The sequence below is a fragment of the Streptomyces sp. NPDC111744 genome, assembly GCF_055634995.1.
This window is the reverse complement of the sequence record NZ_JBVKCG010000001.1, coordinates 1-57,671: the sequence shown is the minus strand read 5'-3', so window position 1 is coordinate 57,671 and position 57,671 is coordinate 1. Positions and strand designations below refer to the sequence as shown.

The following is a 57,671-nucleotide window of genomic DNA, read 5'->3' as shown; positions in this document are numbered from 1 at the left end:
AGCCTCGACGGCGGCCGCGCCGAGCACAACGCGCGCCGGGTCGACCACGCCGGCCGCCCGTCCTGGCCCGCCGCGGTACGCGGGGCGCGACTGCTCGCCGACCGCTTCCCGGAGTCGTACGCCGGCCTCCTGACCGTCGTCGACCCCACGCTGGACCCGGTGGAGACCTACGACTCCCTGCTCGAACTCGGCCCGCCGGCACTGGACCTGCTCCTCCCGCACGGCAACTGGTCTTCCCCTCCGCCACACGGGAAGGGCATCCGTTATGGCGACTGGCTCTGCGCTGTCTTCGACCGCTGGTGGTCGGCCGGGCGGCGGGAGACCCGGGTGCGGCTCTTCGAGGAGTGTCTGGCCCTGCTGCTGGGGCTGCCGGCAGCCACCGAATCCCTTGGACTGGCCCCCTTCGACGCGCTCGTCGTGGAGACGGACGGGTCGATCGAGCAGGTCGACTCGCTGAAGTCGGCGTACGAGGGTGCCGCGCGGACGGGTCTTGACGTCTTCCGGCACGCTTTCGACGAGGCGTTACGGCACCCAGGGGTCGCCGCACGGCAGGCGGGCCCCGCGGCCCTCGCCGACGACTGCCGGTCCTGCCCGCTGCTGGCCGTGTGCGGCGGCGGCCACTACGCCCACCGGTACCGGGCCGGGCACGGCTTTCGCAATCCCTCGGTGTACTGCGCCGACCTGGAGCGTTTCATCCGGCATGTGGCCGGCCGGCTCGCCACGGACGCGGCACCGGCGTCGGCCTCTCGTGAAGGGGGCACCCCGTGATATTTCCGGCGGTCCCGGAGGCGGCCCTCGCCGAACTCGGGCGCACGCAGGGCGGCGTGGACACGCTCGGCCTGCTGGTCCGGGACCAGGACACCCGGCGGCTGCTCCTGGTGCGCGCGGTGCTGGACGCGGCGGAGGACGCGGACCCGGCGCTCTGCCCGCCGACGGCGAAAGCGCGGCTGAGGGAGGACTGGGCGTTGCTGGCGGAGGCGGACCGGTCCGCCGGCCCGGACTCCCCGGCTCGGGCGGCTGCCCCCAGCTCCCCGGCGCGGACCAGGCTCGGCCATCCGTTGCTCGGTCCCTGGGCCCGCCGCTGCCTGACCGGCCTCGACCCGCGCACCGGCCCGCCGACCGACGCACAGCACCGCGAAGTCGCCCTCGACCTGGCCTACTTCAGCGCCGTGGCGGCGGTGGCCGCGGCTCGCGCCGGTATTCCGTTCGCCGTAGACCTGACGGCCCGCGATGGCATTCTGGTCCTGCCGTCGCTCGGCGCGCTGCGCATGGCGGAGGGCGGCGACGCAAGGGTTCACGTGACGTACAGTCAGGGCCGGATGACGCTCGATCAGGTGACCGTGTTCCTGGAGAACGACAACGGCGCATGGTCCGGTTCGCTCGCCTGGACGACGTCATACGCGCTCCCGGGCCTGGTCCCCGGTGCCGCGCTCATGCCTCTGGACGACCTCGACCCCTACCGCGTCCCACCACGCGAACCTGACCAGTACGCGCTCAGCGGCCCGGCGGGCCCGGACGACGCCGAACGCAAGCGGTGGCTGCACAGCTGGTCCGGCACGGCCGCCGCACTCCGCACGGGCGGCGAGGGCCGGCTCACGGAGGCGCTCGCGCTGCTGCGCTGTCTGATCCCGCTGGAGATGCCGCCGGGCGCGGACGGCAGGGGCAGTTGCAGCGGAACCCGGCGCGAGGCGTTCGGGGCGTTGCTCAGCAGCGCTCCGGCGACCGCGGTGGCCTTCGCCGCGACCCTCGTCCACGAACTCCAGCACACCAAACTGGCGGCGCTGAGCGAGATGGTGGAGCTGCACCGGGCGGGACCGGCGGCCCGGTACTTCGCCCCCTGGCGCCCGGACCCGAGGCCGTACGACGGACTGTTGCAGGGTGCGTACTCTCATCTCGCGCTCGCGGACTTCTTCCAGCGCCGGGCGCTCACGGTGGAGTCGGCGCGGAGCGAGAGCGCATGGGCGCAATACGCGCGCTACCACGCCCAGGTCGGGGCCGCGCTGCCCGCGCTGGTCGCCTCCTCGGACCTCACGGCGGTGGGCCGGCGGTTCGTGGACGAGATGGCCGCCGCCCATGAACGGCTCGCCGCGCATCCTGCGCCCCGGGGGCACACGGCGCGCGCGCAGGCGTACGTGAAGGCGGTGCGTGCGCTGTGGACACAGCGGCAGCCTCGTAGCGAATCGCGCTGAAATGACGACTTACCAGGCCCCGCTGCGTAAAGATCGACGAGCCGAAGTGTTGGTTTCGAAGTCGCCGGACTCCCTAGAGCCGCACCGAGGTTCTAGGATTTTATGACTACGCGTGGAGGCCGTCGCATGTCTGAAACTGGTACGCCGGACAGGCCGACCGAGAGGGGGGCCGCGAGGCAGACGGTCACGATCAGCTTCGCCGGGTTCAACCGGGCCTGGGCGGCGTGGATCGGGGACAGGCTGGAGCGGCGGGGTATCCGGGTCTCCTACGTACGGTGGGACTCCCCGGCGGAGGAGACCCTGGTCGACCTGCTGCGCGGCCTCGCGCTCGCGGAGGGCCGGATCCTGATCCTGGTCAGTGAGCGGTACTTCCAGCTGGGCCCCCGGAGCTTCGAGGAGTGGAACGCGGCACTGGGCGAGGTGGTCGGGCCGGATCCGTCCAAGTTCGCGGCGGTCTCGGTCACCAACACGCCCGTGCCCTCGGCCATCGCGGTGCTGGGTCCGGTCGACCTGACCAACATGGGCGAGGACGAGGCGGAACGGCGTCTGCTGGACCGGCTGGACCTGCCCACCGCGCCACTGCCCGAGCCGGCCGACGGCAAGCGCCGCGGACCGCGGTTCCCCGCCGCGATGCCCGAGGTGTGGGGTGCTGTGCCGCGGCGCAACACCCGCTTCACGGGCCGCGAGCCGCTGCTGAACGACGCGTACCACCTGCTCCAGGGCAGCGAGCAGGGCGCGGGCGTCCTCACGCTGCACGGCATGCCCGGGGTGGGCAAGACCCAGCTGGCCGCCGAGTACGTCTACCGGTTCGGTTCCGAGTACGACGTGGTGTGGTGGGTCAACGCCGAGAGCCGTGTCACCTATCGCCGCGTCCTGGCCGAACTCGCTCCAAAGCTGAAGCTGTCCACGGGCGACGAGTACGGCGAGCGCCTCCGCGCTGTCCGGGACTCCCTCCGCCGGGGCAACCCCTACTCCCGCTGGCTGCTCATCCTGGACGGTGCCGACGAGCCCGACCAGGTCTGGGACCTGGTACCCACCGGCCCGGGGCATGTGATCATCACCTCCCGCAACCCGGAGTGGGGCGAGCACAACAGCAAGCTGCTGGAAGTGAACGTCTACGACCGTGACGAGTCGGTCGCCTTCATCAGGCGCCGCGCGCCTCGGCTGACCGAGCAGGAGTCCGACCAGCTCGCCGAGGCGCTGGAGGATCTGCCGTTGCTGCTGGACCAGACGGCGGGCTGGCTCAACGACTCCGATCTCTCCGTCGACGACTACATCGCCCTGCTGGAGGACGGAGTCGACCCGGACGTCGTCAAGGTCTCTGCGGACTTCCCGCTGGCCTTCCAGACCGCGTGGGCGATACTGCTGAACAAGCTCCGCGAGACCGTGCCGGCGTCGGTCGACCTGCTGCGCCTGTGCACCTTCTTCGCGCCGGGCTTTATCCCGGTACGCATGCTGAGGGAGATGTCGAACGACGACCTCCCGGAGCAGTTGATCAGCCTGTTCGACGATCCGCTGCTGTGGAACAAGGCGATCAACCAGTTGCGGCAGTACTCCGTGGTCCGGCTGGAGTCCCACGAGGTCGGTTCGGAGGAGACTCCGTCCCCCGGTGAGTCGGTGTACCTGCACCGGATGGTCCACCAGATCGTCGGCAAGGACATGCCTGAGGAGAGCCGGCGGGAGTTCATCGACGTGGTACGGCGGGCACTGGCCGAGGCGGACCCCGGGCGTCCGACCGACACCCGCAACTGGCAGGCGTACGCGGAGCTCGTGCCGCATCTGAAGTACGCCGATGTCCTCAACAGCACGGACCGCAGGGTCCAGCTCCTCGTCCTCAACTGCCTGCGGTACATGTGGTGGGCGGGTGAGTACACCTCGGGCTGGAAACTCGGCAGGAGGACCGTCAACGCGTGGCGCGAACTGCTCGGCGAATCGCATCCGCGGGTCTGGGAGGCCACGCATCACTACGCCAACCTGCTGCGGTCGGCCGGGCGGTTCGCGGAGACCGAGGTGATCGACCGGGCGGCCATGGAGGACTTGCGCCGAGAGCGCGGCGACGCGGACCTGGACCACCTTCGCGCGGCCAACGGCCTCGGGGCCGACCTGCGCGAACTGGGTCGCTACGAAGAGGCGCTTGAGCTGGACAACTGGCTGTACCCGGCCTATCGGAGGCTCGTCGGCGAGCAGGACTCCCGGACCCTCAGCGCCCTGAACAACAAGGGTTACACCCTGCGGCTGCTCGGCCGGTACGAGGAGGCCAGGAAGGCCGACCAGGAGACGCTGGAGGCGCGCCGTTTGGTGCTGACGGGCCGCCACCTCATGACGCTCTTCTCCGAGGTGTCCTACTCCATCGACCTGAGACTGCTGGGCCGCTACGCGGAAGCCGAGTCCATTCAGGCCAAGAACGTACGCGAGTACGGGTACGTCGGGGGCAAGGGAACCCCCGACGTGCTGCGGGCCGAACACAACTTGGCCCTCTGCCAGTTGCGCAGCGGGGACCGCACCTCGGCGGGGGCGCTGCTCACCAAGGTGCTGGAGGGTTACGAACGCATGCTGGGCGAAACCAACCTCCATACTGTGTCAGCTGCCGTCAGCCACAGCTGCTTCAACCGCGAACACGGTGACATCGACCTGGCCCGCGAGACCAGCGAATCCGTGCTGACCCGGTACGAGGAGCTGCTGCCGGGGGGGCACCCGTTCATCATCGGCGCCCGGGCGAACCAGGCGCTCGTCCTGCGCAACGTCGGCGAGCGGGACGCCGCACACGTCCTGATCGAGCAGGCACTGGCGGACATGGCCGAGGCCGTCGGCGAGAGCCACCCCTACACCCTCGGCTGCGCCATCAACGCCTCCGCCCTGCGCAACCTCGTCGGCGAGACGGAGTCCGCCGCCGAGCTGAGCAGGATCACCATCGCACGGGCCACCGAGACCCTCGGCCGCACCCACCCACTCACCCTGTCCGCCCGTGTCGCCTACGCGGCCGACCTGCGTGGACTGCGCTCCCGCCAGCAGGCCGAGAAGGCCGAGCAGGAAGCCCTGGCCGACCTGGAGTCCACCCTGGGCAAGCAGCACGTCCACACCATCTCCGCCCGCGCCCGCAACCGCCCGTACTGGGACTTCGAACCCCAGGCCACCTGACGCCCGCGGCGCTTCCCCGGCGCGCATAAACTCCGCCCGCCGGGGAAGGAGTCGGGTCCAACATGCCTGCGACACACGTGAGTTCATTCAGGGGGACGTGTGGTGATCCTGGTCGGGCCCGAGCCGGACGGCGCGGACGGACCCATACCCATCGAGGTCGAGACTGAGCTGCGGCCGGCCTCCCACGACGATCTCGACCTGGTCTACGGCGACGAGGCCACCCGGGACGGACCCGCCCAGCGTGTTGTCCAGGTCGCCCGTGACGCCTACACCGATGCTCTCGACCTGGCCCGCCGGTGTGCCACCCAGGCGGTCCGGCGGTTCGGGGAACTGGGTGAGGAAGCCCGGCCCGACGAGATCGAGATTCAGCTCGCGATCAAGGTGGACGCCGGAGTAGCCGCCCTGGTCAGGAGCGGGGCGGAGGCCCAGCTCCAGGTCACCTTCCGGTGGCGCACCGGAGCGGGAGCCGCTTCATGAGCCGGGCCGCGAAAGCCGTCCACATCCTGCCGTACGCGCGGGTCGTGGGGCAGGAGGAGCTGAAGCTGGCACTCCAGCTCAACCACATCGTGCCGCGCATCGGCGGGGTGCTGATCGCGGGCCCGCGCGGCACCGCCAAATCCACGCTCGTCCGGGCATTCGCGCTGATGGCGCACGGCGAACTCCCGGTCACGCTGCCCATCAACGCTACTGACGACCGCGTCCTCGGCGGCTGGGACCTCGACGCGCTGATCCGCGGCGAGGCCCGCCCGCAGCCGGGCCTGCTGGAGGAGGCGGACGGCAAGGGGCTGCTGTACGTGGACGAGGTCAACCTCCTCGACGACCACCTGGTCAACATCATCCTCGACGTCGTCTCCACCGGGGTGCTGTCCGTACAGCGCGAGGGCCTCGACACCGCGAAGCACCTCTCGTTCGGTCTGGTCGGCACCATGAACCCGGAGGAGGGCGGGCTACGGCCCCAACTGCTCGACCGCTTCGGTCTGATGGTCATCGCCGGGCAGCTGGACGCGGACGCCCGTAGGCGCATGCTCCGGACCGTGCTCGACTTCGATCAGGAACTGACCAAGGAGAAGTCCGACTGGCTGGCCGTGGCCGAGAAGGCCGACACGGACGTCAAGGAGCGTCTGAGGGCGGCCCGCAGCCGGGCGCCGTACGTCCACGTGCCCGACGAGGTCCTGCGGCTGTGCGCCGCGGCGGCGGAGCGGGTGGACGCCGTCGGGCAGCGTGGCGAGATCGTCGCGATGCTGGCAGCCCGTGCCCTGGCAGCGCTGGAGGGAGCGGACGAGGTCGGGCCCGAACACCTGCGGAGGGTCCTGCCCATGGCGCTGAGGCACCGCAGACCGGAAACGGTGCACGGTGCCGTGTTCGACTGGGGGCCCGACGACGACGCCCAGTTCGGGGACCTCTTCGGGACGGGCTGAGGGCGGACCATGGCCACCGACGGGATCCGCGCGGATCCGGACGACCTCACTGCGAGGCTCACCCTCGCGCTGACCTGCGCTGCCTCCGACCCCGCGCTGTCCGGCGTCCTCCTCTTCGACCTGGAACCCCGGCTGATCGATCCGGTCGCACGCCTCTTCGCCGGCATCCTGGGAGGCACCGGGGCCTCGGTCATGCTGGGCGCGAGCGGTCGCGACGAGGACCTCTGGACCCGCGCCCGGCTCCACCGCGCACGCGACGGCGTCACCTTCCGCATCGAGCCGGGGCCGCTGATAGAGGGCGACGGCCGCTCAGGACCGCCACCCCTGGTCGTGGTGCCCGATCTGGCCCGGCTCAGCGTCGCCGGCATGCGCGCGGCCGTACAACTGCTGGGCGCCGACGTGGCCGTGGTCGAGCACACCGGTCTGAGTCACACGGCCCGCCCCCGGGCCCGCTGGCTGGCGGCCTGTCCGTCCGTCGACGCCGGACGACTCAGCCCCCACCTGTTGGACAGGTTCGCCGTACGGCTGTCCGTGGCCGGTCTCACGCTTCCATTGCCGGACGCAGGCGCAGTCGCCTGCGATGCCGCACCCTCCGTGACGGTGACCGACGATGCTCTCGACCGCGTACGCACACTCCTCGGCCCCGCCTTCAGTGTCCGCAGAGAACTCGCCCTGGCCCGCCTCGCCCGTGCCGTCGCGGCGCTGCACGGCGAGCGCACGGCGGGGCCCGCACACTGCGACGCGGCGGCCCGGCTGATGGGCCTGACGGTGCCGGACACCCCGCGGCTCACCTCCCCGGACCTCGGCCCGAGCGCGCCCCCGCCGCCGACCGGACGGCTCCGCACCTCGCCACCGCGCAGCACCGCCGACGAGGGCGTTCCGGGGCGAGAACCCACCCTGCCGGCGCTGCCGCTCCTCGAAACGGAGCCCGCGGAGCCGATCGGCAGGACTCCCGACGGCACCCCCGTCGTACTCGCCACCCCCTTCCCGGAGGACGTGTCGGAGGAGCTCCGCGACTTCGCGCCGTTGCGCAGCCCCTGGCAGCGGTCTGTGGGCCCCGCCTCGGCGCGCGGCGCGGTCATCGGCACCCGGCGCGCCGGGAACCTGCGCGACCTCGCTCATGTTCGTACGGTCCGCGAAGCCGCCGTGCACCAACGACTGCGCCGCACCGAACGGTTCACCATCTCGCCGGTCGACCTGCACAGCCATGTCCGGGCCGGTGCCCCCGAACGCATGCTGGTGCTGGTCCTGGACCACACCTGCCGGGACGACGACTGGGACTGGCAGGACGCGCTGACCCCGTTCCTGCAATGGGCCTACACCGAACGGGCCGCCGTACAGACGATCGAGGTCGGCGGCGCGTGGGCCGCCGACGAACTGCGAGCTGAGTCCTTCTCGGCCCGCAGCGTCCTGGACCCGCGCGTACTCGCTTCCCTGTACCGGCAGTCGGGCCGGGCCACCCCGCTCGCCCATGGCATCGAGGAGGCCTTTCGGGTGCTGCGGCGGGCCTTCCGCCAGCACGGCAACGGGCTCGCCGAGGCCTGGGTGGTCGTGGTCACCGACGGCCGGGGCAACGTTCCGCTGAGCGTCAGCCACGGCGAGCGGCCCCCGTGCGAGGTGGGCGCGGCCGGCATCACGGACGCTCTGGAGACGGCGAGGCGGATCGCGTCCATGGACCGGACCCGGGTGCACACGGCCGTGGTGGACCCGGCCCCGGCGGCCTACGGGCATCTGCCGGGCCGGCTTGCCGACGCGCTGGGCGGGATGGTGGTCGAGGGGCGCGCCCTCCTGCACGACGAGGGGGACCGGGATGATCGGTGAACAGCCGCGTGCCCCCCGCTGGATGGCGGAGGCCGGCAGCGCCGTACGCCGTGTCGGACTGCCGGGGCTGAAGGCGGCGGTGCGCCGGGAGAACACCTCCGTGCTGCATCTGCGCCGGTCCGAGGAGCCGACGGCCGGACTCGGCAGGACGGACGCCCGGCCGGGCGTCCGGCTGCCGGAGAGCTTCGCACTCCTGCGGGTGCAGCGCAGCCACACCCGTGATGGCCGGGACGGATACCGGCTGCATGGCTGGTGCGGCTCGCTCAAGGTCAGCTGTGCGCCCGGACCGACCCGGCTGACCGCCCCCGGCGTCAGCCTCGGCACCCTCAGGCGCGGCGACGGCGAGTTCCCCTCGGAGGTCCTGCGGGCCGTCCTGCACTGGTCGGACAACCAGCGAGCGCTCGCCCACTGGATCAATCAGGCCCGGGGACGGTACGGGGCGCAGCTGCGCCTCATCATCTGGGACGACACCGGGTACGAACTGCCGTGGGAGCTCTTCCGGCTGCCCGACGAACCGGAACTCGGCCTGACGGGAGGCCTGCTGGGCGCCCTGGTCGCGGTTTCGCGGTGGACCACCGTCTACGACACCGGGTACGACCTGCCGCGCGAGACCGGCGCGTTCCAAGGTGGCGTCCTCGCCTATCTGCACCGGGACATGGAACGCGATCACATCGCCCTCAAGCCCTACGTCCCACGGCCGCACAAGGAGATCACCCCGTTCCTCAGGGCCCTCGACGCCGGCACGGACCGGACCGGCCTCGTCTACATGGGCTGCCACGGCGAGTACGGCCACACCGTCACCCGACTGCAACTGGCGGGACGGACCTGGGCCGAGTTCAACGGCGAGCAGATGTACCTGCTGCGCAGGGACCACTCCCTGGTCTGTCTCAACGCCTGCCACTCCGGCCGCTTCGTCGACAACAGGGCGCAGGGCGAGGAGGCGTTACGGGGGTTCGCCGAACTGTTCCTGCGCAAGGGGGCGGGTGGCTGCATCGTCACGGCGGGAGCGATCGGGGATCCGGAAGCGCGGGCGATGGTGCACCGTCTGGTACGAGAGGTCACCGCCAGCTCGCAGCAGCCGCTCACCGAGAAGCTGAAGGCGTTCCGGGCCGACGCCGTGCAGGAGTTCGGCGGCCTGGCCGCCATCCCGAACGTCCGCAACGACGACGGAGAGGTCGACGCCCTCGGTCAGAAGCGGGTGCTACGCCTCCTCTACGCCTTCATGTTCCACTACTACGGGCACCCGCTCACCACGCTGCGACTCGTCGACCACGACGAAGGACGGAGCATCGGAGGAGGATGAACGGCCGCGCCGCACAGGAGGGTACGGAAGCCCTGGGCGCCGACGAGGCTCCCCTGCTGATCGAGCCTGTCGTCGCGTGGCCGCGCGAGGCCGAGACCGACTGCGACTACCTGGTCACCGTCGACCTGCGCGGTCCGCTCCAGGCCGGGGATGGCACAGAGCCGAACTGGCCTTGGTCGGACGAGGAGTTCACCTTCTCGGTCGCCCTGGAGGGCGCCTCGCTCTTTGTGTGCGCCGCCCTCGACGAACCCGTCGTCGTACTCCACCGGTTCGGTGGCACATACGGCCCGGCACGTTTCGCCGTGTCGACGGGGAGCGAGCCGGGGACGGCGTCGCTCTGGCTGACGATCAGCAACCAGTGGGGCGTGCCAGTGCGCAAGGTGGAACTGCGCTCGGAGATCCAGGGACGTGAGCCCGACCGAGTACCGAAGGCTCGGCCGGTCCGGGAACAGCCGGCGATCCGGTTCGAGGAGGAAGGGCCGAGGACACCGTCAGGTGACCGGGACCGGCGCGGCTTCCGCGGAGTGCTGTCACGCCTGCTCGGAGGGGACGGGGCTAACGAACAGTCCGGCGGTGAGGTTCTGCCAAAAGCGCCCTCGCCGCCCCGACGGGCCGAACGAGACGTACAGGCTGGACGCGACATGGTCACGATCAGCTTCGCCGGGTTCAACCGGGCCTGGGCGGCGTGGATCGGGGACAGGCTGGAGCGGCGGGGTATCCGGGTCTCCTACGTACGGTGGGACTCCAAGGCGGAGGAGACCCTGGTCGACCTGCTGCGCGGCCTCGCGCTCGCGGAGGGCCGGATCCTGATCCTGGTCAGTGAGCGGTACTTCCAGCTCGGCTCCCGAACCTTCGAGGAGTGGAACGCGGCACTGGGCGAGGTCGTCGCGCCGGACCCCGCCAAGTTTGCCGCCGTCTCTGTCACCAACACGGCCGTCCCCGCCGCCGTCGCCGTACTGGCACCGGTCGACCTGACCAACACGGGCGCCGACGAGGCGGAACGGCGCCTGCTGGACCGGCTGGACCTGCCCACCGCACCACTGCCCGAGCCGGCCGACGGCTCCCGCTTCCCCGCCGCGATGCCCGAGGTGTGGGGCGGTGTGCCGCGCCGCAACACCCGCTTCACCGGCCGCGAGTCACTCATCGACGACGCCCACCGCATGTTGCAGGAGAGCGCGCCAGGTGCAGGGGTCCTCACCCTCTTCGGCATGTCAGGGGTGGGTAAAACCCAGCTGGCCGCCGAGTACGTGTACCGGTTCGGCTCCGAGTACGACGTGGTGTGGTGGGTCAACGCGGAGAGCAGGGTGACCTACCGCCGTCTGCTGGCCGAACTCGCACCGAAACTCGGTCTGTCCACGGGTGACGAGTACGGGGAGCGGCTGCGCGCGGTGCGGGAGGCGCTGCGCAGGGGCGAGCCGTTCTCCCGCTGGCTGCTGATCCTGGACGGCGCGAACGAACCGGACCAGATCTCGGACCTGGTCCCGACCGGCCCCGGACATCTGATCATTACCTCTCTCTCTCCCGAGTGGGGCGAGCACAACAGCGGCCTCCTGGACGTGTCCGTCTACACGCGGGACGAGTCGGTCGCCTTCCTCCGCCGCCGCGCGCCCCGATTGACCTGGACGGAGGCCGACCGACTCGCCGAGGCGTTGGAAGACCTGCCCTTGCTCCTGGACCAGACCGCCGGCTGGCTGAATGACTCCGGCCTGTCCGTCGACGAGTACATCGCACTGCTGGAGGACGGCCTTTACGACGACGTCGTCGAGGTGTCCCAGGACTTCCCGGTGGCCTTTCGAACCGCATGGTCGATCCTGTTGAACAAGCTGCACGAGACCGTCCCGGAGTCGGTCGATCTCCTCCGGCTGTGCACGTTCTTCTCGCCGGGCTTCATCCCGGTGGGCATGCTGCGGGCGATGTCGCACGATGACTTGCCTGAGCACCTCGTCGGGCTGTTCGACGACCCCTTGCTCTGGAACAAGGCCATCAACCAACTGCGGCAGTATTCCGTGGTACGTCTGGAGATGCACGAACCGCTGTCCGACGAGTCACTCCGGTCCGGAGATTCGGTGTACATGCACCGGATGGTCCATCTGATCGTCCACCAGGACATGACAGCGGACCAACTGCGTTCGTACGGGGATGTGGTGCGGCGCGCACTGGCCGAGGCCGACCCCGGCCGTCCGACCGACACTCGGAACTGGAGCACGTACGCGGAGATCGTGCCCCATCTGTGGCATGCGGACGGTGTGCGCAGCAAGGAGCCCAGGGTGCAGAACCTGGTGCTCAACTCGCTGCGCTACATGTGGTTCGCCGGCGAGTACGCGGAAGGCGTCGAACTCGGGCGCGAGGCCCTTGAGGTCTGGCGCGAGCTGCTGGGCGAGTCGCATCCGCGGGTCTGGGAAGTGACATACCACTACGCCAACCTGCTGCGTGGGGCGGGGCGGTTCGCGGAGACCGAGAGACTGGACCGGGCGTCCATGGAGCACCTGCGCCGGGAGCGCGGGGAGCCGGGCCTGGACTTGGACTATCTGCGGGCGGCCAACGGGCTGGGGGCCGACTTGTGGGGCCAAGCCCGCTACGGCGAGGCTCTGGAACTGTACGAGTGGCTCTACCCTGCCTACCGGGAGCTCGTGGGCGACCAGGACTCCCGAACTCTCAACGCCCTGAACAACCTGGGCTTCGTACATCGGTTGCTCGGCAGGTACGAAGACGCCCGGAGGGCCGACCAGAAGACCCTGGAACAACGGCGCTCAGTGCTGACGGGCCGGCATCTGTTGACACTGTTCTCCGAGGTCTCCTACTCCATCGACCTGAGGCTGCTGGGCCGCTACACGGAGGCCGAGTCCATTCAGCTGCGGAACGTCCGCGAGTACCAGATGGTCGCCGGCAAGGGCAATCCGGACGCGTTGCGCGCCGAGCACAACCTGGCGCTGTGCCGGCTTCGCAACGGTGACCGTGCCGAGGCGGGGGTACTGCTCACCCGGGTGTTGGAGGGGTACGAGCGCAAACTGGGCGAGAGCAATCTCCGTACACTGTCCGCGGCCGTTAGCCACAGCTGCTTCAACCGCGAGCACGGGGACATCGACCTGGCCCGCGAAACCAGCGAGTTCGCGCTCTCTCAGTACGAGCAACTGCTCCCGGAGGGGCACCCGTTCATCATCGGCGCCCGGGCGAACCAGGCCCTGATCCTGCGCAACGTCGGAGAGCGCGGGCACGCCCGCAGACTGATCGAGCAGGCCCTGGCCGACATGACCGAGGCCGTCGGCGAGAGCCACCCCTACACCCTGGGCTGCGCCATCAACGCCTCAGCGCTGCGCAACCTCGTCGGGGAGACCGAGTCCGCCGCGGAACTGAGCAGGACCACCCTCGCCCGCGCCACCGGGACCCTCGGCCGCACCCACCCGCTGACCCTGTCCGCCCACGTCGCCTACGCGGCTGACCTGCGCGGAGTGCGCCTCCGCCAACAGGCCGAGCAGGTCGAGCAGGAGGCGCTGTCGGGCCTGGCCTTCGCCCTGGGCCCCCAGCACGTCCACACCATCTCCGCCCGGGCCCGCAACCGCCCGTACTGGGACTTCGAACCCCAGGCCAGCTGAAGCCCGTACGCCGAAAGGCCCGGCCCCCCCGCAACGGGGACCGGACCCTCCGGCTTGTGCGTCGCGAGACCTACGCCTCGAACACCTCACGCACCAACTGCTCCTGCTCCGCCTGGTGCCGCTTCGCGGAACCGACGGCCGGGGAGGAGCTGTGCGGGCGGGAGATGCGGCGCAGGCGTTCGCCGGCCGGGATGTCCGCGCCGACCGCCAGGTCCAGGTGGTCGATCAGGTTGAGGGCGATGAACGGCCAGGCGCCCTGGTTCGCCGGCTCCTCCTGGGTCCACAGGTACTTCTCGGCGTTCGGGTACTTGTTGACCTCGGCCTGGAGCTCCGCACCCGGCAGCGGGTACAGGCGCTCGAGGCGGATGATCGCCGTGTCCGTGACACCCCGCTTCTGCCGCTCGGCCTCCAGGTCGTAGTAGACCTTGCCGGTGCAGAAGACGACCTTGCGGACCGCGTTCGGGTCGACCGAGGTGTCGCCGATGACCGGGCGGAACTGCCCGCTCGTGAACTCCTCCGCCTTCGAGGCCGCCGCCTTGAGGCGCAGCATCGACTTCGGGGTGAAGACGACCAGCGGCTTGTGGTGCGGGTTGTGCACCTGCCACCGCAGGAGGTGGAAGTAGTTCGAGGGGAGGGTGGGCATGGCCACCGTCATGTTGTTCTGCGCGCACAGCTGGAGGTAGCGCTCGATGCGGGCCGAGGAGTGGTCCGGGCCCTGGCCCTCGTAGCCGTGGGGGAGGAGGAGGGTGACGCCGGAGGTCTGGCCCCACTTCTGCTCGGCCGCCGAGATGTACTCGTCGAGGACCGACTGGGCGCCGTTGGCGAAGTCGCCGAACTGGGCCTCCCACATCACCAGCGCGTCCGGACGGGCGAGCGAGTAGCCGTACTCGAAGCCCATCACCGCGTACTCGGAGAGCAGCGAGTTGTAGACGTTGTAGCGGGCCTGGTCCTCGGACAGGTACAGGAGGGGGGTGTAGTCGGCGCCCGTCTCCCGGTCGATCAGGACCGCGTGACGCTGGCCGAAGGTGCCGCGCTGGGAGTCCTGGCCGGAGAGCCGGACCGGGGTGCCCTCCATCAGCAGCGAGCCGATGGCCAGGGTCTCGCCCATGCCCCAGTCGATGGTGCCGTCCTCGATCATCGCCGCACGGCGCTGCAACTGCGGCAGCAGACGCGGGTGGACGGTGAAGTAGTCCGGGATGTTGACCTGGGACTCGGCGATCCGCTTGAGGACCTCTGTGGAGATCGCTGTCGGGACGGCGATCGGGAAGCCGTCCTGCGGGGCCTGGGCGTCTGCGACGGCCGGCTGCGAGGTGGCCTCGCGGACCTCCGTGAAGACCTTCTCCAGCTGGCCCTGGTAGTCCTGCAGGGCCTGCTCGGCCTCTTCCAGGGTGATGTCGCCGCGACCGATCAGGGACTCGGTGTAGAGCTTGCGCACCGAGCGCTTCTTGTCGATCAGGTCGTACATCAGCGGCTGGGTGAAGGCCGGGTTGTCCGACTCGTTGTGACCGCGGCGGCGGTAGCAGATGAGGTCGATCACCACGTCCTTGTTGAACGCCTGGCGGAACTCGAAGGCCAGCCGGGCGACGCGGACGACCGCCTCCGGGTCGTCGCCGTTGACGTGGAAGATCGGGGCCTCGATCATCCTCGCCACGTCCGTCGCGTACATCGACGAGCGCGAGGACTCGGGGGCCGCGGTGAAGCCGACCTGGTTGTTGATGACGATGTGGACCGTGCCGCCGGTGCGGTAGCCGCGCAGCTGCGACATGTTCAGGGTCTCGGCCACCACGCCCTGGCCCGCGAAGGCCGCGTCGCCGTGGATCGCCACCGGCAGCACCGTGAAGTCCGTGCCGCCCTTGTTGATGATGTCCTGCTTGGCGCGGGCGATGCCCTCGATGACCGGGTCGACCGTCTCCAGGTGGGACGGGTTGGCGGCCAGCGAGACCTTGATCTGCTCACCGTCCAGGCCGGTGAAGGTGCCCTCGGCGCCCAGGTGGTACTTCACGTCGCCGGAGCCGTGCATCGACTTCGGGTCGAGGTTGCCCTCGAACTCGCGGAAGATCTGGGCGTACGACTTGCCGACGATGTTCGCCAGCACGTTCAGGCGGCCGCGGTGGGCCATGCCGATGATGATCTCGTCGAGGCGGGACTCGGCGGCCGAGTCCAGCACCGCGTCGAGCAGCGGGATGACGGACTCGCCGCCCTCCAGGGAGAAGCGCTTCTGGCCGACGTACTTCGTCTGCAGGAAGGTCTCGAAGGCCTCCGCCGCGTTCAGGCGGCGCAGGATCCGCAGCTGCTCCTCGCGCTCCATCTTGGAGTGCGGGCGCTCCACGCGGTCCTGGATCCACTTGCGCTGCTTGGGGTCCTGGATGTGCATGAACTCGATGCCGGTGGTGCGGCAGTACGAGTCGCGCAGCACGCCGAGGATGTCGCGCAGCTTCATCATCGACTTGCCGGCGAAGCCGCCGACGGCGAACTCGCGCTCCAGGTCCCACAGGGTGAGGCCGTGCTCGACGATGTCCAGGTCGGGGTGCTTGCGCTGCTTGTACTCCAGCGGGTCGGTGTCGGCCATGACGTGGCCGCGGACCCGGTAGGAGTGGATCAGCTCGAAGACCCGGGCGGCCTTGGTGACGTCGTCGTCGTGCGAGGCGTCGATGTCCCGCAGCCAGCGGACCGGCTCGTAGGGGATCCGCAGCGCCTCGAAGATGTCGTCGTAGAAGCCGTTCTCGCCGAGGAGAAGGTTCGCGACCACGCGCAGGAACTCGCCGGAGGCGGCGCCCTGGATCACCCGGTGGTCGTAGGTCGACGTGAGCGTCATGACCTTCGAGATGCCGAGCTTGTTCAGGGTGTCCTGGCTGGTGCCCTGGAACTCCGCCGGGTAGTCCATGGAGCCGACGCCCATGATGACCGACTGGCCGGGCATGAGACGCGGGACCGAGTGGACGGTGCCGAGGCCTCCGGGGTTGGTCAGGGAGACCGTCACACCGGTGAAGTCGTCCATCGTCAGCTTGTTGTCGCGGGCGCGACGGACGATGTCCTCGTAGGCCTGCCAGAACTCGAAGAAGTTCAGCGTCTCGGCCTTCTTGATGGCCGCGACGACCAGCTGGCGGTCGCCGTTCGGCTTCACCAGGTCGATGGCGAGGCCCAGGTTGACGTGCGGCGGCTTGACGAGGGTCGGCTTGCCGTCCTTCTCGCCGAACGACCAGTTCATCGACGGCATGGCCTTGATGGCCTGGACCATCGCGAAGCCGATCAGGTGCGTGAAGGAGATCTTCCCGCCCCGGGCGCGCTTCAGGTGGTTGTTGATGACGATCCGGTTGTCGAACAGCAGCTTCACCGGGACCGCGCGGACCGAGGTGGCCGTCGGCAGCTCCAGCGAGGCGTTCATGTTCTTCGCGACGGCCGCGGCCGGACCACGCAGGGTGACCAGCTCGGGACCCTCGGGCGCAGCGGCGGCGGGCGCGGCCTTCGCGGCGGCAGCGGCCGGCTTGGCGGCGGCCGGAGCCGGAGCCGGAGCGGCAGCGGCGGGCGCCGGAGCGGGCGCTGCGGCCTTGGGAGCGGCCGGGGCGGGCGCCGCGGGCGCCTGAGCGGCGGGAGCGGGCGTGGTGGGCGCCGGCGCGGCCGGAGCCGCGGCCTGCTGCGCCTGCGGTTGCGGTTGCGTGGGCGTCGTGGTGCCCGCGGCCCCCGCGGCCGCGGTACCCGCCGGAGCCGAGGCGGCGGGCGCTCCCGGCTTGTAGTCGGCGAAGAAGTCCCACCAGGCGCGGTCGACCGAATTCGGGTCCTGTAGGTACTGCTGATAGATCTCGTCGACGAGCCACTCGTTCGGTCCGAACGCGGCTGCGGGGTTCTTGCCCGCTTGGTCTGCGTCGGTCGAGATGCTCGAGTTACTGGGGGACTGTGGCGACACGGCGGCAACCGCCCTCTTCCGCTTCACAAGGTGATGGACAGCGGGAATAAAGGCTACGCCTCCAAGACCGTGAAGGTCAGGTCGGGCCGGTTCATCGTCGTGTAAGTCACATCAGAAACTGCGTTTCGGGGCTTGAAATGGCGGGAAACAAGCGTGGTTCCGCTGTGAGAGGACTTCATCGGGCATGGCTCCGCCACGCCGATGATCACCTCACCTCGGCGCCCGTCGCGACGGGCGCCGAGGCCGCACCTGATCACACGTGTCCGGCTGCGCGGACGCCCGTGCGGACCCCAGGTGGATCTTGAGGCTCCGGACCGAACTTTACGTCAACTTGGCACGGATGAAAGTCCCGGGAGGGTGACGATAATCCTGCAACCCCGATCGGATTCGGCCACGCCGATCCGGCCGCCGTGCAGATCCACCGCCCACCGGGCGATCGCCAGGCCAAGACCCGTACCGCCGTCACTGCCGGGCCCGTGCGGGCGTCGTACGGCTCCCCGGTTGAAGCGCTCGAAGACGCGGTGCCACTCCGAGCGCGGAATGCCGGGGCCCTCGTCAAGCACCTCCAGCTCCAGCGACTCCGGCTGCAGGCCGCGCCGCGCCTTCAGGGTCACCCGGCCGTGCGGCGGGCTGTGCTTGACGGCGTTGTCGATGAGGTTCGCCACGACCTGGTGGATGCGCTCCGGGTCGGCGTGCGCGGTCAGCTCCGGCGGGGAGACGTCCAGGTGCAGATGGACGTCCGTACGGGTGTGGCTGCCGGAGTTCGAGGCGACCCCGCGCGCCCCGGCGACCATGTTGGCCTCCTTCAGCACGCCCGAGAGGTACGGCCACACCTCGAAGCGGCGCTGCCGCAGCGGTACGACGCCGTTGTCCAGGCGGGAGAGGTCCAGCAGGGTCTCCACGAGGCGCCCGAGGCGTTCCGTCTGCTTGAGGGCCGTACGCATGGTCTCGGTGTCCGGCTCGGCGATGCCGTCGACGACGTTCTCGAGGACGGCCCGCAGACCCGCGATGGGGGTGCGCAGCTCGTGCGAGACGTTCGCCACCAGCTCCTTGCGCTGGCGGTCCTGGGCCTCCAGCTCGTCGGCCATGACATTGATCGTCTCGGCCAGGTCGCCCAGCTCGTCCCGGCGGTTCTCGCGCACCCGGCGCGTGTAGTCGCCCTGCGAGATGGAGCGGGCCACCGCGTTCATGTCGTCCAGCGGCGCGGTGAGCGAATGTGCCACGAACTGCGTTATCAGCAGTGTGGCGATCATCGAGAAGACCGTGATGAAGCGCAGCTCCGTCTTGGTGTGCACCGCGATCATCGAGAGACCCGTGGTGATCAGGACCGAGACGACGACCAGCGCGCCCAGCTTGGTCTTGATCGAGAACGGGCGTACGGCGCCCCAGGGCTCTTCCCCGGGGCCTCTCGGTCCGGCCGGCCCCCCGCTCATGGCGTCGGTGTCTCCAGCGCGTAGCCCACACCGTGCACGGTGCGGATCCGCTCGGCGCCGATCTTCCGGCGCAGCGCCTTGATGTGGCTGTCGACCGTGCGGGTGCCCGAGGCGTCCGCCCAGTCCCACACCTCGGCGAGCAGCTGCTCACGGGAGAGCACCGCGCGCGGGGTGTTGGCCAGGCACACCAGCAGGTCGAACTCGGTCGGCGTGAGGTGCACGTCCTCGCTGCGCACCCGCACCCGGCGCTGCGCGTGGTCGATCTCCAGCTCGCCGAGGCGCAGGATGCCGGACCGGGGCGTGGAGGCCGCGATGGCCGCCCGCTCCACCCGGCGCAGCAGGACGTGCACCCGGGCCGCCAGCTCCCGCATGGAGAACGGCTTGGTCATGTAGTCGTCGGCGCCGACCCCGAGGCCGACCAGCATGTCGGTCTCGTCGTCGCGCGCGGTGAGCATCAGCACCGGCACCGGCCGCTGGGCCTGCACACGACGGCAGACCTCCAGACCGTCGAAGCCGGGCAGCATGATGTCGAGGATCAGTAGATCGGGCTGCCAGGCCTCGGCGGTTTCGACGGCGGCCGGCCCGTCGCCCGCCGTTTGCACGAGAAATCCCTCGGCGCGCAGGCGGGCCGCGATGGCGTCGACGATCGTGGGGTCGTCCTCGACGACCAGAACCCGGCGCTGCGCGCCCGGAGTAGCCGTCGCCGTGCCGTTGTGGGAGGTGTGTGTCTGCTCCATCGCCCGCCCCTGTGTGCTTTCCGGAACCAGTGGGGTGATCCCATGACTGCGATTGACGCTTGAATGATCCGCGTCAGGGATGCACATTACGGGGACAGGCGGCGCACTCGCTATCCAGGGCGGACGGCAAGGTGAACGACGTCCGGAACGCCCCGGGCAACCGGGATCTCTTCGGTACGCACCTGTTTGAACCCGGCATTCCGCAAGGTTTCTTCGAATTCGGCGGAGGGCTGCGCGGACCACACGGCGAGTACCCCGCCCGGTCTCAACACCCTTGCGCAGCTTGTGAGTCCGGCCGGCGAGTAGAGGCCCTCGTTGCCCTTGTCGACGGTCCAGCCGGGCCCGTTGTCGATGTCCAGGCACAGCGCGTCGAATGTGTCGGAAGTCTCATTGACGTACGCGACGAGATCGTCCTCGACGATCACCGTGCGCGGATCGGCGAACGCGCGCGCGGAGAGCGGGGACAGCGGACCGTCCCGATGCCAGCCGACGACCGCGGGTTCCCGCTCCACGACCGTGATCCGCCCCCAGCGGGGATCCCGCGCGGCGTGCGCGAGCGAGAACCCGACACCGAGCCCGCCGATCAGCACCGCCGGATCCGACCGCCCGTCCAGGGCCTCCCGGGCGGCGTCCACGAGCAGCCGCTCCGAACGGCCGTCGGAGGTGTCCATCAGGAAGCAGCCGTTGGCGATGATCTGCAGCAGTCCGCCGTGTCGGCGCAGGACCACCTCGCCGTACGGCCCTTCGCGCCGGTCCAGGACCACGGGAGGGCAGTCGGCCACGGAAGTCGCGCCAGTCATCTCCGCCATGTCGGCCATCCTGCCTCAACAGGGCTTTGCGGCCATGCGAATTACGGGCGTCGGACGGTCGCACGGGTGTCACTCGTTCGAGGGGCCGCCCGGCGCTTCGCGCCCGCCGGTGGCCTCGGGTGGCTCATATGGTTCCTCCCAACCCCTCATGGTTCTTCAGAAAATCCTGTGAATCGCTCCGCACGTGGCCTCGGTCATAGACAGCGACTCCAGGGACGGCGAAGGGTGGAGCGAAACGGAAGGAGCGCCTCACCGTGGAACGGACCGCGAGGGTCGCATCGACGCCCCCGCCCGAGCCCCTTCCGGCCGCGGAGGTCGGTGCCCTGCTGGACGGTGTGCCCCGCCAGCGCGGCTGGGTCGCGGACGCCGCCCCGAAGACCCCGCGCCCCGCCCTCCGGGTGCGCCCCCTCCGGGTGCGCCCCCGGCGGTTGCTCCCCAGCCCCACCGGCACCCCGGTCACCTTCACCTACACGGTGATCCTCGCGCTGACCTCGCTCTTCGCCGGTTACGCCAGCCCCGGCCTCCTGCACTCCGTCTACCAGGACTCCAGTACCGACGTCGCCCACCTCCTCCGCACCCCGGCCTTCGTCCTGCTGGCCAGCGCGCTGTGGATCGCGGGCGGCCTCCTCTCTCCGTACGCCCTCGCCTTCGTGCTCGTCCTGACCGCACTGGAGCGGCGGATAGGGGGCGCCCGGGCGATCCTCGTCTTCCTGGCGGGCCATGTGCTGGCCACCCTCGCCACCGAGGTCCCGGTCGGCCTCGCGGTCCTGGCCGGCCACCTCCCCGGCACCTCCCTGCACCGCCTCGACTACGGCATCAGCTTCGGCGTGACCGCCAGCATCGGTGCCCTCTCCGGCCTGCTCACCCCCTGGGTGCGCTGGCCCCTGCTCGCCCTGGTCGGCTACAGCCTCCTCGAGGACCTCATCGCCTTCGAGGACCCGATGACCAACTGGGGGCATCTGATCTCGCTGGGCATCGGGACGGCACTCTGGCCGGTGGTACGGCGCTGGTACCGGGAGCGGCACCAGGCTCCGGTCCCGGCCGGTGTCACCGCCGCGTAACCGCGCGGCGTCCAGCGCGTCGAGCGCCCCCGGAGCACCATCCCGCCCCCGGCCTCGCAGGCGCCGCGCACGTCAGCCGGCCGGCGTCCAGACGTACGGCGTGGTCGTCGTCACCGTCGTGAAGCCCAGGCGCCTCAGGATCGGGCAGCTGTCGGCCGACGCGTCCACGTGCAGGTAGGCCCGGCCAGGGCCGCCGCTCGGGTCGCCCGTAGTGCGACCAGCGCGCCGGGTTCGGCTGGACGGCGCGCATCTCGGTGTCGTAAGCGGCGAGCAGGGTCGCCGCGAGGTCTGTGTCGGTCATCGGCCGACCGTACGGGGAATGCACCCGCGCGGCTCAACTGTTTTCCCTCCGCGGTTTCCTGTTTCCGCCAGGTCACTACCCGATCGCTCAAAGCGAACACGCCCCGGGGAACATTCAGAGGCTCATGTGCATTGAGTCGGCATAGCTCAAGTTCAATGCCGAAGGGGAGATCATGGCTTCGACGTCCGCATCACTCACCCTCCCTGTGCTGCCGCTCGACGGCGAGGTCGTGCTGCCCGGGATGGTGGTCCCGCTGGACCTCAAGGACCCCGATGTCCGTGCCGCCGTGGAGGCCGCCCAGGCCGCGGCCCGTACCGAGCCCGGAAAGCCCAGGGTGCTGCTGGTACCGCGTATCGACGGGAGCTACCCGAGCACCGGTGTGCTCGGCACCGTTGAGCAGGTCGGCCGGCTGGCCGACGGTGACCCGGGCGCGCTGATCCGCGGCCGTTACCGGGTGCGCATCGGCGCCGGTACCACCGGCCCGGGTGCCGCCCTGTGGGTGGAGGGCACCCGCATCGAGGAGAACGTCCCGGACCCGGTGCCCGGTCATGTCACCGAACTGGTCAAGGAGTACAAGGCCCTCGCCACCGCCTGGCTGCGCAAGCGAGCCGCCTGGCAGGTCGTCGACCGTGTCCAGGCCATCGACGACGTCTCCGCGCTCGCCGACAACTCCGGTTACTCGCCGTTCCTGACCACCGACCAGAAGGTCGAGCTGCTCGAGACCGCCGACCCGGTCGCCCGACTGAAGCTCGCCACCCAGCAGCTGCGCGACCATCTCGCCGAGCAGGACGTGGCCGAGACCATCGCCAAGGACGTCCAGGAGGGCGTCGACAAGCAGCAGCGCGAGTTCCTGCTGCGCCGCCAGCTCGAAGCCGTCCGTAAGGAGCTGCGCGAGCTGAACGGTGAGAAGGACGGCGAGGAGTCCGACGACTACCGCACCCGGGTGGAGGCCGCCGACCTGCCGGAGAAGGTCCGCGAGGCCGCCCTCAAGGAGGTCGACAAGCTGGAGCGGTCCAGCGACCAGTCGCCCGAGGGCTCCTGGATCCGCACCTGGCTGGACACGGTGCTCGAACTGCCGTGGAACGAGAGGACCGAGGACGCCTACGACATCCAGGGCGCCAAGGCGGTCCTGGACGCCGAGCACGCCGGTCTGGAGGACGTGAAGGAGCGGATCACCGAGTACCTGGCGGTGCGCAAGCGCCGTAGCGACCGGGGGCTCGGGGTCATCGGCGGTCGCCGTGGCGGTGCCGTGCTGGCGCTCGTCGGTCCGCCCGGTGTCGGCAAGACCTCGCTCGGCGAGTCCGTCGCGCACGCGATGGGGCGGAAGTTCGTCCGGGTCGCCCTCGGTGGCGTCCGTGACGAGGCCGAGATCCGTGGTCACCGCCGTACGTACGTGGGTGCGCTGCCCGGCCGGATCGTCCGTGCCATCAAGGAGGCCGGTTCGATGAACCCGGTCGTCCTGCTCGACGAGATCGACAAGGTGGGGTCCGACTTCCGGGGCGACCCGGCGGCCGCCCTGCTCGAAGTCCTCGACCCGGCGCAGAACCACACCTTCCGCGACCACTACCTGGAAGTCGAACTCGACCTGTCCGACGTCGTCTTCCTCGCCACCGCCAACGTCCTGGAGGCCATCCCGGAGGCCCTGCTCGACCGTATGGAGCTGGTCCGCCTGGACGGCTACACCGAGGACGAGAAGATCGTCATCGCCCGTGACCACCTGCTTCCGCGCCAGCTGGAGCGGGCGGGCATCGACAAGGACGAGGTCGTCCTGGACGAGAGCGCGCTGCGCAAGCTCGCCGGCGAGTACACCCGTGAGGCGGGCGTCCGTAACCTGGAACGGTCGATCGCCCGGCTGCTGCGCAAGGTCGCGGCCCAGCACGAACTGGGTCAGCGGGAGCTGCCGTTCACCGTCAGGGACGAGGACCTGCGCGCCCTGATCGGCCGGCCGCACCACGTGCCCGAGTCCGCCCAGGACCCGGCCGAGCGCCGTACGGCGGTCCCGGGTGTGGCGACGGGTCTGGCGGTCACCGGAGCGGGCGGAGACGTCCTCTTCGTGGAGGCGTCCCTGGCCGACCCGGAGACGGGCGCGGCGGGGCTGACCCTCACCGGGCAGCTGGGTGACGTGATGAAGGAGAGCGCGCAGATCGCCCTGTCCTTCCTGCGCTCGCACGGCGCGGAACTGGAGCTCCCGGTCGGCGACCTGAAGGAGCGGGGCGTGCACATCCACTTCCCGGCCGGCGCGGTCCCGAAGGACGGCCCGAGCGCCGGCGTCACCATGACGACGGCTCTCGCGTCCCTCCTGTCCGGCCGGCTGGTGCGCACGGACGTGGCGATGACCGGTGAGGTCTCGCTGACCGGCCGGGTTCTGCCCATCGGAGGCGTGAAGCAGAAGCTGCTCGCCGCCCAGCGCGCCGGGGTGACGACCGTCATCATCCCCAAGCGCAACGAGGCCGACCTGGACGACGTCCCGGCGGAGGTGCTGGACAAGCTCGACGTCCACGCCGTCACCGACGTCCGCCAGGTCCTGGAGCTGGCGCTCGCGCCCGCCACGAACGGCGCGACGCCGGAGGTTCCGGTAGCGGCGTGACGGACGCTGCCGGACGAAGAGGGCCCGGACCCCCGCGAGGAGGCCCGGGCCTTCGCCCTGTCTCAGCCGTTGGCGAGTGCGACGACCCGGTCCAGGGCCCCGTTGCTGTGTCTGTCCGGGGCGCAACCCCCGGTCCCCCGGCCCGGGCCGGTGTGCACTATCCGTTGGCGAGTGCGACGACCCGGTCCAGGGCCCCGTTGCTGTGTCTGTCCGGGGGGCAACCCCCGGTCCCCCGGCCGGGCCGGTGTGCACTATCCGTTGGCGAGTGCGACGACCCGGTCCAGGGCCCCGTTGCTGTGTCTGTCCGGGGGGGCAACCCCCGGTCCCCCGGCCGGGCCGGTGTGCACTATCCGTTGGCGAGTGCGACGACCCGGTCCAGGGCCCCGTTGAACTTGTCGTGGTCGCCGACGGTGGGGCCGGACGAGGTGTACTGCCACATCGTGTAGTACGACCAGCCGGCCGGCAGCGTCCCCACGTCCGAGGCGTACCGGGCGATCCACAGCGGGTTGCTGGCGGCGAATCCGCCGTAGTTGCCGGTGCAGCCGGTCCACCAGCTGGTGGCTGTGTAGATGACGGCGTCCCGGCCCGTGCGCGCCTTGTAGGTGTTGAGGAAGTCGGCGATCCAGCTGACCATCGCGCTCGCGGACTTGCCGTAGCAGGCGGCGCCGTACGGGTTCCACTCGATGTCGAGGGCGCCGGGGAGGGTCTGGCCGTCCTTGGACCAGCCGCCGCCGTGGTCCACGAAGTAGTTGGCCTGGGTGGCACCGCTCGTGGTGTCCGGGGTCGCGAAGTGGTAGGCGCCGCGGATCATGCCGACGCCGTAGGAGCCGGTGTACTGCTGGGAGAAGTAGGGGTTCGTGTAGTACGTGCCTTCCGTCGCCTTGGTGTAGGCCCATTTGACCCCGCTGCTCAGCAGGGTCGACCAGGCGACGTTGCCCTGGTAGCCGGAGACGTCGACGCCCTCGGTCTGGGTGGCGTCGCCGGTCTTCGGGGTACCGCTCTGACCGTCGTGGGCCAGGACGCCGATGCCCATGTACGCCGAACCGCGGGCGGGAGTGCCCGTGTCGGCGTGGGCCGGGGTGAGGGAGACCGTCGCGAGCAGCAGCGCGAGCAGTGCGGTGAGGAGAGTGGGGGAGGGTCTGTGCACGGGCATGACGTGCCTCCGTGGGGTGAGGTGGGGTCCCAGATATGCCAGAGACGGTCGGCGGGACAGGCGCGACACGACGCAGGGTCACACGGCGCGACGCCAACCGCTGGCGTGGGCATGCCATCGATTTGCCTGACAGAGACGCTACGCACGTAGAAGACGCCGGGGAAGGGGGTCCGGAGGCTGCCGTTGGTCTACGCCTGCGAAATACTTGGCGAACTGCGGTGATGACGGGGTTTGACGGAAACTTTCAGGACTGCGAAACCGATCAGGGGTGCTGACGTGCACGAGGACGAAAAGGGCGACGAACAGCGCGCCGCCACGGGGTTGACGCCAAGTGGTGCAGACCAGGAATTCCTGACTCTGGAACGCGAGTTGACGGTGCTGCTGCGGCGCGCCAGGGCCAACCAGGGGGAGATGGCCCGCGAGGTCCACCCCGACCTGGAGTCCGCCGCGTACGGCCTGCTGGTCCGGCTCGACGAGTGCGGCGGCCAGCGCGCCACCGAACTGGCCGCCTACATCGGCGTCGGCAAGGCCACCATGTCCCGCCAGCTGCGGGCCCTGGAGGAACTCGGGCTGGTCGTCCGTGAGCCCGACCCGGCCGACGGACGGGCCTGGCTGGTCGCCCTCACCGACGAGGGCCGGCGCCGGGTCGGCACGGTCCGCGAGGCCCGCCGCGGCCGCTATGTCCGCCAGCTCGCCCACTGGCCCCGCCGCGAGGTCGCCGAACTGGCCCGGCTGCTGCACCAGCTGAACGGCGTGATGGAGAAGTAGCCACCGACAGGGGCTTCAGGGCCCAGGAGCCTGGGGTGGGGCTTCAGAGCTCGACGTACACCACCGTCGCGTCGTCGTGCGTCTTGCTCAGCCGCAGGAACGCCCGCTCCTCCCGGTCGGCCGCCTCCAGCTCCCGCACCCGGTCGACCAGCGCCCGCGCGCCCTCTTTGCGTACGACGTCGAAGAGGGCCGCCCAGTCGCCCTCGCGGAACTTCTCCGTCCAGCGGGTCGCCCCGTCCGTGAGGGCGGCGAGGGCGGCGACCCGGTGCCGGGGCACGCTCCCGGTGACCGCGCGGGCCGCTACCGAGGGGTCGGCGGCGGCCGTGAAGAAGCCGCCCTCCTTGTTGCGGACCGTGACGTCGGCGATCGCGTCCGTGGCCAGGGAGGTACGGGGGACACGGTCGAGCCGGTCGTCCAGGACCGGAGTGACCTTGCCGTCGGGGGAGCGCAGGAGCAGCGCGGAGTCGGACAGGACCAGGTATTCGACGGTGTCCTCGGACCACCGGGTCAGGACGACCGTCGCCTGGGGTGTGCGCGGGTGAGAAAGCTCACAGGTGTCAGCATGTGCGTCGACTGTGCGGCCGATCGCCCGTTCGAGGATCTCCCGCAGTGTCAGATCTCGTGCCGAAACGGTCAGTTCGGTCAGTGCGCCGCCCAGTCGCGCGGTGAACCAGGGGACGGAATGCAGACACCCGGTTTCGTCCTTCGGCGGGGTGACCCCGTCCAGGACGACCACACAACCCCCCTGTCCCGAGGCGGGAAGTCCGACCCCGGCGAAGTCCTCGTTGGGGCGGTCGGGGGCGCCGGGTTCCGAAACGACTTCAGTACGCATCCGGCCAGTCTGCACGACCCCTTCACGATCTTCGCCAAAGGCTGGCAACCGTCCGGGAATTCACGCGGCCTCGCAGGTCAGCCGCCTGCTTTGGGGTGGAATGGCGCACTCCGGGAAGGCGTGGTGGCGAATACTGTCAAAGCCCGTCGTCCGCGTCCAACCGGCCCGCCGGAAAAGGGCCCCGCACAGGCCACCGGAACTTGCCCGCCAACTCCCCTCCGATGTTCACTCCTTCGGGTGGCGGGTCAGGCGAAGCGAGACCACCACCCACCGGCGCTGGGAGGGTCGAGGACCTACATATCGGGTGCATGTCCCGGGTACACGCCCCACTCGGCACCGAAATGCCGGGGATCATGACGGGGTGCCACCCGGCCCCTTGGGTACACGAGTTCAGGAATGCGAGCACCGGTGCAGAAGACGCGGCCTCGGCGCACAGGCAAGAAGACGGCCTCCGAAACGGGTGCCGCCGCTCCCGTCGGCACCGGCCGCCGTAAGCATGTCCGCACGCGGCTGATCGTGGCCGTGACCGTGGTCGCCGCGGCGATCGCGGGGGCCGGCGCGCCCGCCCTGCTGACCGCCTCCGGGCAGCTGAGCGACTCCCAGGACCTGGTGACCCTCGCCGGGCGCACCCAGGACGCGCTGGCGCTGGCCAACTCGCTCGCCGACGAGCGCGACGAGGTCACCTCCTATGTCGCGGCGGGCCGCCCCAAGTCCAAGGCGCCCTCCGAGGACCGCGGCGCCCGGGTCGACCGCCAGGTCGAGGACCTGCGCGCGGACACCGACATCCCGGGCTGGCTGCGCACCGACCTCGACGGCATCGCGGCCGTCCGCCGGTCCGCCCTCACCGGCCAGAGCACGGCCCTCCAGGCGCACGAGGCGTACTCCCGGACCATCACCGAGCTCCACCGCCTCGCCGAGGAACTGGCCGAGCAGACGCCCCCCAGGGCGGGCTCCGGCGCCTACGCGCTCGCCGAGCTGGACTCCGCCGTCCAGCAGTCCGCGGCGGCTCGGGGTCTTCTCCTCGCCGCCCTGAACATCCCCAGCTCCACCCGGACCACGATCGACCCGCTCACCGGTCTGCCCACCACGAGCACGACCACCTCCGACGCCGACAAGAAGCAGCGCGACGCGCTCACGGCGGCGGCCCAGCAGGCCAGGCTGCGCGCCGACGCGGCTCTCGCCGACTTCCGCGACACCGCACCCAAGGCCGCGGTCGAGTCGTACGACTCCACGGTCACCGGCAACGACGTCAACAACGCCGACAAGTACCTGGCCGCCCTCACCGACCAGCCGACCCTCTCCGACGGCGACCTCGCCACCGGCACCAAGAAGCTGGACACGGCGCTGGCCGCCCGGGTCGACCTGATGCGCGGCGCCGAGTCCGCCCTCTACGACCACCGCACCAAGGACCTCGCCAAGTTCCGCGACGACGACGTCACCGCGCTGGAGATCCGGGTCGCGGTGCTCGCCGCCCTGATGCTGGTGGCGGTGGGCATCGCCACGGCCATGGCCCGGACGCTCACCCGTCCCCTCTCGGTGCTCCGCCGGGGCTCGGCACGGCTGGCCGAGGCCGAGGACCCGCGCACCGAGGAACCGATCACGTTCACCGGCCGCAACGACGAGTTCGCCCAGGTCGTCCGCTCGGTCAACGCCCTGCACGCCCAAGTCACCGGCCTCTACGACCGCATCGCCACCCTGGAGACCGACCGCAGGCACCTGGTCGGCCAGCGCCAGAAGATGGCCGACGCCCGCGAGGAGCTGCGTGCCGAACTGACCGACGCCGCCGGCCAGCTGGAGCGGCTGCGCACCAGCATCGGCGGCACCTTCGTCAACCTCGCACTGCGCACGCTCGGCCTGGTCGAGCGCCAGCTGGCGGTGATCGAGGGCCTGGAGGAGCGCGAGCAGGACCCGGACCGCCTCGCGACCCTCTTCAAGCTCGACCACTTCGCCACGGTCATGCGCCGCCACAGTGAGAACCTCCTGGTCCTCGCCGGCACCGAGCACGTCCAGCAGCACGCGGGCCCGATCCCGCTGGTGGACGTGGTCCGCGCGGCGGTCAGCGAGATCGAGCGCTACGAACGCGTCCGCATCGCCGCACTCCCGCCGCACGCGCACGTGGCCGGCTTCGCCGCCGACGACCTCAGCCACCTGCTCGCGGAGCTGATGGAGAACGCCACCTCGTTCTCGCCGCCCGACATGCCCGTGGAGATCTCCGGATGGCTGCTGGAGAGCGGTGAGGTCATGCTCTCCGTGCAGGACGAGGGCATCGGCATGACCGCCGACCGCCTGGTCCGCCTCAACGGCCGCCTCGCCGACTTCGACCCCGCGTCGCCGTACGACCAGGAGGGCGAGGAGGGTCTCGGCCTGGGTCTGTATGTCGTGGCCCGCCTGGCCCACCGGCTCGGCGTCCGCGTGCAGCTGCGCGAGCAGAAGCAGGGCGGGGTGGCGGCGGTCGTGGTCCTGCCCCAGCCCCTGCTGGCGGCGGCCCCCACGACGGCTGCCCCTTCGGCCACGACGGCTCCCGGCGGCACCCACGGCTTCTCCCTCCCCGGCGCGGACGCGGAGGTCAACTCCAACGTCCTCTACGGCCGCTCGACGTCCGGCGACCCCCTGGTCACCCTGGCGGAGAAGGCCGTACGGGAGGCCGACGACCAGCCCGCCCACGAGCAGGCACCCCCGCCGAAGGCGGAGGCCCCCGACCCGACGGCTCGCCCGAAGGCCCCGGTGGAGACGTTCGCCGAGACGACGATGGAACTCCTGGTCCCGGTGGACCCGGAAACGAAGCCCGCCGAAGCGCCGACGCGAGCCGCTCACTCCGAAGAGCCGACGCGTTCCGCTCACTCCGAGGCGCCGGCGCACCCCGCTGACGCCGAGGGCCACACGCGCCCGCTCCCCGCGGCCGCCGACGGCGAGCGCGCCCCACTGGGGCCACCCCCACCCGCCGACGGCGAGTACGCCTCCCAGGCCACCCCCGCACCCGAATCCCGCACGGGCGGTGCCGTCGGGGACGACAGCGTCGACGCCGAGGACCCGGTCACCAGCAAGGGGCTCCCCAAGCGCACCCCCAGGATCACCGCCCCCGCCCCGGCCCCCCGCCAGCGCGGCACCGGCGTCGACGCCGACGCCCTGCGCCGCAGGCTCGGCGGCTTCCGCAGCGGCGCCGACGCCGGACGCCGTGACGTCGCGGCGGAGATCGCCGAGCAGACCGGCCAGAGCCAGGTGCCGGGCACCACACCAGCCGTACCCGGACCAGTCGTATCCGAAGAAGCCACGGGGGGCACAGTCGAGGAGGCAAGCAGTTGACCGCGCCCAGTACCTTCGGACTGAGCAGTGAGGCACGTAACCTGCACTGGCTGCTGAGCAACCTCGTCGAGGAGGTGCCCGGTATCCAGTCGGTCGCCGTGGTCTCCTCCGACGGCCTGCTCCTGCTCTCCTCGGACCCCGGCCGCAACGAAGCGGCCCGCGAGGCCCGCACCGAGAGGCGAAGCGGCCCGCGAGGCTCCGCCGCCGACCTCGCCACCATCGTCTCCGGCATCGGCAGCCTGACCGTCGGCGCCGCCCGGCTGATGGACTTCGGCAGGGTCAAGCACACGATGGTCGCGATGGACGAGGGCAGCCTCTTCGTGATGTCGATCAGCGACGGCTCGCTGCTCGGTGTACACGGTTCCGCGGAGTGCGACATGAGCGTCGTGGCGTATCACATGGCGCTGTTCGTCGGCCGCGCCGGTCACGTCCTGACCCCCGAACTCCGCAGTGAGCTGAGGAAATCCCTCGAGGCAGACGCGACGAGGAGCGGCCGATGAGCAACGCGCCGAAGAACCGCCAGCAGAACCTCCCGGTACGCGGCGGCGACCGCAAACCCGCCCGCGTCCGCCCCTACTCGCTCACCGGCGGCCGTACCCGCTTCGGTCATGTCCTCCTCGTGGAGACGTTCGTGGCCGCGCTGGAGGCCCCGGAGGAGCGCAAGGAACTGATGAATGGTTCCCTCAACACCCGGGTGATGCCGGAGATGCGGGCCATCGTCGAACTGTGCCGCCGTATGCGCACGGTGGCCGAGATCGCCGCGCTGCTGAAGATGCCGCTCGGTGTGGTCCGGGTCCTGCTCAGTGACCTCGCGGACCAGGGAAAGATCCGTGTGTACGGAACCGGAACCGGTCACGGCGTCGGCCGCCCGGACCGCGCTCTGCTGGAAAGGGTGCTGAGTGGACTACGCCGTCTCTGACGCCTCCGGCGTCGCCCCGCTCCTCGACGGGGAGGAGCATGTGCGGTCCTGGCAGACGGACCGCGCCCGGGCCCCCATCGCGACGAAGATAGTCGTGGCGGGCGGTTTCGGCGTCGGCAAGACCACGCTGGTCACCGCCGTCTCGGAGATCACGCCCCTGCAGACCGAGGCGCTGATGACCGAGGCGAGCGAGGAGACCGACGACCTCACCGCCACGCCCGGCAAGCTCACCACCACCGTGGCCATGGACTTCGGCCGTATCACCCTCGACGACGACCTGGTGCTCTACCTGTTCGGCACGCCGGGCCAGCAGCGGTTCTGGTTCATGTGGGACGACCTGGTGCGGGGCGCGATCGGGGCCGTCGTCCTCGCGGACACCCGGCGCCTGAAGGACTGCTTCCCGGCGCTGGACTACTTCGAGAGCTGCGGGCTGCCGTATGTCGTCGCGGTCAACCACTTCGACGGCAGCGAGCGCTTCGAACCCGAGGACGTGCGGGAGGCATTGACGATTCCCCCGCGCATACCTGTAATGATCATGGATGCCCGCCGCCGTGTCCCGGTGATCGAGACGCTGTTGTCCCTGGTCGCCCACGCGCTGGACGAAACCCCCGAGTAGATCTTCGTTAGGAGCCACCACCCGCATGCGGAAGATACTCGTCGTGGGGGCCGGCCAGTCCGGTCTCCAGCTCGCCCTCGGCCTCCAGTCGCACGGCTACGAGGTCACCCTGATGTCGAACCGGACCGCGGACGAGATCCGCTCCGGCCGGGTCATGTCGACGCAGTGCATGTTTGACACGGCACTGCAGCACGAGCGCGATCTCCAGCTGAACTTCTGGGAGTCCCAGGCCCCGAAGATCGAAGGACTCGGCGTCTCGGTCGCCGCCCCCGGCTCCTGGGGCGAGGGCCCCGCGGCCCGCGCGATCGACTGGGTGGGCAGGCTCGACGGGTACGCGCAGTCGGTCGACCAGCGGGTGAAGATGGCCGGCTGGATGGAGACCTTCGCGCAGCGCGGCGGCCAGCTGGTCATCCACGGCGCGGCGGTCGGCGACCTCGACTACTTTTCCCGCGCCTACGACCTGGTGCTGGTCTCGGCGGGCAAGGGCGAGCTCGTCCAGATGTTCGGGCGGGACCCGGAGCGGTCCCCCTACGCCGAGCCGCAGCGCGCCCTCGCCGTCGCCTACGTGCACGGCCTCGGCCCGCGCCCCGAGCACCCGGACTTCTACGCGGTCCGCTGCAACCTGGTCCCCGGCGTCGGCGAACTCTTCGTCATGCCGACCCTGACCACTTCGGGACCGGCCGACATCCTCTTCTGGGAGGGCATACCCGGCGGCCCGCTGGACGTCTTCAACGGTGTCAAGGACCCGGCGGAGCACCTCTCCCTGACCCTGGAACTCATGGAGCGGTACACGCCCTGGGAGTACGCGCGGGCCACCAAGGTCGAACTGACCGACGCGGGTGGCACGTTGGCCGGCCGCTACGCACCCACGGTCCGCAACCCCGTCGGCCGCCTTCCCGGCGGCGGCCTGGTACTGGGCGTCGCGGACGTCGTCGTCGCGAACGACCCGATCACCGGCCAGGGCTCCAACTCGGCGTCCAAGTGCGCCGCCGCCTATCTCGCCTCGATCCTCGAACACGGCGAGAAGGAGTTCGACGAGGCCTGGATGCTGCAGACCTTCGACCGTTACTGGGACACCGCCCAGCACGTCACCAAGTGGACGAACGCGATGCTCGCCCCGCCGCCGGAGCACATCCTCAACCTGATCGGCGCGGCAGGCCGGCTCCAGCCGGTCGCCGACCGCTTCGCCAACGGCTTCAACGACCCCTCGGACTTCGAGAACTTCTTCTACGAGCCGGAGAAGACAGCCGCCTATCTGGCCTCGGTGGCCGGCGCCGCCTGAGTACGGTGAGTGACCCGCGCCCCAAAGGGGCGCGGGGCCGTGCCGATATGCGGCTCCGCCGCGTGGGCACGACCAGCCCTGACGGCGCCGCACCCGAACGACGGCCCATCGCGGCGCCCCCGGCGGAGCGCATACGCTGCACTCATGACCCCGCAGGCCGCCACCCCCGCCTACCGCAGGCTGTCCGTCGAGGAGCGGCGCAGCCAGCTCCTCGAAGCGGCCCTCTCCCTCTTCGCGCACCGCGCCCCCGAGGACGTCTCGCTCGACGACGTGGCGGAGGCGGCCGGGGTCTCCCGCCCCCTGGTGTACCGGTACTTCCCGGGCGGCAAGCAGCAGCTCTACGAGGCCGCGCTCAGGTCGGCCGCCGAGGAGCTGGAGCACTGCTTCGACGAACCCCGCGAGGGCCCTCTGCTGCCCCGCCTCTCCCGGGCCCTCGACCGCTACCTCGCCTTCGTCGACCAGCACGACGCCGGCTTCAGCGCCCTGCTCCAGGGCGGCAGCGTGGTGGAGACCTCTCGGACGACGGCGACCGTGGACGGCGTACGACGGGCTGCAGCGCAGCACATTCTCAGCCACCTCGACATCGCCGACCCCGGGCCCCGGCTGCGGATGACCGTCCGTATGTGGATCACCGCTGTCGAGGCGGCTTCCCTGATCTGGCTCGACGAGGACAAGCAGCCGCCCGTCGAGGAACTGCGGGACTGGCTGGTGGACCAGTTCGTCGCCGTACTGAGCGTGACCGCGCGCCGCGACCCGCAGACGGCCGCCCTCGTCGACGCCCTCGCGGCGGATGGCTGAAACTGGTGCCGTGAAGAGTCAGGACACCCCCTTCGAGGGCGGCCCCATGGACGGGCGTGTGCTTCCGGTGCTGCTCGGCATGACCGGCCACCCCCCGAAGACGTACCGCATCCCGGTCCCGGACCCGGACGGCGGCAGGCCCACCGTCCTGGTCTACCGCCGAGTCCCCCGCGGACACAGCAGGCGCCTGGGTCTGACCCAGGGCTGGAAGTACACGTACGACCCCACGGGCAAGGGCGCCGGCACAGGCCCCAAGTGGCCGTGGTCGAAGCCGGACCCGGACCCGGCCCCCGCACCGGACACCACGCCGCCCCGCAAGCCGGATGACACCGAAGGGTGAGAGGCTTGCGCCGAATCGCCCACAATCGCTGGCGCGGACCGAACGTACATGTCTGATTATCACGATGCGGAATGGAGGGACCGTCCCGCATCGGAGGTGATGACGTGTCAGGAAGGTTTCTGCGCCTGGCCTGTACGGCCGCGGTGGCGGCCCAGGCCGTCCTCGCGCCTGGGCCCGCACTCGCCGCACCCGGCCCCCAGCGGCCGGTGGCCGAGCTGCTGACGGACCTTCAGGGGCTGTACCGGCAGGCCGAACAGGCCACCGAGACCTACAACGCGACCGAGGAGCAGCTGAAGCGGCAGCGCACCGAGGTGGACCGGCTGGACGACGAGCTGGCCAGGGCCCGGCTCTCCCTGCACACCAGCAGAGCCGAGGCGGGCCGGCTGGCCAGGCAGCAGTACCAGAGCACCACCGGGATCTCCCCGTACGTACGGCTACTGCTCGCCCGTGACCCGCAGCACGCGCTGGACGAGGGCCATGTCATCGGGCAGTTGGCGCGCGCCCGGGCCGAGACGGTGGGGCGACTCGCGGGCGACGAGAAGAAGCAGAAAGACCTGGCCCGCAAGGCCCGCAAGGCGCTGGACACCCGACTCGCCCTCGCCGAAAGGCAGAAGAAGCAGCGCGACGAGGTCCAGGACCGGCTGTCCGAGGTGGAGCGCATGCTGGCCTCCCTCACCCCCGCCCAGCTCACCGCCCTCGCCGACCTGGAGCAGAGCAACACGGCCGACGCGCAGCGGAAACTCACCACGTCCGGCGCCCTGAGCACCGCCACGCCGCCCCCGTCCCAGGAGGGCGACCGTGCGGTGCGCTACGCGGTACGGCAGCTGGGGAAGCCGTACCAGTGGGGCGCGCAGGGCCCGATGTCGTACGACTGCTCGGGCCTGACCTCACAGGCCTGGGACCACGCCGGCACCCCCATCCCGCGCACCAGCCAGGAGCAGTGGGCGGACCTCCCGCACGTCCCGCTGGACCAGCTGCGCCCCGGTGACCTGGTCGTCTACTTCCCCGAGGCCACCCACGTGGCCCTCTACCTGGGCGACGGCAAGGTGGTCCAGGCCCCTCGCCCCGGCGCGAAGATCAAGGTCTCCCCGATCGCGGCCAACCCCATCCTGGGCGCGGTACGCCCGGACCCGAAGGCCCGCCCCCTGGGCCGCTACACACCCCCGACGATCCCGAAGTCGGCGACGCTGGGCCCGGACGAAGGCCTGGGAACCTCAGAGCTGACGGCTCCGACACCCACCTGAGGGGCGCGGGGAACTCAGGCCAGCAGCCCCGAGCTCTTCCACAACCGCCGCCCGGCCCCGCGCAGAACACCGATGTCGTCCAGGAAGTCCGTCAGCTTCCTCGCCCCGCTCTGCATGACCTCCCGCCGGTGCCCGCTCGCCCGCACCTGCGCCACGGCCTCCCGCCGGTCCAGCCCCACATTGGTGTAGACCTCGGGATTAACGAAGGCCACCGAGAACACCCGCGCGAACTCCCCGGAGGTGACCCGTGTGAACTCCTGCGACCACCGAGGCGCCGTCACCATCTGGCGGCGCAGCTCCTCGCGGGCGTAGCGGACGTGCCGGGCCTCCTCGACCACGTGGATCCGCGTGACCCCCCGGATCAGCGGCTGCACCCGCTCGTCGGGGAACGTCAGCCGCTGCATCCAGTCCAGGACCTCCTCGCCGAGCAGCGTCGCCGTGAAGGAACCGGGCGTCGTCGAGATCGTCTTGAACAGGCGGCCCAGGTTCAGGTGTGCCCGGCTCACCGGGTACCAGGGCGCGTCACCGCGGGCTATCAGGCGCGCGAACATCTTCGAGTGCCGGCACTCGTCCTCGATCTCGGTCAGCGCGTAGCGCACATGCGCGCTCGTCGCCGCCTTGTCGTAGATGTGCCGCACCAGCAGCTGCATCAGGATCAGCTCGAACCAGATGCCGAGGGAGGCCAGCGCCGCCGCCTCGTGCTGGGAGAGCAGGATCCGCTGTTCCTCGGACATCCGCTTCCACATCGGGGTGTCGTAGAGCGACACCAGCTCCGGCGGCCAGAACCACTTGCCCTCCTCGAAGGGCGCGTCCCAGTCCAGCTCCTTGTCCGGGTCGAAGGAGTGCTTCGCGGAGGAGACGAGCAGCCGTTCGGCCACCTGCTCGCGGTCCTTGAGCAGGCCGAGCGCGTCGCGCAGTCCGTCGACGGCGTCCGCTTCCGTCAGGGTCGTCATGGCTCCCTCACCTCGTTACCCGGGGGTATTCGTCGTCGGCTCTTATGAGACCGCTTGTCAGCAAGGCGGTCAATCCCCCGCGCACGACTTGTTGACTCCGCGTCTGCCCCGGCACCTTCCACCCGGGCCGGTCAGAGTCCCAGCACCGCCCGCATCACCGCCCGGGCGATCGGCGCCGCGTCGCCGCCCCCGCTGATCTCGCCCCGGTCGGCCGCCGCGTCCTCGACCACCACGGCCACCGCGACCTTCGGCTCCAGGTCGGTGTCCGCCTGCGCCCAGGAGACGAACCAGGCGTACGGCACCCCGGAGTTGCCGAGGCCGTGCTGCGCGGTCCCGGTCTTGCCGCCGACCGTGGCGCCGCGAATCGCCGCGTTGGAGCCGGTGCCCTCCTGGACCACGTCCGTCATGAGCTCCTTCATCCGGACGGCCGTCGAGGGGCTCATCACCTGCCGGACCGGCCCGGCACCGCCCGTGCTGACCGTCTCGCCGGTCCGCCGCACGGTCCGCTCCACCAGATACGGCGGCCGTGCCATCCCGCCGTTCGCCACCGCCGCCGCGACCATCGCCATCTGCAGCGGCGTGGCCCGGGTGTTGTACTGCCCGATCGACGACAGCGCCAGCTGCGCCTTGTCCGCGCTCGGGTCGAAGGTGCTCGGCGCGGTGGCGAAGGGGATGCGCAGATGCCTGTCGTTGAAGCCGAACGCCTGGGCCGTCGCCGTCATGTCCGCGACCCCCACGTCCACGCCCAGCTTCGCGAAGACCGTGTTGCAGGACCACTCGAAGGCCTCCCGCAGCGAGGCGTCCTCGCAGCCGTCCCCCTCGTTGGTCAGCCGGGTCGTGGTGCCCGGCAGCCGGTAGGGGTCGGGGGAGTCGGTCGGCGTGTCCAGGTCGGTGACCACGCCCGCGTCCAGCGCGGCCGCCGCGGTGACCACCTTGAAGGTCGAACCCGGCGGATACGTCTGCCGTACCGCACGGTTGAGCATCGGCTTCTCCGGGTCGCCGTTGAGACGGGCCCAGGCCGAGGCCACCGCCTCGTCGTTGCCGGACAGTTCGGAGGGGTCGTACGACGGGGTGGAGACCAGGGCGAGGATCCGGCCGGTCGCCGGTTCGATCGCGGCCACCGCGCCCTTGCGCGCGCCCAGGCCCCGGAAGGCGGCCTCCTGGGCGTAGCGGTCCAGGGTCGTGACGACGTTCCCGCCCGGGTTCGGCGACCGGCCGGTGTCGTTCCACAGCGGGAACGGCGACAGCATCGGGTCGGTGCCGGAGAGCAGCGCGTCCTCGGCGTGCTCCAGGAACGTGGTGCCGTACAACTGGGAGGCGAAGCCGGTGACCGGGGCGTACAACGGGCCCTGCGGGTAGGTGCGTTCGTAGCGCAGCTGCTCCCTGCTGTCCCGGGAGCCGGTGACCGGCTCGCCGCCGACCAGGATGTCGCCGCGCGGCAGGCCGTAACGGGCGATGGTGGCCCGGCGGTTGGCGGGGTTGTCGTCGTAGGCGTGGGCCCGGACCACCTGGACGCGGGCCGCGTTGACGAGCAGGGCGAAGAGCAGCAGGGCGCAGAAGGTGCGGGCCCGCCGGATGTACCTGGCCATTCCGGCGCCCTGGCGGTCGTACCGGCTCATGGGGCCACCTGCCCGTCGTAGTGACGGCGGGCCGAGTCGCTCACCCGGATCAGCAGCGCCACGATCGCCCAGTTGGTGACCACCGAGGAGCCGCCCTGGGCGAGGAACGGCATCGCCATGCCGGTCAGCGGGATCAGCCCGGTCACCCCGCCCGCGATGACGAAGACCTGGAGCGCGACGATCGAGGCGAGCCCGACCGCGAGCAGCCGGCCGAAGGGCTCGCGCAGGGCGAGACCGGCCCGGTAGCCGCGCTCGACGAGCAGGCCGTAGAGGAGGAAGATCGCGGAGAGGCCGCTGAGGCCGAGCTCCTCGCCCGCGGTGGCCAGGATGAAGTCCGACTTGGTTGCGAAGCCGATCAGGATCGAGTGGCCGAGACCGAGTCCGGTGCCGAGGACCCCGCCGGCGGCGAACGCGAAGAGGGACTGGGCGAGTTGGTTCGGCCCCTGCCCTGCGTCGATCGAGGCGAAGGGGTGCAGCCAGTCCTCGATCCGGCCGTGGACATGCGGTTCCAGAGGGCCGACGGCCACCGCGCCGAGCACCGCGAGCAGCAGGCCCACCGCGATCCAGCCGGTGCGCCCGGTGGCGACGTAGAGCATCACGACGAAGAGGCCGAAGAAGAGCAGGGACGTGCCCAGGTCTCGTTCGAGGATCAGGACGCCGACGCTCACCAGCCAGATGGTGAGGATCGGACCGAGCACCCGCCCGGTCGGGAACTGCATGAACCACAGCCGGCGGCCCGCGTAGGCGAGGGCGTTGCGGTTGGCGGCCAGGTAGGCGGCGAAGAACACCGCGAGCAGCACCTTGGCGAACTCGCTCGGCTGGATGGAGAATCCGGCGATCCGGATCCAGATCCGGGCGCCGTTGACGGCCGGGAAGAAGATCGGGAGCAGCAGCAGGACGAGCGCGGCGGCGACCCAGACGTAGGCGTAGCGCTGGAGGACGCGATGGTCGCGCAGCATCAGCACGACCAGGATGAACAGGCCGACGCCCAGGGTGGACCAGACGAGTTGGGCGGGGGCCGCCCGGTCGCCGGGGGTCTGCAGGTCCAGCCGGTAGATCAGGACCAGGCCGAGTCCGTTGAGCAGCACGCCGATCGGAAGCGGCAGCGGGTCGGCGTACGGCGCGCGGAAGCGTACGGCGAGATGGGCGACGAGCGCGAGGAAGCCGAGGCCGGCGCCGTAACCGGCGGCGCCCGGTGGGACGGTACCGGTCCGGGCCACGCCGACCGCGCAGTAGCCGTACACGGAGAGCAGCACGGCCAGCACGATCAGGGCGAGTTCGATGCCACGGCGCCGGGGGAGACGTACGGCGGAGGTGGGGGACTCGGGCGCCGCCAGGGTGGTTCCGGCCTTGGTCATGTCCGGAACTTACCCAAATAGTGGGAGGTGTGTGTGTTGTATGGGTGCCGTCAGCACCAGCGTGGCGTGCGGGCCCGGGGTGTCGACGGAGCGGCCGGTGGCGCAGGCCCAGGTGTCGTCCGAGGTACCAGACGCGGTCACAAGGTACCCGCAGCCCCGCAGCCCCCTACGGCAGCGTCAACGTCGCCACAGCCCCACCGCCGATCGCGTTCGCGAACGACAGCCGCGCCCCCAGCACCTCCGCCTGCCCCGCCGCGATCGTCAGCCCCAGCCCATGGCCCTTGGTCCCGCCCTCCGTCCGGAACCGCTGGGGACCGTGTGCCAACAGGTACTCGGGAAACCCGCCCCCGTGATCCCGCACGGTGACCTCCTTCCCCTCCACCGTCAGCACCACCGGTGGCCGCCCGTGACGGTGCGCGTTGGCGACCAGGTTCCCCAGCACCCGTTCCAGCCGCCGCCGGTCCGTCTCCACCCACACGTCCCGTACGACCTTCACCTCGGTCTCCGTCCCGGACGCCCGCACCACCCGCTCGGCCAGCGCGCCCAGCGCCTCCGCGTCGGTCTCCAGCCGCTCCCGGCCCGTGTCGAGACGGGAGATCTCCAGCAGGTCCTCGGTGAGCGTGCGCAGCGCGGCGACCCGGTCCCGCACCAGTTCCGTCGGCCGCCCCGGAGGCAGCAGTTCCGCCGCCGCGTGCAGCCCGGTCAGCGGTGTCCGCAGCTCGTGCGCCACGTCGGCGGTGAACCGCTGCTCGCTCAGCAGCTTGCTCTGCAGTGACGCGGCCATGCCGTCCAGCGCGGCGGCGACCGCGGCCACCTCGTCCTGCGGCCGGGTCGGATCCTTCGTCAAGGGGTCGTGCACCCGCGCGTCCAGGTCCCCGGCGCTGATCCGGCGGGCCACCTGCGCGGTGCCGTGCAGTCGCCGGGTCACCCGGGTCACCGCGCACGCGCCGACCAGCAGCGTCGCCCCGATGGCGAGGGCCGACGACCAGAGGATGGAGCGGTCGAGGCCGGCGGTCGTACGGGCCTGCTGGGAGTAGTCGACGGCCACCGCGAGCGCCCGGCCGCGGTCGGCCGGGCCCGCCGCCCACATCGTGGGGCGACCGCCGTCCCTGGTGACCATCGTGCCGCGCTCCCCGGCCACCGCCAGCGCCCGCAGCCGCGGCGGCAGCCCGGCCGGGTCGATCGCGGAGCCCGGCAGCAGCGCGTCGCCCGACTCGTACGCGGTCGTCGCGTCCGCGAGCCGGGACAGCGCCTGGTCACGGGCCTGGGCGACGGTCTGGTCGGTGACCGACACATGCACGAGCACGCCGAGCAGCGCGGCCAGCGCACAGCACATCACCGTGATGAACGCGGCCGACTTCGCCGCGAGCGTCCCGGCCCAGCGGGGGAGCCTCATCGCGCGCTCGCGGAGGCGGAGGCGGACGCGGCGGGGGTGGCGGGGGTGGCGGGGGTGGCGGAGGCGGAGGGTGCCGGAGTGTGGGTGTGCCGCGCCTTGCCGGTGCGCAGGAACTCGTCCCGGGAGAACACCATCGCCTTCTGCTCCGGATCCCACGCCCAGGTCGTCCGGTACTCGTACCCGCTGATCCCGGCCGGCGACCGCACGATGACCGTCCGCCCGGCCAGCTCGACGCCGATGATCGCGTCGTTGTCCTCCAGCACCTGCACCAGCTTGTGCTGCTCGGCGGTGTAGACGCGCAGCGCGGTCTGGTTGGTCGGATACAGCCGGAAGCCGAGCGTCAGCTCGTCCCGCCCGTCCCCGGTCAGATCCCGGTAGTACGGCTTCAGCAGCGGACACCGCGACCCGCCGCCCCCGGCCGCGCACTCCTTCATCCGGTTCGCGGTCTCGTGGTAGGCGCCCTTGGCTCCGTAGTCCGCCGAGCCCGAGGCGATCTCCGCCCCTACGACGGCCACCGGGTCGACACTGCGGAGGTCGTCGCCGGGAACCGTGACGCCCCTGACGGTCTGCGCGCTGCCCTCGTCGTAGGGCCAGGCCGGGCTGGACGCCGGCCGCAGGTCGGGCCAGAGCTTCACAGGGCTGACCGCCGTCGGGGTGGCCCCGGCCCCCTGCAGGCCGCCGGAGTCGCCACAGCCCGCCACCGCCGTCGCCAGAAGGGCGACGGCGGTGGCGGCGAGGGCGGTACGGAAGGGACGACGGGTCGGCACGCTGCTCCTGGGCGGTTCGGGGGTTGTGGGTCTCGGGGCCCCGTACACCTTATTCGCAGATTCGTAGGGAAGTCCTTTTTGCACCTCGGGGTGGCCGGTGCGGGGGAGAGGCTACTCGGCGAGCTCCTCGAGCAGCCGGGCGGTGGACAGGCCGGCGCGGAGATAGGCGACGAACAGCTCGTTGTGCAGCGCCCAGGGCGAGCGCCGGGCCCGCACCAGCCGGATCGCCTCCTCGGCCGTACGCCCCCGGTGCACCAGCGCCTGCGCGACCACCAGCCCCGACCGGTTGTACCCGCTGTGGCAGCGCACCAGCACCGACCGCCCGGAATCCAGGGCCTCGCTGGCCGCCCGGGCGAGCCGGATCACGCCCGCCAGCTGGGTACCGTCCAGCGGTCCGTCGGGAATCGGCCACACATGATGCTCGACCCCGGTGTCCGGCCCGTGCCCGGGCACCCGCAGCAGACTCTGCACAAGATCGAACTCGTCCCGTACGACGGCGGACTCCAGCCGCCCCGCACGCCCCCGGAACTCATGGCCGCCCATCCAGAGCCCGGGCAGCACCTCGCTCCACGGTCTGTCCGCAGCCGGAACCTCGTCCTGCTCGCCATGGATCCGCACCGGCGCCTCCCCGCTGCGCGCGCCAACCCCTGTCAAAGGTAGCGGGGTTCTTGCCCGCGGAGCACCCCGCCTGTTCCCATGGTCGAGGGGTGATGCGTAATGAGCGGACTGCGCGTCGTGCCGACCTGGCGCCAGGGCCAGGAACGGCTGTACGTCTGCCTCACGGACGGACGGAACATCGCCTGGTACGACCGTGAGGCGGGCCGGGTGAACCTGCTCAGCGAGGAGCGCCGGGACGACGTACTCGAAACCCTGAGGCCGTTCCTGACCGGCCCCGTCACGGTCGGCCCGCCACCGGTGCCCACGCCCGCCGAACTGGCGCGGCTGACCTTGCACCCCGACGACGACCTCGCGCCCAACCGCCCCGGCGAGGCGCTGCTGATCGCCCTCGACCGGGACCCCGGCCCGGCCCACCGCCTCCGCCCGGACCCGCGCCGCCGCGCCCTGACCGCCGAGCAGACCGTCGGCGACGCCCTGGACCACCTGGACGGCGCGGGCTGGCACGCCCTGCACTCCGTCCCGCTCCGCGGCGGCGACCGCCTCCACCATCTGCTGATCGGCCCCGGCGGCCTCTTCTGCGTGCACTCGCTGTACGCCCGCAGGCAGAAGGTCCTGGTCGCCGACCCGATGGTCACCCTGGGCCGCCGCGACCCCCGGCCGCTGCTGCGTCGGCTGCGCGCGGACGCCGACCGGGCCTCGTACGCCCTCACGGCCGAGGTCCGTCCCGTCCTGGCCCTGACCGACCCGGCGGACATCACGCTGACGGCCCCGCCCCGCGAGGTCCGCATCCTCCGCGATCGGGACCTGGAGGGACTGGCCCGCCTGGGCGGAGTGCTCAAACCGGCGGACGTCGAGGCACTGCACGCGATGGCGCGGGACCGCAACACGTGGGGGAGGGTGTAACCACCCTCGGCCTGTCCGGCGCTGCTCGGCGACTCCCTACGGCAGCGGCGCCGCCCGCTCCGCGTCCAGCAGCGGCGCGAGCAGGTCCCCGTACTCCTCGACCCGCCCCGGGATGTCCCCGGCCCGGAACTCCAGCTCCTCCACGCGCCGGCAGGCCGCGACCTCCTCCCAGGTCACCGGCGTCGACACCATCGGCTCCCGCCGCGCCCGGACCGTGTACGGGGCCGCCGTCGTCTTCCGCCCCGCGTTCTGGCTCCAGTCCACGAACACCTTCCCCGGCCGCAGACTCCGTGTCATCCGGTGCACGACCAGCCGCGGCATCTCCCGCTCCGCCGCCACGGCCAGCCCCTTGGCGTACTCGCTCACCCGCTGGCTGGACGCCCCCCGCACCCCCGCCAGCAGATGCAGCCCCTTCGAACCGGCCGTCTTGACGTGCGCCTCGATCCCGTCCGCGGCCAGCCGCTCCCGCAGCCACAGCGCGACCTCACAGCACTGCACCACCGTCGCCGGAGCCCCGGGGTCCAGGTCGAAGACGATCCGGTCGGCCTCGTCCGGCGTGTGCACCAGCCACTGATGCGTATGGAACTCGGTGACCAGGTTCGCCGCCCACATCAGGCTGGCCAGGTCCTGCACCAGCACCATCCGGGCCGGTCCGTCCGACCGACGCACCTCGGCGGTGGTGACCCACTCGGGCGTACCCGGCGGCACGTTCTTGGTGAAGAACACCTGGCCGTCCGGCCCGTCCGGATAGCGCAGGAAGGACACCGGCCGGTCGCGCAGATGCGGCAGCAGGACCTCGGCCGACGTCGCGTAGTAGTGCAGCAGCTCGCCCTTGGTGAACCCGGTCGCCGGATACAGCACCTTCTCCAGGTTGCTGAGCGCGACCCTTCGCCCGTCCACCTCTGTGATCGGCGTCATACGATGACAATCTCATACAAAGCCTTGGTATTCGGACGGTTCGGACGGAGGGAAGCCGCAGGTGCGATCCATTTGGAACGGCGCGATCTCCTTCGGCCTCGTCAGCATCCCGATCAAGCTGGTGAACGCGACGGAGAGTCACTCGATCTCCTTCCGCCAGATCCACACCGAGGACAACGGCCGGATCCGCTACCGCAAGTTCTGCGAACTGGAGGACCGCGAGGTCACCCAGTCGGAGATCGGCAAGGGGTACGAGGACGCCGACGGCACGGTCATCCCGATCACCGACGACGACCTGTCCCGCCTGCCCATCCCCACCGCCCGCACCATCGAGATCGTCGCCTTCGTCCCGGCCGACCGGATCGACCCGCTCCAGATGGATGCGGCGTACTACCTGGCTGCCTCCGGCGCCCCCGCCGCGAAGCCGTACACCCTCCTGCGGGAGGCCCTGAAACGCAGCCACAAGGTGGCCATCGCGAAATACGCGCTGCGCGGCCGCGAACGCCTCGGCATGCTCCGCGTGGTCGGCGACGCCATCGCCATGCACGGCCTGCTCTGGCCGGACGAGGTCCGCGCCCCGGAGGGCGTCACCCCCGATGTCGACGTCACCGTCCGCGACAAGGAACTCGACCTCGCGGACGCCCTGATGGACACCCTGGGCGAGGTCGAGCTCAATGACCTGCACGACGAGTACCGGGCGGCCCTGGAGGAGGTCATCGCGGCGAAGGCGGCCGGCGAGGCCCCACCGGGGGCCCCCGAACCGGCGAACGGCGGCAAGGTACTCGACCTGATGGCGGCCCTGGAGAAGAGCGTGCGGGCGGCGAAGGAGACGCGGGGCGAGGAGGCGGAGGTAACTCCTCTGCCGAGCAGGGGTACCACGAAGAAGACCGCGGCGAAGAAATCCGCGGCGAAGAAGTCTGCGGCGAAGAAGACGACAGCGAAAGAATCCGCGACGAAGTCGGCAGCCGCGAAGAAGGCCACGGAGAAGAAGACGACCGCTAAGAAGACGACCGCTGAGAAGACGACCGCGAAGAGGACGACCGCGAAGAGGACGACCGCGAAGAAGACGACCGCGAAGAAGACCACGCCTCGCAAACGCTCCGCATAACTCCGTGTGACTCCGCACGACGACGTGCCCCGAAGGTAGGTCACAGGAACTTCGACAGGCGAACACCCTCGATATCGGTGCTCAGATCCGGCCGCGCATGCCGGAGCAGCAGATCACGCAGCTCGTCAAGATGTATACGCCGATTGCAGCACAGCCCGGCGGCAGGGGGTCGGCGGCTTCGGTGGCGGCTGCGACGAGGGTCCCGGTTCGCGGCTGCGGTGGTGGCGCGCCTGCGACGACGGTTGCGGCGGTGACTGCGGCTCGCGGTGCGGTGGTGGCGAAGTGGTACGGCGGGTCTACTGGGCCGCCCAGAGCCCGCGGACGTGCCCGATGTGGCGGGTCATGACCTCGTGGACGGCCTTCTCGTCGCGGGTGATGAGCGCGTCGAGAATCTCGAGGTGCTCCTCGGCGGAGGCCAGCAGACGGCCCGCCTCCAGCAGGGCGGTGAGGCCGTAGAGGCGGGAGCGCCCCCGCAGGTCCCCGACGACCTCGACGAGGTGGGAGTTGCCGGCGAGGGCCAGCAGACCGAGGTGGAAGCGGGTGTCGGCGTCGACGTAGGAGATCAGGTCCCCCGCCACGGCGGCGTGGACGATCTCCCGGGCGGCGGGGCGCAACGCCTCCAGGGAGACCGGGTCGGCGGTCCTCGCCAGCTCCACCACGGTCGGGATCTCGATGAGGGCACGGACGTGGGTGTACTCGTCGAGCTGCTTCTCGGAGACGTCGGTGACCCGGAACCCCTTGTTGGGGACGGTGTCGACCACGCCCTCCCTGACCAGGTCCAGCATGGCCTCGCGCACCGGGGTCGCCGAGACGCCGAAACGGGCGGCGAGCGTCGGCGCGGAGTACACCTCGCCGGGGCGCAGCTCACCGGCGATCAGCGCGGCCCGCAGGGCGTCGGCGACCCGTTCCCGGTAGCTGCTCTTCTTGCCGCCCAGGGTGGGCAGGCGCGGGGGAGCGGCGGCGGGTGAGCTGTGCTGGGCGGCGGGCATGGGTGTCTCCTCGTACGGCACGTGCGGTGTCTGAGGCGTGGGAGAGGCGCACGTGCACGCTCTCGGCGTCGTGTGCTATGTCATGCACCATAAGTATCGCTGGTGGCGGTGCCGAGGTCGGACGGTCGGCCCCTGAAGTCGGCCCTTAAAGGACGAAGCCGGTCGGGAACGGGTCGGTCGGGTCGAGCAGGTACTGGGCGGTGCCGGTGATCCAGGCCCGGCCGGTGAAGCTGGGCAGGACGGCGGGGCGGCCGGCGACCTCGGTGGTGCCGAGGAGCCGGCCGGTGAACCGCGTCCCGATGAAGGACTCGTTCACGAACTCGGTGTTGAGGGGGAGTTCGCCGCGGGCGTGCAGCTGGGCCATGCGTGCGCTGGTGCCGGTGCCGCAGGGGGAGCGGTCGAACCAGCCGGGGTGGATGGCCATCGCGTGCCGGGAGTGTCGGGCGGTTGCGCCGGGCGCGATGAGATGGACGTGGTGGCAGCCGCGGATGGACGGGTCCTCCGGATGGACGGGCTCCGCCTCTGCGTTGATCGCCTCCATGAGCGAGAGACCGGCCTTGAGGATGTCCTCCTTGCGGGAACGGTCGAAGGGCAGGCCGAACTCATCCAGCGGCAGGATGGCGTAGAAGTTGCCGCCGTATGCCATGTCGTATGTCACCGTCCGCCCGCCGACGAGGGTGATCTTGCGGTCGAGGCCGACGGAGAAGGACGGCACGTTCGCGAGGGTGACATGCCGGGCCGCCCCGTTCTCCACCGCGACCTCGGCGACGACGAGACCCGCCGGGGTGTCGAGCCGGATCGTGGTGACCGGCTCGACGACCTCGACCATGCCGGTCTCCACCAGCACGGTGGCCACACCGATGGTGCCGTGCCCGCACATCGGCAGATAACCGGAGACCTCGATGTAGATCACACCCCAGTCGCAGTCGGCCCGGGTCGGGGGTTGCAGGACCGCCCCGCTCATCGCCGAGTGCCCGCGCGGCTCGTTCATCAGCAACTGCTTGATGTCGTCGCGGTGTTCACGGAAGTACAGCCGCCGCTCGTTCATGGTCGCGCCGGGAACGGTGCCGATCCCGCCGGTGATCACTCGGGTGGGCATGCCCTCGGTGTGCGAGTCGACGGCGTGCAGGACGAGTTTGCTGCGCATGACGCTCCTGGTGAGTGGTCCGGGTCGGTTACGCGAGTCCGGCGGCGACGGCCCGCTCGGTGGCGGCGCGGACGGCGGCCTCCTGCGCGGGCAGCAGCGGCACCCGCGGCGGACGGACGGGACCGCCGGGCCGGCCGACGATGTCCATGGACAACTTGATGGCCTGCACGAACTCGACCTTGGAGTCCCAGCGCAGCAGCGGGTGCAACTGCTCGTACAGCTTCTTGGCGGTCGCGAGGCCGCCGCCCACGGCCGCCCGGTACAGCTTGACGCTCGCGCGGGGCAGCGCGTTCGGGTAGCCGGCCACCCAGCCCTTGGCACCGGCGATCGCCAGCTCCAGCAGGACGTCGTCGGCGCCGATCAACAGGTCCAGTTCCGGGGCGAGTTCGGCGAGCCGGTAGGCACGGCGGACGTCGCCGGAGAACTCCTTGACGGCGTGGACGAAGCCTTCGGCGTGCAACTTGGCCAGCAGCTCCGGGACCAGGTCGACCTTGGTGTCGATGGGGTTGTTGTACGCGACGACCGGGACCCCCGCCTTCGCGACCTCCGCGTAGTGCGCCAGCACCGAGCGCTCGTCGGCGCGGTAGGCGTTGGGCGGCAGCAGCATCACGGAGGCGCAGCCGGCGTCCCGGGCCTGCTCGGCCCAGCAGCGGGCCTCGGCCGAGCCGTAGGCGGCGACACCGGGCATCACGCGCTCGCCGCCGATGGCGGCCACGGCCGTCTCCACGACCCTGGCGCGCTCCTCGGCGGTGAGTGTCTGGTACTCGCCGAGCGAGCCGTTCGGTACGACACCGTCGCAGCCGTTCGCCACCAGCCAGACGCAGTGCTCGGCGTACCGGTCGTGGTTCACGGACAGGTCGTCGTTGAGCGGGAGGGCGGTGGCGACGAGGACGCCGCGCCATGGGCGGTTGCCGGTGCTCTCGGTGACGGTCATCTCGGTCCCATCCTCATCAATAGGGTGTGACATTTTACTGATTGGCCTGGTTTACTCAGTCGTCCTCGGGTTCTCGTTCTCCGGCGGCGGCCAGGACTCCTAGGGGCACCGGCCGGGCGAACGGCCGCCGCGAGGGCGTGAGCTCGCACCCGGCCAGTCCCGCCACCGCGGGCCCGCAAACCCGCCCCTGGCACCAGCCCATCCCGGCCCGGGTCAGCAGCTTCACGGTGCGTACGTCACCGGCGCCGAGCTCCGCGACGGCCTCCCGGATCGCACCCCCGGTGACCTCCTCGCACCGGCAGACCACGGTGTCGTCGGTGACCTGCTCGGTCCACTGGGCGGGCGGGGTGTAGACGGTGTCCAGCGCGGCGAAGAACTCCCGCAACCGGGTACGGGACCGCACGGCCGCCGCCCAGGCGCGCGGGTCGGGTTCGGCGCCGTGCAGCCGTGCCGCGGCGGACCGGCCCGCGATATGCCCCTCGGCGAGGGAGAGGGCGGAGCCGCCGATGCCGGTGGTCTCGCCCGCGGCCCAGACGCCGGGGACGTCGGTGCGCTGCTCGCCGTCGACCCGGACCGCCATGCCGTCGAGGTGACAGCCCAGCGCCTCGGCAAGGTCGGTGTGCGGGAGCATGCCGTGGCCGACGGCGAGGGTGTCGCAGACGATACGACGCTCGGTGCCGGGCCTGACCCGCCCGGCGCCGTCGAGGGCGGCCACGGTGACCGCCTCCAGCCGCTCGGTGCCGTGCGCCTCGACGACGGTGTGGCGGACGAGGGTGCGCACCCGGTGCCGAAGCAGCTGGACGCCGTACTGGGCACCCTCGACGACCTTGCCGGGCTGGGCGGCCAGCGCGCGGGTCCGTCGTACGAACGCCTTGGGGTCGGCGGACTCGACGAGCGCGGCCACCTCGACGCCGGCCGCGGCGAGGCCGGTCGCGACGGGGAGGAGCAGCGGTCCGGTACCGGCGACGACGGCGGTGCGTCCGGGGACCACGAGGGAGCCCTTGAGCATGGCCTGGGCGCCACCCGCGGTGACGACGCCGGGCAGGGTCCAGCCGGGGAAGGGCAGCACCTTCTCGTGACCGCCGGTGGCGAGGAGGACGGCGTCGGCACGTACGGCGACGGGCTCCTCCTGCGCGGGACCGAGCAGCGCGTGCACGACGAAGCAGCCGTCCACCCGCTCCACGAACCACACGTGACGATCCGTCAAATGCTTTACTCGGGCGGCCCGTACGTGGGTCTCCAGGGCATTCCGCAACCGCTCCCACGTCCGCCACTGGTGATGCAGGGCCTGGGGACGTCGGGCGCCCAGCTCTGCGGCGGGCCGGCGGTAGAACTGCCCGCCGGCCTCCGCGGCCGAGTCGATGAGCGTGACCCGTACACCGCCGGAGGCGGCGGCGACGGTGGCGGCGAGTCCGGCCGGCCCCGCACCGATCACGGCGAGATGCGGCTGGTCAGTCATCGTGGCCCGTCCCCTCCTGCGTACGGATCGCGTCGCCGGGCCGAAGGGGTACCAGGCAGGCACGTTGGTTCGTACGGTCGTTGACCGTCACCAGACAGTCGAAGCAGACGCCGATGCCACAGAAGACACCGCGGGGGCGGCCCTCGCCGCGGGTGGTACGCCAGGAGATGACACCGGCCGCCCAGAGCGCGGCGGCGACGGTCTGGCCGGGCCGGGCCTCGATCTCGCGCCCGTCGAGGGTGACCGTGAACGCCGGTCCCGGCTGGGCGTCGGCGAGTTCCAGGGGGGATCGCACGCGGTCTCCTCTAGTCGGCGGGAAAGCGGTCCGCGGCAAAGTGGTCGGCGGCAAAGTGGTCGGCGGGGAAGCGGTCGGGACGGAAGGGCGCGAGGTCCAGATCCGGGCCCAGGCCCTGGCCCAGGCCCGGCGTCTTCGCGGTCAGGGCCTGTGCGATCAAGTGCCCGGTGCCGGTGGCGAGTCCGATGCCGGCGCCTTCGTGGCCGCAGGCGTGGTGGAGGCCGGGGACGCGCGGGTCGGGGCCGATGGCGGGCAGGTGGTCGGGCATGTACGGGCGAAAGCCGAGGTACGCGCGAGTGGCGCGGACACCCGCCAGGAACGGGAACAGCCGTGTCGCGCCCGCCGCCAGGGCCCGCATGACCGGCAGCGAGAAGGCCCGGTCGAAACCGACCCGTTCCCGGCTCGCGCCGATCAGCACCGGCCCCGCAGCCGTTCCCTCCACAACCGGCGAGGTCTGCAACGCGGACGAGTCACTGGCCACGTCGGCCACGTAGTCGGCGGCGTACACCTTGTGGCGCACCAGGCGCGGGAGGGGCTCGGTGACGAGGACGAAGCCGCGGCGCGGGAGGACCGGGAGGTGGGCGCCCGCGAGCGCGGCGATGTCGGCGCCCCAGGTGCCGGCGGCGTTGACGACCGCGGGCGCGTCGATGTCGCCCTGGTCCGTACGGACTCCGCGCACCGCGCCGTCGGGGGTGCGCGGTACGCCGGTCACGGTATGGCCGGTGAGCAGCCGGGCACCGGAAGCGCGGAGCAGATGGGCGGCGGCCAGGGCGGGCATCACCTGGGCGTCCTGCGGGTAGTGCACGGCGCCGGGCAGGCCGGGAGCGAGGTGGGGTTCGAGGTCGTACAGGTCTGTGCCGTCGACCGGTGTGGCGAGGACTCCCGCGGTGCGCTGTCCGTCGGCGAACCGTTCCAGGGTGGCGAGCCCGCCCGGGGAAGCGGCGACGACCAGGCCCCCCTTGGCCTCGTACTCGACGGCCGCCCCGAACTCGTCGGCGAGGTCCGCCCACAGCCGGCCCGACAGCAGCGCGAGGTCCAGCTCCGGCCCGGGCACCTTGTCGGAAACCAGGAGGTTGCCCTCACCCGCTCCGGTCGTACCCCCGGCAACCGGACCACGGTCGACGACGATCACGTCGAGCCCCGCCCGAGCCGCGTACAGAGCGCACGCCGCACCCACCATCCCGGCCCCGACGACCACGACATCGCAGGTCAGTCGCTTGCTCACACCAGTACTATGTCACATACCCCCCTGCTCGAGAACGGTCTGTCGCGAGGAATCTCCGACGAACCGTCCACCCTGGCGCGGGCCCGGCTGGGCGTGTCGGCCCCTGAAGCGGAGGCTGCTCCGTTGCCCAGCGCCCGGCGAGGCGATGCAGGCAAATAAAGGCGTCACTTGCGGGCACGGCTCCCGGATGGGTACCCGGGACTCGTCAAAGCAAGGGCCTGCGCCGACAGGGAGTCTGTAGCCGACAGGGAGTCTGTATGAGTACGAGTGATGTCCCCAGGGGGAGCACAACCAGTACGCGGCCGGCCGGTCCGCTCCGGTCGGACCTGCTCGGCATCTATCTCAACGACCACCTGGCGGGGTCGACCATCGGCACCCGCCGCGCACGCTACGTCGCCGACGCGACCCGGGGCACCCCGCTCGGTGACGTGCTGGAACCGATCGCCGAGGAGATCGAGCAGGACCGTGCGAGCCTGCTGGAGATCATGGGCCGGCTCGGGGTCCCGGCACGCCGGTACAAGGTCCTGGCGGCCGGCACGGCCGAGTGGGCGGGGCGGTTCAAGCCCAACGGACGCATCATCGGCCGCTCTCCGCTCACCACGGTGGTGGAACTCGAATTCCTGCGACTCGGCGTCGAGGGAAAGGCGGCCGGCTGGCGGACGCTGCGCACACTCGCGGACACGGACGACCGCCTCGACCAGCGGCAGCTCGACGAGCTCCTCGCGAGGGCGGAACGGCAGCTGAGCACATTGGAAGAGCTCCGTATCCGCAAGGCGCGGGAGGTTTTCCGAGGTCGCACATGACCGGCGTCCGGCACGGGTACGCGGGCGCCACCGACGTGGTCCCAATGGAGCCGTAGCGGAACCGGGACGCGGAGTCCCCGAGTCCTCGGACGGCCGCCGTGACACCGGGCCGTCTCCCGCACGCGCCGTGAGGCGATGGGCAAAGCCGGAATCGACAGGGACAAACCGACAGGGACAAACATCGAAGACCGGTAACGCAGACCGGTAACGCAGACCGGTAACGCAAGGAGGTTCCCATGGCCCACACCAGCGTTCCGGAAGTGCTGGGCGCGCTCAAGGACGTCGACTTCCCGGCGGACAAGGACGAGCTGGTCACGGCCGCGCGTTCGGCAGGCGCCCCGGAAGAGGTGGTGAAGGCGCTGCGGGGCGTCCCGCCGGAGCGGTACGCCAGCCGCGAGGAGGTGGCCCGTTCGGTCCGCGTCGACCCGGACTCGGACCTGGACTACAACGCCACACAGCGCGCCGCCCAGGCCCGCGACGGCGGCAAGCCCGGGCTCTCCCAGCACCTGCGGGAAGAGCCGAAGACGCCGATACAAGAGGAACTCGACCGCTGACACCGTTCGGACCCCCATGACCGACCCCCACGGCGGTACCCCCCACTACACCGACTCCCCGGACGAGCGCGACTCGCTGCGGAGGCTGCTGGCAGCCGACCGCGTCGACACGGTCAGCCAGATAGCCGCACTGAGCAGTGAATTCGATGGGATCGTCGAAGCCAACGCGCTGGTGGCGATCGACGACGAACACGACCCGGAGGGGTCGAGCACCGCCTTCGAGCGAGCCCACGTCGCCTCCTTGCTGGCGCAGACCCGCCACCATCTGGACGACGTGGATCGGGCGCTGGAACGGCTGGAGGCGGGCGAATACGGACAGTGTGCTGTGTGCGGCGAGCCGATACCGAGGGAGCGCCTCGAAGTACGCCCTGCGGCGACCACCTGCGTCCGCTGCGCGGCGGTCGCCGGCGGCTGACCGAGAGGCCGCCACGAACCACCGACCAGCCGCCACCGACCGCACGAGGCTCCTACCTCGCGGGAGCACGCTGCGAACCGCCCCTGCAGCGCCCCCTGCTGGTACCGCTCGCCGATGGCCACCGCCTCTGCAAACGGGTCAGTGCCACCCGGCCATGGTGACTCGGTGCCACGACATTGTCAGCGCTTGAAGGCGTCCTTGGTCCTCTCTTTTTCGCCCCGCAACCTGCCCCGCGCTTCGAGGGCGGCGCCCTTGGCTTTCTCTCCGGCACTCATCTCAGTACCTCCGCGCAGTCTCGGTTGCGTCCAGGGAAGTGGTGTACGGGTTCGACCTGATCCGGGGGTTTGCTCCGGCATCGGGATGGTCCCCGCATAGATGAACGGCCACCGGCTGATCTTCGAGATGTCGAGTCACGAAGGAGATCAGCACGATGACCGCACCCGACAGTCTGCCCCTGCACGCCCTCGCCGAGGACAACCTCGCCGCGGCGAGTCCGGATCTGCTGCGCGCGATGATCAAAACGTTCGCCGACGCCCTCATGTCCGCGGAGGCCGACGCCCTCTGCGGCGCCGAATACGGGCAGGTCAGCGACGAACGCGTCAACCATCGCAACGGCTACCGCCCGCGCGAGTGGGACACAAGGGCCGGCACCGTCGAACTCGCTGTCCCCAAGCTGCGCCAGGGCAGTTACTTCCCGCACTGGCTCCTGGAGCGCCGTCGCCGGGCCGAGCAGGCCCTCATCTCGGTCGTCGCCACCGCCTACCTGCTCGGCGTCTCCACCCGCCGCGTCGAGAAGCTCGCCGAGTCCCTCGGCGTCACCCAGCTGTCGAAGTCCCAGGTCTCTGCAATGGCCAAGCACCTGGACGAGCAGGTCACCGCTTTCCGCAACCGGCCCCTGGACCAGGGGCCTTACGCGTTTGTCTGGGTCGACGCGCTCACCCAGAAGGTCCGCGAGGGCGGCCGCATCATCAACGTCCACGCGCTGATCGCCGTCGGCGTCAACGCCGACGGGCACCGCGAGATCCTCGGCATCGATGTCGCCACAGCCGAGGACGGTGCGGGCTGGCTTGCCTTCCTGCGCTCGCTGACCGCCCGCGGCCTGTCCGGCGTCCAACTGGTCGTCTCCGACGCCCACACCGGCCTGGTGAGCGCGATCGGCGCGGTCCTGCCGGGCGCGTCGTGGCAGCGACATCGACGGCGGTGCTCAGACCGTGCACGGCCAGTGCCCGGACGATCGGGTGGTACGACACGGTCCGCAGCACGAACGCGCTGACCCACACCGGCCTTCTGACACTGTCCAGCAGCGCCCTGAAAGTGCGGGCGGTGATGTAGCTGCCGCCGCCTGTCAGCGTGATGAGGCCGACCTCGGCGAGCGCGCGCCTCAGCCCGGGGCTGGGTGGGCTCTGTTCCAGGTCGTCGGTGAAGGCGGCGTCCAGTAGTCCCACCTCGAGTGCGTACTGCACGGCCGGTGCCGCGACGTCCAGGCCCAAGACAGGTACTGCGTCCGGTCGGCGTCGCTCGGCATAGAACTCCTTGTCCCATGCGGCGAGCTCGGCCCTCGACATCGTCCGGCAAGCAGGGGAGGTGTACCGCTCGTACATCTCCGCCAGGGTGACTTCGTGGTTGAGTAGCGCGGCGTTGATCCCGTACGAGCAGCACACGTCCAGCATCGCCGGTCTGCCGGGGTGGCCGTCGTCGAGCGCGGCCCGGTCGGTTGCCACCTGCCGGAAGACCGGCTGGGCATGATGCGGGATCTCGTACTCAAGCGGCGCGAGCCGTTGGAAGTACGCGCGGGGGTCCGGACGGTCGTAGATGTCATCGAACCGCGATTTGCCGCCCGCCACACCGTCGGTACCGAAAGGGCCGGATTCGGCCATTTCGCATTCCTCCTCCCGGAACGCTGATTTACATCCATCATGTCCCGCCTTCCGTGCCGGGGACGTCTGCCGCGCACGGCGCAGTACAGGGCACACCGGGTCGCGATTCAGTCCCTGCCGACACCACGGGGGGATTCTCCGCAGCACCGCGATCGCTGCTCAGGCGCAATCGGTGCCGCGGACCTACGGTGGTCGCATGGGCGCCGACAAGCCGGGCCGACGTAGCGGAGGAGGACGAGATGGAGGAACACTTCGTCTGGGTGTCGACGCGCCGCATTCGGCCGGGCACCCTCGATGACTTCGAGAAGGCGTGGCGGCCGGCCACCCATCCGCAGGGTATGCACCGCGCCTTCGCGTACTGGTCCGAGGACGGACAGGAGATCACCGGGGTGTCCTTCTGGGACTCCAGCGAGGCGTGCGACTCCTGGCGGGCCTCCGAGCCGGAGGCGCAGCGACGTGCCGCCATGGCCCCGTACGTCGTGGAGGAGCGGGAACGCTTTTACCGTGGCCGTGAACTCGCCATCCCCAGCGGCCGCCCCGGGTGAGGGGCCCGGCATGAGTGGCTCAGCAACGGGGCTCCCGGTGGGTACGGCGGGGGTTGCGTCCATGGAGACGGTGTACGGGTTCGACCTGAACCGGGGGTTTGTTCCGGCATTGGGATGAGGTTTCCATGATCACCGGAAGCCGTGCCTGCGCGCGTATCCGCCGCCCCTCACAAACCGCCCATCACAGCCGACTTGAGGTACCGGGCACATACCGGCGGCTTCAGGCCGGCCGCGAGGACGACGGAGCCCTGACGCCGAAGGGCCGGCGGCCAACGACCTCTCCGCCGACCCGTGTCCCTACGGGCAGAGGTGCGACGGTTGCCGCCCCGTTCCGCAGAACCACCTCTGCGGCGGGCAGGTCTGGGCCCGTTGGCCACGCGTACTCAACCATCAACAAGATCATGACGCAGTGCGCGGCCAGGGGCTTTGGAAAGCGCTTGACGGTCCGAGCCCTGCGCTGCCTCCGACCTGTGGCCGGCAGCACGCGCCCGCAGGCACCGCTGATGCGGACACTCCGGGCCGAATCTAGACTGACGAAGGCATAGAAAGTCGCGGATTAGGGAGATGTGCACCATGGCTGAGCGAGGGAACAAGCGACGCGGCCGCAAGAAGAAGAAGGCGAATCATGGCAAGCGTCCCAACGCCTGAGCCAACCTGAGCAGAGGGCCGGACTCGACGAGACCGAGGCCGGCTCTTGAAGACTGGGGGGGTGCTGACCTGGGCTGTCATCGGTCTGCCCGGCAGGGGACAGCGCCGCGGTACGGGCGAGACTGCTGAACTCCGGGGCCTGCCAGGCTCCCTGCTCGCCCGCCCAGGCGCATCATGAAGTCCCGGAGGCGGACGGTGGGTTCGTCCGTGCCGTGCAGGGTGGGTTCCTTCAGGCTGGAGTACGCCGCCAGGATCTCCAGCAGGTCACGCTCGGTGGCGTCCGCCCCGCTGGTGCTCGGGCCGTAGGCCAGGCAGACGCGGGCCGCGTCGGCCAGAGCCCAGGGCGTGTGAATCATCGACGGGCTTTTCAGCCAGGGCTGCGGCCGCCCGGGTGTGCCGTAGCGGGCCGCCGCTGCGGCGATCAGGGGCAGCAGCGAGCTGGGACGGTGCCGCCGGATGCGCTGGCGGTATTCGTCCTCCGTCACCAGCGGTCGTAGAGGTACGCAGCCATCCCGCCATGATCCTCACCACGGAGAGTTCGGTCGATGGAGTTTCTCCTGAGTCGGTGCCGAGCTGCGAACCGACTTCGCTGGAATGGATTGGGTCCCGGCGGGAATCCACCGGCTTGGTCTTCGGCCGGTGGATTCCCGTTGCTCCCCACGCGATGTTGATCTGCTCAGTGCGTCAGATCCAGCACGGCCGTGCAGTGCGGATCGTCCTCCGGCCCCTCGAAGAGCTCCCGCTCCCGCGAGCGGGAGAACACCTCCGCGATCACGGCCGGCCCTGCCTCCACGAGCCGGACGTCACACCCCACGACGTCGGAGTCTCGCTGATGGCGTACGTACAGCCGCATCCGGCCCTCGCTCAGGTACAGGAAGCCGACCAACAGTGACTCAGCCTTCTCCCGCTCCTCATAGCCCGAAACCGGGCAGTTCAGGGTCACGTCCCCTGTGATGTCACCAAGCGGGACGCCATCCGGGAGTACCGATCGCCGATGTTGCCCGGCGAGTTGGCAACTCTCCGGAGGTCATTCACCGGCGCTATCACGGCTGCATTGACGGCCACGAAGAAGCGGCCAACGCGAAGATCGCAGAAGCCCTGGAAGAAGAGGGAGATGCGACGTAGGGGCACTTCACGGTCTGCCGGTGTTCCCTGGATCGGGCAGTCCTGGGAGCATGAGCATGACTGTGCGTCCGATAGCTGAGGGGGAGCTGGTGGCCCAGTCCGAGATCTCTGTGGCCTGGATTGGCCTCAGTGGCGTGGTCGTAGGCGCAGTGGCTACTGCTGCGGCAGCTCGATACACGTTGCTCGGCGGTGTCAGGACGGCCACCATCGACCAGCTAATACCGCTGCAGACCGAGCTTCGCTCCTTCACCTCGCCGTATGTCGAGGCAAGGATCCAGCTGATGCCAGTCCTGGGGGGCCTTCTTCCTCCCGCCCCCTGGGTGAAGATTTCACCGGCGCTACCTCGCTATGCGCCAGCCTGGTGCTCCATGGGTTGCGTCCTGAGAAGTGGTGTACCGGTTCCCACCTGATCCGGGCGTTTGCCCCGGCGTCGGAGTGAGTGTCCGGATACAAGAACGGCCACCGG

General features: G+C 70.8%; 48 protein-coding genes and 2 pseudogenes (1 of these 50 running past the window's edge). 28 read left to right on the top strand and 22 right to left on the bottom strand.

Annotated features, from left to right (window positions below):
* The 8 genes from ACZ7OO_RS00250 to fxsT (ACZ7OO_RS00215) form a co-directional block, all read left to right on the top strand.
* A protein-coding gene (locus ACZ7OO_RS00250; RefSeq protein ID WP_471499950.1) for an FxsB family cyclophane-forming radical SAM/SPASM peptide maturase crosses the window boundary here: on the top strand, positions 1-768 show its 3' portion. The gene continues 387 nt to the left of window position 1, outside the view; 768 of the gene's 1,155 nt are visible here — the last part of the coding sequence; the start codon falls outside the window, past its left edge; the stop codon is at positions 766-768.
* Positions 768-2,189 (top strand): aKG-HExxH-type peptide beta-hydroxylase, encoded by a 1,422-nt coding sequence (locus ACZ7OO_RS00245; protein ID WP_471501200.1) that lies wholly within the window; start codon positions 768-770, stop codon positions 2,187-2,189. Before ACZ7OO_RS00250 ends, ACZ7OO_RS00245 begins: the two co-directional genes overlap by 1 nt.
* Positions 2,190-2,315: 126 nt before the next feature.
* Positions 2,316-5,327, top strand: coding sequence for an FxSxx-COOH system tetratricopeptide repeat protein (gene fxsT, locus ACZ7OO_RS00240; RefSeq protein ID WP_471499948.1), 3,012 nt, complete (start codon positions 2,316-2,318; stop codon positions 5,325-5,327).
* A 99-nt stretch (positions 5,328-5,426) separates the two neighbouring features.
* Positions 5,427-5,804: a CU044_2847 family protein gene (locus ACZ7OO_RS00235; RefSeq protein ID WP_471499946.1), complete on the top strand. Its 378-nt coding sequence runs from the start codon at positions 5,427-5,429 to the stop codon at positions 5,802-5,804.
* Complete coding sequence (locus tag ACZ7OO_RS00230; RefSeq protein ID WP_471499944.1) at positions 5,801-6,745, top strand: AAA family ATPase; 945 nt, start codon at positions 5,801-5,803, stop codon at positions 6,743-6,745. Before ACZ7OO_RS00235 ends, ACZ7OO_RS00230 begins: the two co-directional genes overlap by 4 nt.
* A 9-nt stretch (positions 6,746-6,754) precedes the next feature.
* Complete coding sequence (locus ACZ7OO_RS00225) at positions 6,755-8,566, top strand: magnesium chelatase (protein WP_471499942.1); 1,812 nt, start codon at positions 6,755-6,757, stop codon at positions 8,564-8,566.
* Positions 8,556-9,869: a CHAT domain-containing protein gene (locus tag ACZ7OO_RS00220; RefSeq protein ID WP_471499940.1), complete on the top strand. Its 1,314-nt coding sequence runs from the start codon at positions 8,556-8,558 to the stop codon at positions 9,867-9,869. The genes ACZ7OO_RS00225 and ACZ7OO_RS00220 overlap by 11 nt, the downstream gene beginning before the upstream one ends.
* A complete protein-coding gene (gene fxsT / locus ACZ7OO_RS00215; RefSeq protein ID WP_471499938.1) occupies positions 9,866-13,462 on the top strand; it encodes an FxSxx-COOH system tetratricopeptide repeat protein in 3,597 nt (1,198 codons plus the stop codon). Before ACZ7OO_RS00220 ends, fxsT (ACZ7OO_RS00215) begins: the two co-directional genes overlap by 4 nt.
* A 70-nt stretch (positions 13,463-13,532) precedes the next feature.
* Here the strand turns inward: fxsT (ACZ7OO_RS00215) and ACZ7OO_RS00210 are convergent, their stop codons facing one another.
* The 4 genes from ACZ7OO_RS00210 to ACZ7OO_RS00195 form a co-directional block, all read right to left on the bottom strand.
* Positions 13,533-17,366 (bottom strand): multifunctional oxoglutarate decarboxylase/oxoglutarate dehydrogenase thiamine pyrophosphate-binding subunit/dihydrolipoyllysine-residue succinyltransferase subunit, encoded by a 3,834-nt coding sequence (locus tag ACZ7OO_RS00210; protein ID WP_471499936.1) that lies wholly within the window; start codon positions 17,364-17,366, stop codon positions 13,533-13,535.
* A gap of 326 nt (positions 17,367-17,692) precedes the next feature.
* Positions 17,693-18,799, bottom strand: a complete 1,107-nt coding sequence (locus tag ACZ7OO_RS00205) for a HAMP domain-containing sensor histidine kinase (RefSeq protein WP_471499934.1) — start codon at positions 18,797-18,799, stop codon at positions 17,693-17,695.
* Positions 18,796-19,536 (bottom strand): response regulator transcription factor, encoded by a 741-nt coding sequence (locus ACZ7OO_RS00200; protein ID WP_471499932.1) that lies wholly within the window; start codon positions 19,534-19,536, stop codon positions 18,796-18,798. Before ACZ7OO_RS00200 ends, ACZ7OO_RS00205 begins: the two co-directional genes overlap by 4 nt.
* A gap of 110 nt (positions 19,537-19,646) precedes the next feature.
* Positions 19,647-20,336, bottom strand: a complete 690-nt coding sequence (locus tag ACZ7OO_RS00195; protein WP_471501198.1) for a spermine/spermidine synthase domain-containing protein — start codon at positions 20,334-20,336, stop codon at positions 19,647-19,649.
* Between the two features lie 263 nt (positions 20,337-20,599).
* On the opposite strand from ACZ7OO_RS00195, the gene ACZ7OO_RS00190 reads away from it, so the two are divergent.
* Positions 20,600-21,406 (top strand): rhomboid-like protein, encoded by an 807-nt coding sequence (locus ACZ7OO_RS00190; protein ID WP_471499930.1) that lies wholly within the window; start codon positions 20,600-20,602, stop codon positions 21,404-21,406.
* A 72-nt stretch (positions 21,407-21,478) separates the two neighbouring features.
* Here ACZ7OO_RS00190 and ACZ7OO_RS00185 read toward each other — a convergent pair.
* Positions 21,479-21,630 (bottom strand): annotated as a pseudogene (locus ACZ7OO_RS00185) (GNAT family N-acetyltransferase); the annotation flags it as partial.
* Between the two features lie 249 nt (positions 21,631-21,879).
* On the opposite strand from ACZ7OO_RS00185, the gene lon reads away from it, so the two are divergent.
* Positions 21,880-24,294, top strand: coding sequence for an endopeptidase La (gene lon, locus ACZ7OO_RS00180; RefSeq protein WP_471499928.1), 2,415 nt, complete (start codon positions 21,880-21,882; stop codon positions 24,292-24,294).
* A 346-nt stretch (positions 24,295-24,640) separates the two neighbouring features.
* Here lon and ACZ7OO_RS00175 read toward each other — a convergent pair whose 3' ends face one another.
* On the bottom strand, positions 24,641-25,447 hold the full coding sequence (locus ACZ7OO_RS00175) for a lysozyme (RefSeq protein ID WP_471499926.1): 807 nt from the start codon (positions 25,445-25,447) through the stop codon (positions 24,641-24,643).
* A 276-nt stretch (positions 25,448-25,723) separates the two neighbouring features.
* Here ACZ7OO_RS00175 and ACZ7OO_RS00170 point away from each other — a divergent pair, with 276 nt between their 5' ends.
* The gene (locus ACZ7OO_RS00170) at positions 25,724-26,215 is read left to right on the top strand and encodes a MarR family winged helix-turn-helix transcriptional regulator (protein ID WP_471499924.1); all 492 of its coding nucleotides are present in this window, start codon (positions 25,724-25,726) and stop codon (positions 26,213-26,215) included.
* A 43-nt stretch (positions 26,216-26,258) separates the two neighbouring features.
* Here the strand turns inward: ACZ7OO_RS00170 and ACZ7OO_RS00165 are convergent, their stop codons facing one another.
* On the bottom strand, positions 26,259-27,047 hold the full coding sequence (locus ACZ7OO_RS00165; protein WP_471499922.1) for a protein phosphatase 2C domain-containing protein: 789 nt from the start codon (positions 27,045-27,047) through the stop codon (positions 26,259-26,261).
* Positions 27,048-27,455: 408 nt separating this feature from the next.
* Between ACZ7OO_RS00165 and ACZ7OO_RS00160 the strand changes: the two genes are divergently transcribed.
* From ACZ7OO_RS00160 to ACZ7OO_RS00125, 8 genes are all read left to right on the top strand, one after another.
* Entirely contained in the window at positions 27,456-30,350 is a 2,895-nt protein-coding gene (locus ACZ7OO_RS00160; RefSeq protein WP_471499920.1) for a sensor histidine kinase, read from the top strand.
* A complete protein-coding gene (locus tag ACZ7OO_RS00155) occupies positions 30,347-30,850 on the top strand; it encodes a roadblock/LC7 domain-containing protein (protein ID WP_471499918.1) in 504 nt (167 codons plus the stop codon). The genes ACZ7OO_RS00160 and ACZ7OO_RS00155 overlap by 4 nt, the downstream gene beginning before the upstream one ends.
* Positions 30,847-31,269 (top strand): DUF742 domain-containing protein, encoded by a 423-nt coding sequence (locus ACZ7OO_RS00150; protein WP_471499916.1) that lies wholly within the window; start codon positions 30,847-30,849, stop codon positions 31,267-31,269. Before ACZ7OO_RS00155 ends, ACZ7OO_RS00150 begins: the two co-directional genes overlap by 4 nt.
* The gene (locus tag ACZ7OO_RS00145) at positions 31,250-31,885 is read left to right on the top strand and encodes a GTP-binding protein (RefSeq protein WP_362575416.1); all 636 of its coding nucleotides are present in this window, start codon (positions 31,250-31,252) and stop codon (positions 31,883-31,885) included. Before ACZ7OO_RS00150 ends, ACZ7OO_RS00145 begins: the two co-directional genes overlap by 20 nt.
* Before the next feature lie 25 nt (positions 31,886-31,910).
* A complete protein-coding gene (locus tag ACZ7OO_RS00140) occupies positions 31,911-33,167 on the top strand; it encodes a styrene monooxygenase/indole monooxygenase family protein (protein ID WP_471499914.1) in 1,257 nt (418 codons plus the stop codon).
* 144 nt (positions 33,168-33,311) lie between these two features.
* Positions 33,312-33,965: a TetR/AcrR family transcriptional regulator gene (locus ACZ7OO_RS00135; protein ID WP_352226210.1), complete on the top strand. Its 654-nt coding sequence runs from the start codon at positions 33,312-33,314 to the stop codon at positions 33,963-33,965.
* A gap of 10 nt (positions 33,966-33,975) precedes the next feature.
* Positions 33,976-34,305 (top strand): hypothetical protein, encoded by a 330-nt coding sequence (locus tag ACZ7OO_RS00130; protein WP_471499912.1) that lies wholly within the window; start codon positions 33,976-33,978, stop codon positions 34,303-34,305.
* Positions 34,306-34,409: 104 nt separating this feature from the next.
* Entirely contained in the window at positions 34,410-35,549 is a 1,140-nt protein-coding gene (locus tag ACZ7OO_RS00125; RefSeq protein ID WP_471499910.1) for a C40 family peptidase, read from the top strand.
* A gap of 14 nt (positions 35,550-35,563) precedes the next feature.
* Here ACZ7OO_RS00125 and ACZ7OO_RS00120 read toward each other — a convergent pair whose 3' ends face one another.
* From ACZ7OO_RS00120 to ACZ7OO_RS00095, 6 genes are all read right to left on the bottom strand, one after another.
* Complete coding sequence (locus ACZ7OO_RS00120) at positions 35,564-36,502, bottom strand: AurF N-oxygenase family protein (protein WP_352226207.1); 939 nt, start codon at positions 36,500-36,502, stop codon at positions 35,564-35,566.
* A 131-nt stretch (positions 36,503-36,633) separates the two neighbouring features.
* Positions 36,634-38,091, bottom strand: a complete 1,458-nt coding sequence (locus ACZ7OO_RS00115) for a penicillin-binding transpeptidase domain-containing protein (RefSeq protein ID WP_471501196.1) — start codon at positions 38,089-38,091, stop codon at positions 36,634-36,636.
* Positions 38,092-38,117: 26 nt separating this feature from the next.
* A complete protein-coding gene (locus ACZ7OO_RS00110; protein ID WP_471499907.1) occupies positions 38,118-39,479 on the bottom strand; it encodes an FtsW/RodA/SpoVE family cell cycle protein in 1,362 nt (453 codons plus the stop codon).
* A gap of 166 nt (positions 39,480-39,645) precedes the next feature.
* On the bottom strand, positions 39,646-40,875 hold the full coding sequence (locus tag ACZ7OO_RS00105) for an ATP-binding protein (RefSeq protein ID WP_471499905.1): 1,230 nt from the start codon (positions 40,873-40,875) through the stop codon (positions 39,646-39,648).
* Positions 40,872-41,642, bottom strand: a complete 771-nt coding sequence (locus tag ACZ7OO_RS00100) for a hypothetical protein (protein WP_471499903.1) — start codon at positions 41,640-41,642, stop codon at positions 40,872-40,874. The genes ACZ7OO_RS00105 and ACZ7OO_RS00100 overlap by 4 nt, the downstream gene beginning before the upstream one ends.
* Positions 41,643-41,753: 111 nt before the next feature.
* The gene (locus tag ACZ7OO_RS00095) at positions 41,754-42,185 is read right to left on the bottom strand and encodes a protein-tyrosine phosphatase family protein (protein ID WP_471501194.1); all 432 of its coding nucleotides are present in this window, start codon (positions 42,183-42,185) and stop codon (positions 41,754-41,756) included.
* A gap of 174 nt (positions 42,186-42,359) precedes the next feature.
* Here ACZ7OO_RS00095 and ACZ7OO_RS00090 point away from each other — a divergent pair, with 174 nt between their 5' ends.
* A complete protein-coding gene (locus ACZ7OO_RS00090; protein WP_471499901.1) occupies positions 42,360-43,163 on the top strand; it encodes a nuclease-related domain-containing protein in 804 nt (267 codons plus the stop codon).
* A gap of 36 nt (positions 43,164-43,199) precedes the next feature.
* Here ACZ7OO_RS00090 and ligD read toward each other — a convergent pair whose 3' ends face one another.
* A complete protein-coding gene (ligD, locus tag ACZ7OO_RS00085; protein WP_471499899.1) occupies positions 43,200-44,081 on the bottom strand; it encodes a non-homologous end-joining DNA ligase in 882 nt (293 codons plus the stop codon).
* Positions 44,082-44,142: 61 nt separating this feature from the next.
* Between ligD and ku the strand changes: the two genes are divergently transcribed.
* Positions 44,143-45,189 carry a non-homologous end joining protein Ku gene (ku, locus tag ACZ7OO_RS00080; protein WP_471499897.1) on the top strand — a complete coding sequence of 349 codons (1,047 nt, stop codon included), beginning with the start codon at positions 44,143-44,145 and terminating at the stop codon, positions 45,187-45,189.
* 296 nt (positions 45,190-45,485) lie between these two features.
* Here the strand turns inward: ku and ACZ7OO_RS00075 are convergent, their stop codons facing one another.
* From ACZ7OO_RS00075 to ACZ7OO_RS00050, 6 genes are all read right to left on the bottom strand, one after another.
* On the bottom strand, positions 45,486-46,178 hold the full coding sequence (locus tag ACZ7OO_RS00075; RefSeq protein ID WP_471499895.1) for a GntR family transcriptional regulator: 693 nt from the start codon (positions 46,176-46,178) through the stop codon (positions 45,486-45,488).
* A 145-nt stretch (positions 46,179-46,323) separates the two neighbouring features.
* On the bottom strand, positions 46,324-47,325 hold the full coding sequence (locus ACZ7OO_RS00070; protein WP_471499893.1) for a proline racemase family protein: 1,002 nt from the start codon (positions 47,323-47,325) through the stop codon (positions 46,324-46,326).
* 28 nt (positions 47,326-47,353) lie between these two features.
* Complete coding sequence (locus ACZ7OO_RS00065) at positions 47,354-48,259, bottom strand: dihydrodipicolinate synthase family protein (protein WP_471499891.1); 906 nt, start codon at positions 48,257-48,259, stop codon at positions 47,354-47,356.
* A gap of 55 nt (positions 48,260-48,314) precedes the next feature.
* Positions 48,315-49,718, bottom strand: coding sequence for an FAD-dependent oxidoreductase (locus tag ACZ7OO_RS00060; protein WP_471499889.1), 1,404 nt, complete (start codon positions 49,716-49,718; stop codon positions 48,315-48,317).
* Positions 49,711-50,013, bottom strand: a complete 303-nt coding sequence (locus ACZ7OO_RS00055) for a (2Fe-2S)-binding protein (RefSeq protein WP_471499887.1) — start codon at positions 50,011-50,013, stop codon at positions 49,711-49,713. The genes ACZ7OO_RS00060 and ACZ7OO_RS00055 overlap by 8 nt, the downstream gene beginning before the upstream one ends.
* A 10-nt stretch (positions 50,014-50,023) precedes the next feature.
* Complete coding sequence (locus ACZ7OO_RS00050) at positions 50,024-51,238, bottom strand: NAD(P)/FAD-dependent oxidoreductase (RefSeq protein WP_471499885.1); 1,215 nt, start codon at positions 51,236-51,238, stop codon at positions 50,024-50,026.
* Between the two features lie 257 nt (positions 51,239-51,495).
* On the opposite strand from ACZ7OO_RS00050, the gene ACZ7OO_RS00045 reads away from it, so the two are divergent.
* From ACZ7OO_RS00045 to ACZ7OO_RS00015, 7 genes and pseudogenes are all read left to right on the top strand, one after another.
* Positions 51,496-52,041, top strand: coding sequence for a hypothetical protein (locus ACZ7OO_RS00045; RefSeq protein WP_471499883.1), 546 nt, complete (start codon positions 51,496-51,498; stop codon positions 52,039-52,041).
* Between the two features lie 236 nt (positions 52,042-52,277).
* Complete coding sequence (locus ACZ7OO_RS00040; RefSeq protein WP_471499881.1) at positions 52,278-52,595, top strand: DUF2795 domain-containing protein; 318 nt, start codon at positions 52,278-52,280, stop codon at positions 52,593-52,595.
* 16 nt (positions 52,596-52,611) lie between these two features.
* Positions 52,612-53,010 (top strand): TraR/DksA family transcriptional regulator, encoded by a 399-nt coding sequence (locus ACZ7OO_RS00035; protein WP_471499879.1) that lies wholly within the window; start codon positions 52,612-52,614, stop codon positions 53,008-53,010.
* A gap of 430 nt (positions 53,011-53,440) precedes the next feature.
* Positions 53,441-54,205, top strand: a pseudogene (locus ACZ7OO_RS00030) (IS256 family transposase); the annotation flags it as partial.
* A gap of 490 nt (positions 54,206-54,695) precedes the next feature.
* On the top strand, positions 54,696-54,914 hold the full coding sequence (locus ACZ7OO_RS00025) for a hypothetical protein (protein ID WP_471499877.1): 219 nt from the start codon (positions 54,696-54,698) through the stop codon (positions 54,912-54,914).
* Between the two features lie 212 nt (positions 54,915-55,126).
* The gene (locus ACZ7OO_RS00020) at positions 55,127-55,432 is read left to right on the top strand and encodes a hypothetical protein (RefSeq protein ID WP_471499875.1); all 306 of its coding nucleotides are present in this window, start codon (positions 55,127-55,129) and stop codon (positions 55,430-55,432) included.
* A 573-nt stretch (positions 55,433-56,005) separates the two neighbouring features.
* Entirely contained in the window at positions 56,006-56,080 is a 75-nt protein-coding gene (locus ACZ7OO_RS00015; RefSeq protein WP_471501192.1) for a 50S ribosomal protein bL37, read from the top strand.
* 77 nt (positions 56,081-56,157) lie between these two features.
* Here the strand turns inward: ACZ7OO_RS00015 and ACZ7OO_RS00010 are convergent, their stop codons facing one another.
* Together ACZ7OO_RS00010 and ACZ7OO_RS00005 are read right to left on the bottom strand one after the other, a co-directional pair.
* Positions 56,158-56,565: a hypothetical protein gene (locus ACZ7OO_RS00010; protein WP_471499873.1), complete on the bottom strand. Its 408-nt coding sequence runs from the start codon at positions 56,563-56,565 to the stop codon at positions 56,158-56,160.
* Positions 56,566-56,756: 191 nt separating this feature from the next.
* On the bottom strand, positions 56,757-57,023 hold the full coding sequence (locus ACZ7OO_RS00005; protein ID WP_471499871.1) for a hypothetical protein: 267 nt from the start codon (positions 57,021-57,023) through the stop codon (positions 56,757-56,759).
* Positions 57,024-57,671: the final 648 nt, after the last annotated feature.

What these genes read in the sequence shown, in the direction of transcription:
- fxsT (WP_471499948.1), top strand. Translation starts at nt 2,316, where the DNA reads ATGTCTGAAACTGGTACGCCGGACAGGCCGACCGAGAGGGGGGCCGCG.
- ACZ7OO_RS00230 (WP_471499944.1), top strand. Translation starts at nt 5,801, where the DNA reads ATGAGCCGGGCCGCGAAAGCCGTCCACATCCTGCCGTACGCGCGGGTC.
- ACZ7OO_RS00225 (WP_471499942.1), top strand. Translation starts at nt 6,755, where the DNA reads ATGGCCACCGACGGGATCCGCGCGGATCCGGACGACCTCACTGCGAGG.
- ACZ7OO_RS00220 (WP_471499940.1), top strand. Translation starts at nt 8,556, where the DNA reads ATGATCGGTGAACAGCCGCGTGCCCCCCGCTGGATGGCGGAGGCCGGC.
- fxsT (WP_471499938.1), top strand. Translation starts at nt 9,866, where the DNA reads ATGAACGGCCGCGCCGCACAGGAGGGTACGGAAGCCCTGGGCGCCGAC.
- ACZ7OO_RS00205 (WP_471499934.1), bottom strand. Translation starts at nt 18,799, where the DNA reads ATGAGCGGGGGGCCGGCCGGACCGAGAGGCCCCGGGGAAGAGCCCTGG.
- ACZ7OO_RS00200 (WP_471499932.1), bottom strand. Translation starts at nt 19,536, where the DNA reads ATGGAGCAGACACACACCTCCCACAACGGCACGGCGACGGCTACTCCG.
- ACZ7OO_RS00195 (WP_471501198.1), bottom strand. Translation starts at nt 20,336, where the DNA reads ATGACTGGCGCGACTTCCGTGGCCGACTGCCCTCCCGTGGTCCTGGAC.
- lon (WP_471499928.1), top strand. Translation starts at nt 21,880, where the DNA reads ATGGCTTCGACGTCCGCATCACTCACCCTCCCTGTGCTGCCGCTCGAC.
- ACZ7OO_RS00175 (WP_471499926.1), bottom strand. Translation starts at nt 25,447, where the DNA reads ATGCCCGTGCACAGACCCTCCCCCACTCTCCTCACCGCACTGCTCGCG.
- ACZ7OO_RS00165 (WP_471499922.1), bottom strand. Translation starts at nt 27,047, where the DNA reads ATGCGTACTGAAGTCGTTTCGGAACCCGGCGCCCCCGACCGCCCCAAC.
- ACZ7OO_RS00150 (WP_471499916.1), top strand. Translation starts at nt 30,847, where the DNA reads ATGAGCAACGCGCCGAAGAACCGCCAGCAGAACCTCCCGGTACGCGGC.
- ACZ7OO_RS00140 (WP_471499914.1), top strand. Translation starts at nt 31,911, where the DNA reads ATGCGGAAGATACTCGTCGTGGGGGCCGGCCAGTCCGGTCTCCAGCTC.
- ACZ7OO_RS00135 (WP_352226210.1), top strand. Translation starts at nt 33,312, where the DNA reads ATGACCCCGCAGGCCGCCACCCCCGCCTACCGCAGGCTGTCCGTCGAG.
- ACZ7OO_RS00120 (WP_352226207.1), bottom strand. Translation starts at nt 36,502, where the DNA reads ATGACGACCCTGACGGAAGCGGACGCCGTCGACGGACTGCGCGACGCG.
- ACZ7OO_RS00115 (WP_471501196.1), bottom strand. Translation starts at nt 38,091, where the DNA reads ATGGCCAGGTACATCCGGCGGGCCCGCACCTTCTGCGCCCTGCTGCTC.
- ACZ7OO_RS00110 (WP_471499907.1), bottom strand. Translation starts at nt 39,479, where the DNA reads ATGACCAAGGCCGGAACCACCCTGGCGGCGCCCGAGTCCCCCACCTCC.
- ACZ7OO_RS00105 (WP_471499905.1), bottom strand. Translation starts at nt 40,875, where the DNA reads ATGAGGCTCCCCCGCTGGGCCGGGACGCTCGCGGCGAAGTCGGCCGCG.
- ACZ7OO_RS00095 (WP_471501194.1), bottom strand. Translation starts at nt 42,185, where the DNA reads ATGGGCGGCCATGAGTTCCGGGGGCGTGCGGGGCGGCTGGAGTCCGCC.
- ACZ7OO_RS00090 (WP_471499901.1), top strand. Translation starts at nt 42,360, where the DNA reads ATGAGCGGACTGCGCGTCGTGCCGACCTGGCGCCAGGGCCAGGAACGG.
- ligD (WP_471499899.1), bottom strand. Translation starts at nt 44,081, where the DNA reads ATGACGCCGATCACAGAGGTGGACGGGCGAAGGGTCGCGCTCAGCAAC.
- ACZ7OO_RS00075 (WP_471499895.1), bottom strand. Translation starts at nt 46,178, where the DNA reads ATGCCCGCCGCCCAGCACAGCTCACCCGCCGCCGCTCCCCCGCGCCTG.
- ACZ7OO_RS00070 (WP_471499893.1), bottom strand. Translation starts at nt 47,325, where the DNA reads ATGCGCAGCAAACTCGTCCTGCACGCCGTCGACTCGCACACCGAGGGC.
- ACZ7OO_RS00065 (WP_471499891.1), bottom strand. Translation starts at nt 48,259, where the DNA reads ATGACCGTCACCGAGAGCACCGGCAACCGCCCATGGCGCGGCGTCCTC.
- ACZ7OO_RS00060 (WP_471499889.1), bottom strand. Translation starts at nt 49,718, where the DNA reads ATGACTGACCAGCCGCATCTCGCCGTGATCGGTGCGGGGCCGGCCGGA.
- ACZ7OO_RS00045 (WP_471499883.1), top strand. Translation starts at nt 51,496, where the DNA reads ATGAGTACGAGTGATGTCCCCAGGGGGAGCACAACCAGTACGCGGCCG.
- ACZ7OO_RS00040 (WP_471499881.1), top strand. Translation starts at nt 52,278, where the DNA reads ATGGCCCACACCAGCGTTCCGGAAGTGCTGGGCGCGCTCAAGGACGTC.
- ACZ7OO_RS00035 (WP_471499879.1), top strand. Translation starts at nt 52,612, where the DNA reads ATGACCGACCCCCACGGCGGTACCCCCCACTACACCGACTCCCCGGAC.
- ACZ7OO_RS00020 (WP_471499875.1), top strand. Translation starts at nt 55,127, where the DNA reads ATGGAGGAACACTTCGTCTGGGTGTCGACGCGCCGCATTCGGCCGGGC.